42 protein-coding genes and 1 pseudogene are annotated in these 44438 nt (G+C 37.0%); 15 read left to right on the forward strand and 28 right to left on the reverse strand.

Annotated features, from left to right (window positions below; translation table 11 throughout):
* Nucleotides 1-27: 27 nt before the first annotated feature.
* Nucleotides 28-960: an IS5-like element ISAha3 family transposase gene (locus tag J671_RS19485; protein ID WP_004812228.1), complete on the reverse strand. Its 933-nt coding sequence runs from the start codon at nucleotides 958-960 to the stop codon at nucleotides 28-30.
* Between the two features lie 230 nt (nucleotides 961-1190).
* On the opposite strand from J671_RS19485, the gene J671_RS19490 reads away from it, so the two are divergent.
* The 3 genes from J671_RS19490 (at nucleotide 1191) to J671_RS19500 (ending at nucleotide 4693) form a co-directional block, all read left to right on the forward strand.
* Complete coding sequence (locus J671_RS19490; RefSeq protein ID WP_002052116.1) at nucleotides 1191-2864, forward strand: FMN-binding glutamate synthase family protein; 1674 nt, start codon at nucleotides 1191-1193, stop codon at nucleotides 2862-2864.
* A gap of 208 nt (nucleotides 2865-3072) precedes the next feature.
* Nucleotides 3073-4128 (forward strand): linear amide C-N hydrolase, encoded by a 1056-nt coding sequence (locus tag J671_RS19495; protein ID WP_031983126.1) that lies wholly within the window; start codon nucleotides 3073-3075, stop codon nucleotides 4126-4128.
* A gap of 61 nt (nucleotides 4129-4189) precedes the next feature.
* Nucleotides 4190-4693 carry a hypothetical protein gene (locus tag J671_RS19500; RefSeq protein ID WP_081404935.1) on the forward strand — a complete coding sequence of 168 codons (504 nt, stop codon included), beginning with the start codon at nucleotides 4190-4192 and terminating at the stop codon, nucleotides 4691-4693.
* A 60-nt stretch (nucleotides 4694-4753) separates the two neighbouring features.
* On the opposite strand, the gene J671_RS19505 is transcribed toward J671_RS19500, so the two are convergent.
* The 5 genes from J671_RS19505 to J671_RS19525 all read right to left on the reverse strand — a co-directional run bounded on the left by J671_RS19505 (nucleotide 4754) and on the right by J671_RS19525 (nucleotide 9002).
* Nucleotides 4754-5782 carry an alpha/beta hydrolase gene (locus tag J671_RS19505; RefSeq protein WP_002052112.1) on the reverse strand — a complete coding sequence of 343 codons (1029 nt, stop codon included), beginning with the start codon at nucleotides 5780-5782 and terminating at the stop codon, nucleotides 4754-4756.
* Entirely contained in the window at nucleotides 5782-6912 is a 1131-nt protein-coding gene (locus tag J671_RS19510; protein WP_031983129.1) for a YdcF family protein, read from the reverse strand. Before J671_RS19510 ends, J671_RS19505 begins: the two co-directional genes overlap by 1 nt.
* A 4-nt stretch (nucleotides 6913-6916) precedes the next feature.
* Nucleotides 6917-7951, reverse strand: a complete 1035-nt coding sequence (gene murB, locus J671_RS19515; RefSeq protein WP_031983131.1) for a UDP-N-acetylmuramate dehydrogenase — start codon at nucleotides 7949-7951, stop codon at nucleotides 6917-6919.
* 19 nt (nucleotides 7952-7970) lie between these two features.
* Nucleotides 7971-8474 (reverse strand): low molecular weight protein-tyrosine-phosphatase, encoded by a 504-nt coding sequence (locus tag J671_RS19520; protein ID WP_031983132.1) that lies wholly within the window; start codon nucleotides 8472-8474, stop codon nucleotides 7971-7973.
* Between the two features lie 300 nt (nucleotides 8475-8774).
* Nucleotides 8775-9002, reverse strand: a complete 228-nt coding sequence (locus J671_RS19525) for a tautomerase family protein (RefSeq protein ID WP_031983134.1) — start codon at nucleotides 9000-9002, stop codon at nucleotides 8775-8777.
* A 62-nt stretch (nucleotides 9003-9064) separates the two neighbouring features.
* Between J671_RS19525 and J671_RS19530 the strand changes: the two genes are divergently transcribed.
* Entirely contained in the window at nucleotides 9065-9538 is a 474-nt protein-coding gene (locus J671_RS19530; RefSeq protein WP_031983135.1) for a winged helix-turn-helix transcriptional regulator, read from the forward strand.
* A 201-nt stretch (nucleotides 9539-9739) separates the two neighbouring features.
* Here J671_RS19530 and J671_RS19535 read toward each other — a convergent pair whose 3' ends face one another.
* The gene (locus J671_RS19535) at nucleotides 9740-10282 is read right to left on the reverse strand and encodes a cysteine hydrolase family protein (protein WP_022575566.1); all 543 of its coding nucleotides are present in this window, start codon (nucleotides 10280-10282) and stop codon (nucleotides 9740-9742) included.
* A gap of 280 nt (nucleotides 10283-10562) precedes the next feature.
* Nucleotides 10563-10922: a YcgJ family protein gene (locus J671_RS19540; RefSeq protein ID WP_002049049.1), complete on the reverse strand. Its 360-nt coding sequence runs from the start codon at nucleotides 10920-10922 to the stop codon at nucleotides 10563-10565.
* A gap of 294 nt (nucleotides 10923-11216) precedes the next feature.
* On the opposite strand from J671_RS19540, the gene J671_RS19545 reads away from it, so the two are divergent.
* Together J671_RS19545 and J671_RS19550 are read left to right on the forward strand one after the other, a co-directional pair.
* Nucleotides 11217-12374, forward strand: a complete 1158-nt coding sequence (locus J671_RS19545) for an iron-containing alcohol dehydrogenase (RefSeq protein ID WP_031983136.1) — start codon at nucleotides 11217-11219, stop codon at nucleotides 12372-12374.
* The gene (locus J671_RS19550; protein ID WP_031983137.1) at nucleotides 12374-12808 is read left to right on the forward strand and encodes an acyl-CoA thioesterase; all 435 of its coding nucleotides are present in this window, start codon (nucleotides 12374-12376) and stop codon (nucleotides 12806-12808) included. The genes J671_RS19545 and J671_RS19550 overlap by 1 nt, the downstream gene beginning before the upstream one ends.
* Before the next feature lie 49 nt (nucleotides 12809-12857).
* On the opposite strand, the gene J671_RS19555 is transcribed toward J671_RS19550, so the two are convergent.
* From J671_RS19555 to amvA, 5 genes are all read right to left on the reverse strand, one after another.
* Nucleotides 12858-15086: a phosphocholine-specific phospholipase C gene (locus J671_RS19555; protein WP_031983138.1), complete on the reverse strand. Its 2229-nt coding sequence runs from the start codon at nucleotides 15084-15086 to the stop codon at nucleotides 12858-12860.
* Nucleotides 15087-15411: 325 nt separating this feature from the next.
* Nucleotides 15412-17541 (reverse strand): DNA polymerase III subunit gamma/tau, encoded by a 2130-nt coding sequence (locus J671_RS19560; protein ID WP_031983139.1) that lies wholly within the window; start codon nucleotides 17539-17541, stop codon nucleotides 15412-15414.
* A gap of 123 nt (nucleotides 17542-17664) precedes the next feature.
* Nucleotides 17665-18297, reverse strand: coding sequence for a metalloprotease secretion chaperone CpaB (gene cpaB, locus J671_RS19565; protein WP_031983141.1), 633 nt, complete (start codon nucleotides 18295-18297; stop codon nucleotides 17665-17667).
* Between the two features lie 22 nt (nucleotides 18298-18319).
* Complete coding sequence (cpaA, locus tag J671_RS19570) at nucleotides 18320-20101, reverse strand: metalloendopeptidase CpaA (RefSeq protein WP_031983142.1); 1782 nt, start codon at nucleotides 20099-20101, stop codon at nucleotides 18320-18322.
* 257 nt (nucleotides 20102-20358) lie between these two features.
* A complete protein-coding gene (gene amvA / locus J671_RS19575) occupies nucleotides 20359-21837 on the reverse strand; it encodes a multidrug efflux MFS transporter AmvA (RefSeq protein ID WP_031983144.1) in 1479 nt (492 codons plus the stop codon).
* Nucleotides 21838-21963: 126 nt separating this feature from the next.
* Between amvA and J671_RS19580 the strand changes: the two genes are divergently transcribed.
* A complete protein-coding gene (locus J671_RS19580; RefSeq protein WP_031983146.1) occupies nucleotides 21964-22542 on the forward strand; it encodes a TetR family transcriptional regulator in 579 nt (192 codons plus the stop codon).
* Between the two features lie 48 nt (nucleotides 22543-22590).
* On the opposite strand, the gene J671_RS19585 is transcribed toward J671_RS19580, so the two are convergent.
* The 3 genes from J671_RS19585 to J671_RS19595 form a co-directional block, all read right to left on the reverse strand.
* On the reverse strand, nucleotides 22591-23850 hold the full coding sequence (locus J671_RS19585) for a serine hydrolase domain-containing protein (protein WP_031983147.1): 1260 nt from the start codon (nucleotides 23848-23850) through the stop codon (nucleotides 22591-22593).
* Between the two features lie 71 nt (nucleotides 23851-23921).
* On the reverse strand, nucleotides 23922-24776 hold the full coding sequence (locus J671_RS19590; RefSeq protein ID WP_017393394.1) for a MaoC family dehydratase: 855 nt from the start codon (nucleotides 24774-24776) through the stop codon (nucleotides 23922-23924).
* A 74-nt stretch (nucleotides 24777-24850) separates the two neighbouring features.
* Nucleotides 24851-26242, reverse strand: coding sequence for a 3-oxoacyl-ACP reductase (locus tag J671_RS19595; protein ID WP_004886646.1), 1392 nt, complete (start codon nucleotides 26240-26242; stop codon nucleotides 24851-24853).
* Between the two features lie 235 nt (nucleotides 26243-26477).
* Here J671_RS19595 and J671_RS19600 point away from each other — a divergent pair, with 235 nt between their 5' ends.
* The gene (locus tag J671_RS19600) at nucleotides 26478-28046 is read left to right on the forward strand and encodes an acetyl-CoA C-acetyltransferase (protein ID WP_002053671.1); all 1569 of its coding nucleotides are present in this window, start codon (nucleotides 26478-26480) and stop codon (nucleotides 28044-28046) included.
* Between the two features lie 67 nt (nucleotides 28047-28113).
* Here the strand turns inward: J671_RS19600 and aceI are convergent, their stop codons facing one another.
* Nucleotides 28114-28548, reverse strand: a complete 435-nt coding sequence (gene aceI / locus J671_RS19605; RefSeq protein ID WP_004701059.1) for a chlorhexidine efflux PACE transporter AceI — start codon at nucleotides 28546-28548, stop codon at nucleotides 28114-28116.
* A gap of 90 nt (nucleotides 28549-28638) precedes the next feature.
* Here aceI and J671_RS19610 point away from each other — a divergent pair, with 90 nt between their 5' ends.
* From J671_RS19610 to leuE, 3 genes are all read left to right on the forward strand, one after another.
* On the forward strand, nucleotides 28639-29532 hold the full coding sequence (locus J671_RS19610) for a LysR family transcriptional regulator (RefSeq protein WP_031983151.1): 894 nt from the start codon (nucleotides 28639-28641) through the stop codon (nucleotides 29530-29532).
* A gap of 130 nt (nucleotides 29533-29662) precedes the next feature.
* Nucleotides 29663-30652, forward strand: a complete 990-nt coding sequence (tal, locus tag J671_RS19615; protein WP_004886642.1) for a transaldolase — start codon at nucleotides 29663-29665, stop codon at nucleotides 30650-30652.
* 73 nt (nucleotides 30653-30725) lie between these two features.
* A complete protein-coding gene (leuE, locus tag J671_RS19620) occupies nucleotides 30726-31376 on the forward strand; it encodes a leucine efflux protein LeuE (RefSeq protein ID WP_004708223.1) in 651 nt (216 codons plus the stop codon).
* A gap of 36 nt (nucleotides 31377-31412) precedes the next feature.
* Here the strand turns inward: leuE and J671_RS19625 are convergent, their stop codons facing one another.
* Entirely contained in the window at nucleotides 31413-31886 is a 474-nt protein-coding gene (locus J671_RS19625) for an Lrp/AsnC family transcriptional regulator (RefSeq protein WP_002053657.1), read from the reverse strand.
* 187 nt (nucleotides 31887-32073) lie between these two features.
* On the opposite strand from J671_RS19625, the gene J671_RS19630 reads away from it, so the two are divergent.
* On the forward strand, nucleotides 32074-33246 hold the full coding sequence (locus tag J671_RS19630; RefSeq protein WP_022575554.1) for a benzoate/H(+) symporter BenE family transporter: 1173 nt from the start codon (nucleotides 32074-32076) through the stop codon (nucleotides 33244-33246).
* A gap of 73 nt (nucleotides 33247-33319) precedes the next feature.
* On the opposite strand, the gene J671_RS19635 is transcribed toward J671_RS19630, so the two are convergent.
* The 5 genes from J671_RS19635 to J671_RS19650 all read right to left on the reverse strand — a co-directional run bounded on the left by J671_RS19635 (nucleotide 33320) and on the right by J671_RS19650 (nucleotide 38647).
* Complete coding sequence (locus J671_RS19635; protein ID WP_002053619.1) at nucleotides 33320-34039, reverse strand: MgtC/SapB family protein; 720 nt, start codon at nucleotides 34037-34039, stop codon at nucleotides 33320-33322.
* 15 nt (nucleotides 34040-34054) lie between these two features.
* Nucleotides 34055-36811, reverse strand: coding sequence for a magnesium-translocating P-type ATPase (mgtA, locus tag J671_RS19640; RefSeq protein ID WP_031983152.1), 2757 nt, complete (start codon nucleotides 36809-36811; stop codon nucleotides 34055-34057).
* A 560-nt stretch (nucleotides 36812-37371) separates the two neighbouring features.
* Nucleotides 37372-37815: an RDD family protein gene (locus tag J671_RS19645; RefSeq protein ID WP_002053613.1), complete on the reverse strand. Its 444-nt coding sequence runs from the start codon at nucleotides 37813-37815 to the stop codon at nucleotides 37372-37374.
* A gap of 253 nt (nucleotides 37816-38068) precedes the next feature.
* Nucleotides 38069-38242: a hypothetical protein gene (locus tag J671_RS26190; RefSeq protein ID WP_022575551.1), complete on the reverse strand. Its 174-nt coding sequence runs from the start codon at nucleotides 38240-38242 to the stop codon at nucleotides 38069-38071.
* A gap of 177 nt (nucleotides 38243-38419) precedes the next feature.
* On the reverse strand, nucleotides 38420-38647 hold the full coding sequence (locus J671_RS19650; protein WP_000774578.1) for a hypothetical protein: 228 nt from the start codon (nucleotides 38645-38647) through the stop codon (nucleotides 38420-38422).
* Between the two features lie 288 nt (nucleotides 38648-38935).
* Between J671_RS19650 and J671_RS0104895 the strand changes: the two are divergent.
* Together J671_RS0104895 and J671_RS19655 are read left to right on the forward strand one after the other, a co-directional pair.
* Nucleotides 38936-39380 (forward strand): annotated as a pseudogene (locus J671_RS0104895) (universal stress protein).
* Nucleotides 39381-39642: 262 nt separating this feature from the next.
* The gene (locus tag J671_RS19655; protein WP_031983153.1) at nucleotides 39643-41226 is read left to right on the forward strand and encodes an ATP-binding cassette domain-containing protein; all 1584 of its coding nucleotides are present in this window, start codon (nucleotides 39643-39645) and stop codon (nucleotides 41224-41226) included.
* A gap of 59 nt (nucleotides 41227-41285) precedes the next feature.
* On the opposite strand, the gene J671_RS19660 is transcribed toward J671_RS19655, so the two are convergent.
* On the reverse strand, nucleotides 41286-41720 hold the full coding sequence (locus tag J671_RS19660) for a hypothetical protein (protein ID WP_031983154.1): 435 nt from the start codon (nucleotides 41718-41720) through the stop codon (nucleotides 41286-41288).
* A 383-nt stretch (nucleotides 41721-42103) separates the two neighbouring features.
* Between J671_RS19660 and J671_RS19665 the strand changes: the two genes are divergently transcribed.
* A complete protein-coding gene (locus tag J671_RS19665; protein ID WP_031983155.1) occupies nucleotides 42104-42805 on the forward strand; it encodes a hypothetical protein in 702 nt (233 codons plus the stop codon).
* A gap of 44 nt (nucleotides 42806-42849) precedes the next feature.
* Here the strand turns inward: J671_RS19665 and J671_RS25375 are convergent, their stop codons facing one another.
* The 4 genes from J671_RS25375 to J671_RS25380 form a co-directional block, all read right to left on the reverse strand.
* Entirely contained in the window at nucleotides 42850-42981 is a 132-nt protein-coding gene (locus tag J671_RS25375) for a hypothetical protein (RefSeq protein WP_002048661.1), read from the reverse strand.
* 231 nt (nucleotides 42982-43212) lie between these two features.
* Nucleotides 43213-43596 (reverse strand): hypothetical protein, encoded by a 384-nt coding sequence (locus J671_RS19675; protein WP_031983157.1) that lies wholly within the window; start codon nucleotides 43594-43596, stop codon nucleotides 43213-43215.
* 169 nt (nucleotides 43597-43765) lie between these two features.
* Nucleotides 43766-44047 (reverse strand): hypothetical protein, encoded by a 282-nt coding sequence (locus J671_RS0104900; protein WP_004708208.1) that lies wholly within the window; start codon nucleotides 44045-44047, stop codon nucleotides 43766-43768.
* An 84-nt stretch (nucleotides 44048-44131) separates the two neighbouring features.
* A partial coding sequence (locus tag J671_RS25380; protein WP_010591098.1) for an IS30 family transposase occupies nucleotides 44132-44438 on the reverse strand: 307 nt, incomplete at its 5' end.

Genomic DNA, 44438 nt, shown 5'->3' on the forward strand with positions numbered 1-44438 from the left:
GCTGAGTTCTCCCCAATCCATTCAAATTTAAGACACAACTTGGGTGCGAGGTCTACCTAATTCCGTAAATCTATTCAGAACTGCCACACGCGCATGAATTTCATTGACCTGACTTTGAAAATGTCTTGCCGTCAGCCTATCACCTAATAATTTGATGCAATGCATCTTGGTTTCCACCAAACTACGACGGTGATAACCCGACCATTTTTTCCATAGGGTTCTGCCTAAATGTTTAACCGTTTGAAGTAACTCATTTCGTTCTATTGAACTTATTTTAGAATCTTTCCAGGGCTTGGCATTCTTTCTGGGTGGAATTACTGCATGTGCTTGACGATCTGAAATCACTTTTCTGCAGCACTTCGTGTCGTACGCGCCATCGGTATAGACAGAATCTATTCGCTCATCTAGTGGAATTTGATCCAGTAAATCACCTAGTACTTGTGAATCACTGACATTATTTGTAGTAAGCTGAACGGCACGTATTTGCAGTGTTTCAGCATCTATACCAATATGCAGTTTACGCCATTGCCGACGGTATTCAGGCTGATGTTTTTTACGCTTCCATTCGCCTTCACCTAAAAACTTTAAACCCGTAGAGTCGACAAGTAGGTGTAACCCATCATGACTTTTCTGATAGCTTATCGCAATATCAATATGCTTTTGTCGTCTACAAAGGGTGGAGTAATCTGGTGCTGTCCAATTCAAGCCACAGAGTTTAATCAGGCTTTGAACAAAGCCAGTAACCATACGTAAAGAAAGACGGAATAGAGATTTGATCATTAAACAGCATTGAATCGCTGTATCGGAATAAGTTTGATTTCGTCCTTGCTTGCCTTGTGGTTGTGCATACCATTGCGTCTTAGGATCAAACCAGATTGAAATATTTCCTCGCTTGATTAAAGCTTGGTTATACGAGGACCAATTGGTTGTACGATAGATTTTAGGTGTAGGCTTCTTCATCTGGAAATTATATTACTGAAGAAGCCTTCAAGAATAGCTTTGTGCAACAAAGCCTCTTAAAATTATTACGCCACAACTTTTAGAAAATTAAATATCCTCTATTCAATTTAATCTTAAATATAATCATTTACTATTGATATATGCTCTTACAGCTAACAATTCCCTACTTGTAGTTTAAGCTGCTTCTTGGCAAGGTATGTGCCAGTAAAACATTAGGAATTTGTTCACATATGGCGAGTCCAGCACAAATCATTCGACATAAATTTCTCAATACATTCTTTTCACGCCATTCACTCTGGTTCTTGTGTATTTTTACGGCACTTAGTATCACGTGGTTTAGAACCGTATATACGCCTCATAGTATCTATTATTTTATTTCAGATACTCTACTCAATGGTTTATGGGTCGTTACTGGTGCATTAAGCTTATTGGGTTTATATGACGTCTTACAAAATAGACACTCTATCTTGAGAAATTACCCAATTATGGGTCATTTTCGTTTTTTATTTGAAGATATACGTCCAGAAATTCGCCAATACTTTATTGAAGCCGATCAAGATGCTCTACCTTTCTCGCGTATGCAAAGAAGCTTAGTTTATCAACGTGCAAAAAATGAAAATGCCGATAAACCTTTCGGGTCAATCATAGATGTCTATCAACAAGATTATCGCTTTATTGTTCACTCAATTAGTCCATGCCCACCAGCAGATCCTAAGAGTTTTCGTATTCAAATTGGTAATGCACAATGCCTTCAACCCTATAGTGCATCTATTATGAATATCTCTGCCATGAGCTTTGGTAGTTTAAGTGCAAATGCAATTCGTGCATTAAATAAAGGTGCACAGTTGGGGGGGTTTTATCATGACACTGGTGAAGGAAGTCTCAGCCCTTATCATTTAGAAAATGGTGGTGATATTGTTTGGCAAATTGCCAGTGGCTATTTTGGTTGTCGAACTTTAGATGGAAAATTTGACGAACAAAAGTTTGCTAAACAGTCTCAATTGCCACAAATCAAAATGATTGAGTTAAAGCTTTCACAAGGTGCTAAACCCGGGCATGGCGGTATTTTACCTAAGCATAAAATTACTGCTGAAATTGCCGAAATTCGTGGTGTTTCACGTGATCATGACTGTATTTCACCAGCAAAACATTCTAGCTTCTCTACACCAATTGAAATGATGCACTTTTTGCAAAAGTTACGCACTTTATCTGGCGGCAAACCTGTTGGTTTTAAACTATGTATTGGGCAACCTTGGCAGTTTATGAGTATTGTAAAAGCAATGCTTGAAACAAAAATTGTGCCTGATTTTATTGTGGTAGACGGTTCTGAAGGTGGTACTGGTGCAGCACCAATTGAGTTTAGTGACTATATTGGTACTCCCTTACGTGAAGGCTTACGTTTTGTACACAACACGCTTGTAGGTGCTGGACTAAGAGACCAAGTTAAAATTGGTGCAAGCGGTAAAATTATTAGCGCATTTGATATTGCTAGTACTTTTGCATTAGGTGCAGATTGGGTTAACTCAGCACGCGGTTTTATGTTTGCAGTTGGGTGTATTCAAGCGCAAAGTTGTCATACCAACCAATGTCCTGTAGGTGTAGCAACTCAAGATAAAGACCGTCAAAAAGCACTACATGTACCCACTAAAGCAGAGCGCGTGTTTAATTTCCATAAAAATACATTACATGCCTTATCAGAAATGATTGCTGCTGCTGGTTTACGCCATCCTTCAGATATTAAAGCTCATCATTTGGCTCAGCGTGTAAATGACCGTGAAATCAAGAACTATGCTCAATTGCATTTCTTCTTGAAAGAAGGAGAACTTTTACAATCTGAACTAAAAAATGATGATGATAATTTCTATTACCGTATGTGGAATATGGCCGATGCCAATCATTTTTAATTTAAATTAGATTGATTATTTGGGCATCATCTTTATTGTGATGCCCTTCTATTTTCTAACTTATTATGTGATTTTTATTTAAATAAAATTCTGTTATTAATTTGTCTTTGCTATATTTTTCACCTACTATAAAAGTATAAATAATATACACACTTTAATTTTATTAAATAAATATCCTCAAATTGTTATAACAAGAAGGTGTTCACTCATGTTAAAAAAAACATTCATTCCCACTTTTATTGCTCTTGCTGTTGGTTTAAGTAGCTATGCAGCCGCTTGTACACGTGCGGTATATTTAGGCAATGACCAACATGTTATTACAGCCCGCTCAATGGACTGGAAGGTTGATACAGGCACAAATTTATGGATTTTGCCGAGTGGTGTTGCCCGTGATGGGAGTGCAGGACCAAATTCAATAAAATGGACGTCTAAATATGGCAGCGTTATTGCTACAGGTTATGAAGTTGCTACAACCGATGGAATGAATGAGGTTGGTTTAGTCGCTAATGTCTTATGGTTAGTCGAATCTCAATATCCAGATGTAAAAAAATCTAATAAACCATTATTAAGTATTGCAGCTTGGGCGCAGTATCTACTCGACAATTTTGCAACCGTTGATGAAGCCGTTAAAGCTCTTGAAAAAGAACCCTATACAATCGTGACAGATAGCGTTCCGGGCGAATCAAGACTCACAACACTCCATTTGTCTATTTCCGATAAAACAGGTGATAGTGCAATCATTGAATATATCGGCGGAAAACAAGTGATTCATCACAGCCGAAGTTATCAAATTATGACTAATTCCCCTACATTTGATAAACAGCTTGCACTTGCGGAATATTGGAAACAAATCGGCGGCACCGTTATGCTACCAGGTACTAACCGTGCTTCTGACCGTTTTGCACGAGCATCATTTTATATTAATGCAATTCCAAAAACTGATGATATGAAACAAGCTCAGGCTTCTGTATTTAGTGTCATTCGGAATGCCTCTGTTCCATATGGATTGAATACACAAGAAGAGCCTAATATTTCATCGACTCGCTGGAGAACTGTTGCAGACCATAAACAGATGCTTTATTTTTTTGAATCAGCCTTATCACCAAATGTATTTTGGGTCGACTTGAAGAAAATAAATTTTAAAGATGGTAAAACGCGTAGACTGGATCTCGGTCCCGAGCAAAGCCATATCTATGCTGGAGATGCGACTTCTGACTTTAAAATTGCAAAACCATTTGCTTTTTTAAGCCCCAAAACTCTTTAATGAAGGGTAAAATTTATCATCTCTAAGATAAATAATATTAAACGTGCTTTCTTGGAATTACATTATGAAAAAAGCCCTATTTTTATTAGGTACTTGTTTACTTACAGCAGCTTGTAGTACGACTTCGTATAAGTCTAATACCACGACAACAACATCTGAGGTAAAGACAGCGGGTCAGCTTAATTGCTTACCTACAGAACTTTGTCCAAGCTTACTCGTTAAATGGAATGAACAACAGAAAAACCAAGTCCGCGTAGATGTACATTTAAGTAGTAGTTATAACTTCTATGATATTAATTCATTAGTATTTGATATTGACGGGAAACAATTTAGTTATAAACCAGCTCAAGCTACTGAGAAAACAAATGTCAGTCGCCTTGTTCCTAAGCACTCGACGACATACTTTATTATTCCAAGTCAATTCTTACAGGAATTTAAAAACGCGAAAAACATTAATGTTTTAGTTAAAACTGATAAAGGTATTATTGAGCGAAATATGTATTCACCGCAAAAGCAATCTTCAGTGTATAAAAATTTCGTTGAGCTTTATCAAAGCTTAAAATAATCATCTGATTTGATTAACTGATGCACTCAATCTATTGACTAGAGTGAGTGCATTAATTTTTTAATAATAAAAATGCTTTGGCTTAGCATGTAAAAAGGCTGGAATTAAACCAGTTAAAGCTGCACGTATATCTGCACGTTCATTAATTAATTGATGAGACCCCTCTTCAAGCATTAACAAGGTTTGAAGTCTAAACTTCCGTCGAATGAACTCAATGTTATAGCGCCAGTCTACCGTTTGGTCTAATGCCCCTTGTGCTAACCAAACAGGAATACGACAAGCTGGACGCTCTTCCATTTCTTGCATCCATTTTGACATTGCTAAAATCCAGTCCATCCCCATCATGCGTGGTTGTAATGGATCTTTTAAACGAACAAAACGTAAAAATTCAGGATTATGATTGTTACGTCTAAAGTGTCTTGGTACTTGGCGTTTAATACGACGAATAATGCCCAGTCCCACTGGATTATGCCACCATGCTGTTTTAGCTGGTCGAATTAAAGGTGAAAGTAGCAAAACTCTATCAACAATTGGATCTTGTCTTTTTTCAGCATACTCGAGCAAGTGATGCATCCAGATTGCTCCACCCGTGCTTTGGCCGATACCCACCCACGGTTTTGGTAACTGATCTGCATGTTTGACATACTGATAAACCGCCATTAGAACTTGCTGGTAATGATCAAAATTTTGAATACTTGCAGGTGAACCATTACTTAAACCATGACCAGGTAAATCATAAGTAATTACACTGAAGCCTTGTTCAAGAATTTCACGGATAATAGGTTGATAAATCCCACTATGTTCAAGATAGCCATGCAACAAACATACAGTCCCCTGTACTTTGTCTAATTTAGGCTTAAAAACTTGGACATGCAGACGAAATAAAGGCATTTGAACATAGCCTTGCCAATGGTCACAGTCGAGTAAATGCAAACCGTATAATTTGCGGTATGCTAAAAGTTCACGAGAAGGCTCTTCTAATGTATTTAAATTGAGTGGACTTAAAACTTGTGGAGTGAGATCACGGTTAGGTACCGGTAAATCTAATTGTTTTAATACGGCAGGATTGAGAAATGGAATCTCAGACATTAAGGCACCTCTCGACAATCACTTGAACCAAATAACATGTCACGAATTGTCGCAAGTAATTCATAATTTGCACGACGACTATGATCGTAGTTTTGTATACTCGGTTGCCAACGTGTAAGCGGTGTTGGCATAGGGGCAATAACTGGAATCGTTTCGATACCATTCAGAGCAAATAAACGGCGCGTACGCGGCATATGATATTCATCTGTAACTAACATTACTGTAGGTGCACCGCCTTTCTTTTGAAGCAGTAATGAACTAAAACGAGTATTTTCACAAGTATTCATACTTTTTTGTTCTAATAATTTTGCATCGACACCACGTTTTTTTAACCATGCTTGCATATATGGTGCTTCAACACCACTTAATACAATTGGTAGATGGTTTTGCTTTTCAACTTCTAACGTTTTCTCTAGTCTTAAGCGGGTATAACTATTAACTACAATATCTTTGCCATTTTTATCTAAAGTTAAACCGCCACCTAGTACTACAATAGCATACGGTTCTGTTAACTTTTTAGGTTGAGTTGGCAAAGGATTTTTACGGACATATTCAACTTTTTGCTCAGGCTCACTTACCGCTTTTTGATGTTCAGGTACTACGGGTTTTCTTGCTAAAAACTCGGTATATTGTTCAGTAAGAGCTTTGTTTTCAGAACTGTTAATAAAAAGCGCTTCATCTATAGGGCTACTTGTTTCATCAGCTGCATCAATTTCTGAGTTTTTCGCGACTAATGGAACACTTATAGCTGAAGTTTCTTCCTCTTCTTCCATCTCTTGTTCTTTTTCTTCTAAAAGAATAATTTGCTGCAAAGCTTTATAGTTTTCTTGCATGTAGCCCAAGTCTGCTGTCTTTTTTTCACGTATAGCATCTTCGGTAAGCTTTAAATAAGCCTGACGAGCAATCCATAAGTTTGAACCAGGCTCTAAGTTATCATGTTCACTTAATGCAGCTTTTCGCTGGCTTTCCGCTGCCACTTCATTCACATCTACTGGAACAAAATAGTTAAGTCCAGCTACAATAAGTTTTGAATAAAATGGCGAATATAGAAAAACCACGAAACAGCCCAATAGTACAAATAGTACAGTAACTACTTGTACAAAACGTACCATCAAGTGTACTTTTGGCATAGAACTATTCCGTATGATTTTCAATTAAACCTAAACTGTTATAAAGCACAGGTTCTGGTTCTAACATAACATGGAAACGCTGATCAACATCGTGTTGTACAGCTTGATAAGTTTTCTTTACATCAGCAAGAGATGCATTGGCATAATTCACCAAAACCAAGGCTTGTTTATGAAACATCCCCACCACACCAAGTTGTTTTCCTTTCCAACCTGCTTGATCAATTAACCAACCCGCTGCAATTTTAACGTTACCGTTGGCTTGAGGATAATGTGGAATTGTTGAAAATTGTGTGATTAAGCGTTCAAATTCTTGAGCACTTACAATCGGGTTTTTAAAGAAGCTTCCTACATTTGGATATTCTTTTGGATCAGGTAATTTACTTTGACGAATACGGATGACCTGATTTTGTAAATTTTCAGCAGTGAGATTGTCTCCAACTGCTTCCTTTAAATCACCATAATTCAACTTTAAATGAGGTTGCTTGAGTAATTTAAAGGTGACATGCGTGATGATATAGCGCGTCGGATCATCTTTAAAAATGCTATGTCTATAAGAAAAATGACAGTCGGCCGCTAAAATTGATTGTGTCTCTCCAAGTTTACGGTCATAGACCTGTACTGACTCAATAAACTCACCAACTTCAACGCCATAGGCACCAATGTTTTGTACTGGTGAAGCACCCACTAAGCCAGGAATAAGGGCTAAATTTTGTAAACCAAACCAGTTCTGCTGTGTACTATATAAAACAAAATCGTGCCAAACCTGTCCTGCACCTACTTTGACTCGAACAAAATTCTGATCTTCAGATAAAACCTCTATACCTTGAATATCAAGGTGAATGACTAATGCATTAATTTGCTGTGGCAGCAACATATTACTACCGCCAGATAAAACAAGTACATTTAGCTCATGCTGTTTAGCAAAATCCAAAGCTTCTTTAATATCTTCAACAGACGTAATCTTAGTATAATGAGAAGCTGTTACATCTAAACTTAAAGTATTGAATGGCTTAAGCTGTACTTGATTTTGAATTTGCATTGTATTGATAAACCTATTCTTAAACTTTCAATTGTTTTTTCAAAACATTAATCCATGCGAGAGTACTCGATTCACATTGGTCAAGTACACGCTCGAAGCCGTCATCACCACCATAGTAAGGATCAGGCAAAGCTTGCTTTGGATATTGGGGATCATGTTCACTCATTAATGCGACTTTTGCTCGAATTCGATGGCTACCAAACTGAAAGATAGCGTTTTGCAATAAATCATGAATATCTTCAAAGTTTTGATGGTCCATTGCCAAAATCAAATCAAACTCTAAAAAATCTTGAGTTGAAAGTTGTCTAGCACGTAAAGATGACAAGTCATAGCCTCTTTTCTTAGCATGCTTTTGGCTACGCTGATCAGGAGCTTTATTTGGGTGATAATTACTCGTTCCAGCCGAATCAACGATTACATTGAGTTGATGCTTATCACAATAATGTCTGAAAACCACTTCAGCGGTGGGAGAACGGCAAATATTTCCTAAACAGACACATAAAACCTTATATTGTGTTTCCATTAGAAATTAGTTCCAAACACTTGAATTACATAGAAATAAACAGGTTACTTGCAAAGTTACTGCAAAATGCTAACAAACTATAAATCTGGCCAAGTCTGTATTGATCCTGATGACCTGTTGCATTTTGTCAAAACTCACTTGTGTTGAAAAGGAAAATAATGTTTATCAATAGATTAAAAGTTGATAAATCAGTCGATAAAGTAGCTAATTTTGTCTTTTTATTTTAAATAGGGGTATCAAAAATATTTTGAGCAAAGCCCGCTCAATTATAAAAGCCCTACTTAAAGGGCTTTGAACAAATCATTTTGCTGAAGTCATTAACTCAATCATTTGTTTTGTTGGACTTAAGCTACCTAATTGCCACTGTTCAGGTGGATATTCATCAATTCTTATCCAAACATGCTCTCGAAAAGTAGGATTACCCTTACCCTCTATTTCTACAAATAAGTCTGTTATCCGTTTAAAAAGTTCGGCCTTACTGTCTTTATCGAGTAAACCTTCTATAGTTTGTATATTTATAAATGGCATAATGCTACCTGAATTAATACTAGGTCTAAATTACAGACTCATCCTAATTGGAGCTTCCTCTAATGTCAAATCAAATTATTCCAGACCATAAATTTCCCGAAGATGTATGTGGAATCTTTAAAATTACTGAAATATTGAGTGACAGATGGACAATCCTCTTATTAAGAGAAGCTTTCTATGGGGTAACAAAATTTAATGATTTTTTAGTAAATACAGGAATATCAAAACAAATTTTATCTAATCGTCTCAAACATCTTATTGAATTAGAAATATTTGAGTTATCTATTTATAAAGAAATAGGTGTACGAGAACGTAAAGAATATTTACTTACCAAAAAAGGTAAAAGCCTAAATATTGTTTTGCTTGCTATGCTTGAATCTGGCGGTAATTTTATTGAAGCAGATCGGGATGTTGTTAAAGTTTTTAAGAAAAATTCAGATGATGAACTCAAATTAAAACTTGTTGATTCATTTGACCAAGTTATAGATTTTAATCATTTGGAACTGAAACTAACTCATCGTAGCCATAAGAAATAAATTTTTGTATGTTCCTCTCTTTTATGTTTAAGCCTAAATGAAAGATATTTATAGATAATATAAAAAAAGCCTACTCTTTCAAGTAGGCTTCCCCTTATGACTTTGCGCTGATCATTAAGGTTTATTGTTGTTTAAGGCAACATCTCAATTTTACAGAAATACTTAACAATTAAAACCCTACCAATAGCTAATAATCATTATTTAATGGAAAAACTCTTCAGTAGTTTTTACCTTAGCAAAAGCATTGTTTAAAACTTGGTTATGATGATCAATTATGTGCTGCGCATCTAAAACCGTAGAATCAGATGTTGTATGGGCATCAGAGATTAAAGTTACTTTGTATCCAAACTCTGAAGCAGCTCTAATAGTCGTATCTATACAATATTCCGTTTTCATCCCACTCACTATAATTTCATCAATATCAAGTTTCTCTAATAGTTCTTTTAAGACAGTATGCTTGAAACTGCTCGGATATGTTTTCTCAATGACAATATCTTTATCTGGATTGCAAGATAACTCTGTTATCAACTGAGTATTTAGGCTATCGGGATCTAAAGGCGTATCTTTTTCGCCGACATGACGGACAAAAATAATTGGCTTGTTATTGGAACGGTGATAATTAATCAGCTTAAGAATATTTGAAAGTACAAATTGATGGTTATATGGCGTCGACTTTGCTTTGAATAGTCCATTTTGCATATCAATGATGAGTAAAACTGATTTTGAGTTATAACTTTGGTCCATAATCTTTCTCTGAAAAAGCCAATAATGAGCAGAGAAAAATAAACCCAGCCATTATTGGCTGGGTTGAGGTATTTTATTAAGTCGCTCTAACAAAAAATCACACGCAGCCTTTTTTAAAGGTCGTGGTGGTGGTATTGATTTTTTTTGGTAAACAGTTCATGAATTAAACTTGCTCATCATTAAAGCGTATTTAAACATAGCATAATTTTTTTTTAAAACACAAAATTTTGTCTTTTAAGTTATTGATCGTTTTAGTCAAACCTTATTTAATACGGGAAAATTATTTATTTTTGAATAATTTATCAGTCATATTTTTATCAATTTTGCTACGATGCCCATTTTGAAAGTATCGATCGACATGACATAGCTTTGTTTTGGTATCACAAAACACACCATTTGAGAATGTAAATGCTGAAGTATCAAAATCGCCTTGAGAGAAAGCTTTATTCGCTTTATAAGGACCTAAATATTTAGCTGTAAGTTTTTTAGAGACGCCTTTTTTGTCCGCACAAATGTATTTATCACAAATGACACCCTTTTGAGGTGAATATACACCAGAGTTAGTTTTCGCCATCGCTGCAGAGCTAAGCATGAAGCAAGTACATCCAATAACACTAAGTAAAGTTTTAGAAATTTTCATTTTTAGAACCGAATAAAATTATAAATTGTTAAGACATTATATAAAATTACTAACCTGCTCGAAAATCTACACAAGGCCACAAATAACAAAAAGCCCACGGTTCAATGGCCTTTTAAATAACTTGTACACCTGTTAAATATTCCTCTTCGAGCACATACAAACAGTGCTCACCTCATACAACCCTCAACATAATTGCCTCAGAACTACTTTATTTTAAAGCGTCTTATGCTAAGTTACTTAAAGATTGAATAGAACCGTTCAACAATAATTTTCAAGAATAAGGAAATAATGTATATGAGCCATTTTCAATTTCAAACTGTTCCAAATATCATCTCTGGCTTAGGCTCTATACAAGAATTACAGAATGTTTTGTCTTCAAAATCTTACCGTAAGTTATTGCTAGTCACAGATGCTGGTATGGTTAAAAACCAATTACACCGTCCCATCCTGCAAATTTTAGATACCCTCAATATTGAATATGTCATTTATGCAGATGTGCAGGCTGATCCGCCAGAACAAGTCGTTTTAGATGCGGCCAATTATGCAAAACAGCAAAATGTAGATGTCATTATTGGTTTTGGAGGTGGTAGCTCTTTGGATGTGGCAAAAGTAATCGCTTTGCTCTCGCATCCTGATCAAACTCAAAGTTTGCAAGAGATGTATGGCGTAAACCAAGTAACCACCACTCGCCTACCACTTATATTGATTCCTACTACTGCGGGCACAGGTTCAGAAGTAACGCCTATCTCAATTGTAACTACTGGCGAGACAACAAAAATGGGGATTGTTTCCCCAGTACTATATGCTGATACAGCAATTCTTGACGCAACTTTTACTCAAAACCTTCCAGCACATATTACCGCTGCAACTGGTATCGATGCTATGGTCCATGCCATTGAGGCATATACTTCTAAACACAAAAAAAATGTTTATACCGATATTTTAGCCAAACATGCACTGAAATTATTGAACCATAATTTACCGAAAGTTCTTAAAGATGGTAATGATTTAGAAGCACGTCAAAACATGCTTTTTGGTTCAATGCTCGCGGGGCAAGCATTTGCAAACTCGCCCGTTGCTGCGGTACATGCTTTAGCTTATCCACTGGGTGGACATTTTCATTTATCGCATGGACATACCAATGCCTTAGTGCTGGTTGAAGTATTAAAATTTAATGCGCCGAATGCAAAAAAATACTATGCGGAACTTATGCAATGGTTAGACCCATATAGCAATGGCAGCACTGATGGCTTGTGTGATCTGTTCATTGACCATATGCAGAACCACTTAGACCATAGTGGCTTGACCTTAAAACTTAGAGATTTGGGGATTGATGAGTCGAGCTTACCTCGGCTTGCTCAAGATGCCATGTTGCAAACTCGCTTACTACAAAATACCCCACGAGACATGACAGAAGCCGCCGCTTTGGCAATTTATCAGGCGATTCATTAATGACTAAACCAGTTTTAAAAAATCGAGATCAATTTAAGTTCTTTTTAGACATTCAAACGCGTTGGGCAGATAACGATATTTACGGTCATGTGAATAATGTAACTTACTATAGTTACTTTGATACAGCAGCCAATGCTTTACTCATTCAAAAAACAGGTTTTGATATTCATGAAGCAAAATCAATTGGGTTAGTGGTTGATTCAGCTTGTAGCTTTTTACAAGAGTTATCATTTCCAGAAATTATTCAAGTAGGTGTTGCGATTGGTAAAATTGGTACGACTTCTCTACGTTATGAATTAGCGATCTTTAAACAAGGTCAAGATCAAGCCTCAGCTCAAGGACATTTTGTGCATGTGTTTGTAGATCGTGAAACGCGTAAGACTGTACCTATTTCTGAGTCAGTTCGTGAAGCTTTAAAAAGTTATTTATTATAAAAAATGGGGCAAAAAGAAAATGATCTGTTCTTTTTTGCCCTCTTCAAACTTACATCATTGCGGGATCACTAAAAGAGTCTTCACCCGTTTCGACTCGACCAGCAAAACGTCGATAATAATATGGATCACTTTGACTAGTTACTTCAAAATCATACCAATGCCCTACATCAGCCAAAGCCCAATGTTGTTTAATAACCTGTCCCACTTTTACGGTAAGTTGTAACGGCGCATCTTGTCGATATGCACAAGGTTTTAGCGTCAATATTGAATCCTTGGTTCCTTCATTCATAAGCTCGACATAAACATCACCATTGGCAATGTCATAACAGACGCGAATTTCAGGTTTAACGCCACTATCAACAATACGTTGAATATCCCCTTTGAAATGACGATGGTAGCCATTTGGACCGAGTACCCATAAGTCGTAACGGCCCAAGTTATCTTTTAAAGCATCCCATTCATCATCTAAAGTTTTATTCGGCTCGACAATGTAACGCTTTGGAATGCGATCCAAGTTGAGCTTGTCATAAACATGAAAAACCACAGCTTGCGTACCTGTATTAGAGAATATTAATTGTACCTTACCGTCCGCTTTACAGCGCGCACTGGTATGCAATTCGTAAGGTAGCGCACGCGACAAACGTATGCCACTTTGCTGAATCGGTAACTTAATATCCGTAGGTACAGGAACAGCGGGCAAGGCTTCTTGATTTTCTCTTAATGTATCTGCCTGCACACGTGTTTGTTTACCATCAAGCTGTGGTAAAGCATCAGCATTTGGTGTTTTAAAGTTAAATGCACTGGTCAAATCACCACACACTGCACGGCGGTATGGACTGATATTCGGTTCTTTTACACCAAAACGTTTTTCTAAGAACATGAGCACAGAAGTATGGTCAAACACTTGCGAGTTTACCCAACCACCACGGCTCCATGGAGAAATCACATATAAAGGAACACGCGGGCCCGGACCATAAACACGTCCATCAGGTGTAGGCTGTGAATGGCTTCCTTCAGGTGCAGCATGATCAAAATATTCATCCTGCATATCAGCATTGCTTAGTGTCGACTTACCTGCGTACTGGCCGTTTTTGAGTCGAGATGGTGCTGATGGGGACGGCATATGGTCAAAATAACCATCATTTTCATCGAAGTTAATAAGTAGTGCTGTTTTACTCCACACCTCTGGTACAGCAGTTAAAGCATCAATAATTTCTTGAATAAACCATGCCCCTTGAACCGGGCTTGAAGGGTCCGGATGTTCACAGTAAATTGATGGCGCATTAATCCAAGAAACTTGAGGTAACTTTCCTTCACGAATGTCTCTTTTAAAAGCGTCAAGATACTCTTCTGGTTTATTGCCCGGTAGCGTATTGGCAATGCCTTTATATAGTGGATTTTTGGCATTATCAGTAGCCGCATCATAGGCTTTATACGGTAGTTTTTGACCCGTATCGGCATACGGTTTATTCGGCTCTCCACCGCTTGAAACGGGATAACCGGATGCAATGTTGGCCTTTCTAAAAGAACGGAACGCACCCAACATATTATCGCCCCATTCATCCGGCATATTTTGATAGCAAATCCAGCTAACACCTGCTTCTTCTAAGCGTTCAGCATAGGTTTTCCATGTATAACCACGATCTGCCGTAGCGGGATTACCATCAATCCAGTCCCATTCATTATTTACAAATGAACGCTTAGTCGCTGTTGCCCCATTGGTACCAGTTAAATGAAAAGATCGGTTCGCATCTGTTCCAGTGTGCATGGAACAATGGTAGGCATCACAAATCGTAAAGGCATTGGCAAGTGCAAACTGATATGGAATTTCTTTTTCTTTAAAATAGCCCATGGATATATCAGTTTTATGGGTTGGCCAGTTCGCCATACGGCCATTGTCCCAAGCCAACTGACTATCATTCCACGTATGCGGCGTACCATCTGCGCGCTGTGCATTATTGGCTGTACCGTCTAAATGAAAAGGCGTTAAAACTTGCCCATTGCGTCTAAGCTGCTCCCAAACCTTACGACCATTTGGCAAAGGAATTGTAAAGCGGTCAGCAAAACCTCGAACGCCTTTTAACGTACCAAAGTAATGATCAAAAGATCGGTTTTCCTGCATCAAAATAATAACGTGCTCAATATCTTGAATGGTGCCCGTTTTATTATTTGCAGGAATTGCTAGAGCCTTTTGAATACTTGATGGGAAAGCCGCCAACGCTGCAGCACCAAAGCCCATATTTAAAGAGTAATTTAAAAATTTACGACGTGTAATCATGATCAAATTCTTTTTATTATTTAAGGTTATGGAGCACAGCGCATTACAGGCTTTTTACCTGTGTCTGGTGTATTCGAATTATCATTTGCAGAGTCGTTACAACCACTCAGTAAGAGTGCACCGATTAGTAAGAAATATGAATATTTAAAGGAAGTTATTCCTGTACATTGCCTTTTCATGACGATATATAGTCCATTTTAAAATCTAAAATGGCTAACATAGAAAAGTACAATGACAGTGGCGTGACCTGAATATTTCAATCCAGTGAAAAATATGAAAATTCTATTATTTCCATATTTTTCACCAAATCAAAACTCAATTGGAATTAAGGCTTTAATTGAATATTTTGTAATTCACCATCAAAAGTCTCTATAAGGCTTTTAATGACAGGTTGTTGCTGTAATAGCTCTGTCGCTCTATGGAAAGCTTTTTCTTTACGAATGCTTTGCATAACATAAGGTGTAGATGTATGAACTGCACCATATTCAACTGTAAACTGTGTATCTGCCCATTGTTGCTTTAAAGCATCAATTAGGCCTTGCTGTAATTGGGTTAACATATTTTCATATTCTTGAGGAATATGGAAAATCGTGTTGCCTCCAATTTCACCAGTCATCACACCATGTTGAGCAAGTTCTTGAACGGCTGGGGAAAGCTGACTATTTCTAAACCAATATTCCCACTTTTCAAGTGTCCACTCGCCTTCTAAAACTTGAGCAGAAAGCTTCAAAATATCCTGAGGCATCAACTGCCCGTTATCAGTTGCACTAGACTCTTTGATAACTGTAGCAGTTTCAACAACCACTTCGGCTTGCACCAATGTTTGCTGCTCAATAACAGGTTCAGAAACCAAATCATGAGTTACAGGTGCATCTTGACCCAGAGAAAATTCAGTATCAGATGTTTCAAACAAACCTTGCGGCTCAGCAGTAAATGTTGGCTCAGGTTCAGTTTGTTTGGCTTGGGTTTCAGCCTGAACATGTACTGCCTTTTGTTCTGGTACTGGAATGAAATCTTCCTCTAGAACACTAATCGTTTCTTGAACAGGTACTGACTCAAGCCCAATCAGCTCATGATGGTTTGGGTCAAATACCATTAAATCCTGATTAGACTGCGGTTCAGGTTCAGGTTCAGGTTCAGGTTCAGGTTCAGGTTCAGGTTCAGGTTCAGGTTCAGGTTCAGGTTCAGGTTCAGGTTCAGGTTCAGGTTCAGGTTCAGGTTCAACCATAGCGGGTTGGCTAATAACTTCAACAGGCTGAACAGTACTTACAGGTGTAATCTCCTGAGCAGTTTGCTGAACTTGTTGATTTAGCCCTACCACTGCTTGCTCATTTTGTTGAACAGGCTCTGAAACTAAAATTTCATTTGGTGCTAAAGGACGGAAAGCCAATAAGCGTAAAATACACATTTCAAAACCTTGCTCTTGCGTTACGGCAAGTTGCAAGTCTGAACGGCCTTTACATGCGATTTGATAGTAAAGCTGCAAATCTTGAGCAGAAATTAACTTAGAAAGTTGAAGAATTTTGGCATTAATTTCTTCACTATACTTTAAGCCAAGCTCTGGTAAATACTGTAATAAAGCTAACTCATGTAATGTTGAAATAAGCTGATCAAGCACTAACGATACATCTAAGGCTTGATATCTAAATTGGAGTAATAACTGACTCACTTTTTCACGTTGGTTTTGATGAACCGCTAAAATCAAATCATAAATGATCGTACGGTCAATCAAGCCAAGCATTTCTTTCACATCTTGGTGATGTATAGAACCCTGGCCATAAGCTATGGCTTGGTCAGTTAATGATAGCGCATCACGCAGTGAACCCTGAGCAGATTCAGCAATTTGCCAAATTGCATCTTGATCAGCAGTAATCTGTTCTTTTTCAAGAATAGCGCCAAGGTGTTTGGTAATTTCATCTACCGCTAAAGGTCGTAAAGTAAATTGTAAACAACGTGAAATAACCGTAATTGGTAGCTTTTGCGGATCAGTCGTTGCAAACAGAAACTTAACGTGTTCTGGTGGTTCTTCTAGTGTTTTTAATAACGCATTAAAAGAATGCGTAGAAAGCATATGTACTTCGTCAATCAGGTAAACTTTAAAACGACCTTGCGTTGGCGCATAAGGAACATTATCTAAAAGTTCACGCGTATCTTCTACTTTTGTTCTTGAAGCAGCATCAATTTCGATTAAGTCAATAAAACGGCCTTCATTTACCGCCTTGCAGGTTGCACAGACTTCACATGGTGTAGCAGTCACACCTGTTTCACAGTTCAAACACTTGGCTAAAATACGGGCGATTGTAGTTTTACCTACACCACGCGTTCCTGTAAATAAATAAGCATGGTGAAGACGACCGTGTTCCAATGCACTACTTAATGCACGAGAAACATGGTTTTGTCCCACTAACTCATTGAAATTACGTGGACGGTATTTTCTAGCAAGTACTTGATACATGTATGCTCCTTGTTACAGGCATAAGCATACTTTGTTTTTAAAAGAGTGTGAACGCATAAAGCTCATATCCGTACAGATAAACTGCGAACTGACTTCTTTTCCCTACCAAAATCATTTATTCCTCTATGGATGATCATGATGTAACTCCTGATCTGTAACACCCTCATCCATAGTTTGTACCAACCCGACACCATCTTTAATTTCAGCTGAATAATTTCCTTTCTCGGTAAAAATTTGCATGATTGTATAGTGGTCTTTTTGACTTTGAGTAATAGTAAAAAAATTCTGGTTCGGATCGCCTTGGTCAAATCTACCAGTCCATCGAACAATATCCTGATCAACAGGTTCGATCTCTACAATTTTCCCTGTACGATTAATGCCATATTCCAACATCTGAAATTTAACAGTGTCCCCGACTTTTTTAAGTTCGATCACATTTGGATCATATTTAATGACCATACCTTTAGCATTTTTAAGCAGGGGAAAATTAGTTTTAGAAGGAAGCTGATCTCTTTCTACTTCATTAAAAACAATTTGTTGCTGAGACAACCTTTCTTTTTCTGACGGACTCAAATTCAGCATATTTTGACGAGCAAATTCATTCTGACGATCTGCAACTTTTGTCTCAGACTCTTGCCGACTTTCTAAAGGCGATGTTAAAGCAGAAGAGCTTTGCTGTGAACAAGCAAACCAAACTAAAACTGCTAACGCCACACAAGCGATAGCAGTTCCTATTAACAACTTATTTTTCTTCATTATTTATAGCTAAAAATAGAGATTAGTTATATAGAGAAATTTTTTGTGCGTTCAGGTTAATCACACTAACCGCATCAATTTTTCCTTCTTCACCCAAACGAACACCATATTTAGGATTGTAAAGGTATGGACTAGAATAAAAATTAATATTATTACCGCCCATTGCGGTACTACCTAAGGGATGAGCAAAACCTGAACCGATATTGGTTGAGCCATTATGATATAGACCAAGATTATGCCCAACTTCATGACGCATGGCTGCAAAAGAACAACCTGCAATATCATTTGCGCCAATCATGTTATATGCAGAAGCATTGATCCAAGCCCAACCACAGCCACCATCGCCCGGCTCATTACCTTGATAATAAACACCGTCTGCCAATACACGTTTCCGCTCATTTTGTACCGTCGTGTCATCTCGTCCAGTCGAGATTGCTTCTTTTAAAGTGGTAGCAGGGATTTTATAAGTTATATAACCCACATCTCTTAAGTAAAAACGTGCATTCGAATTTTCAGCAGTTAAATTTGTTAAATTTACGCCTTCAACCATTCTAAGTTTTGCAGCGCTCTCACCTAAAATTGCATTTACTTCTGGGCTAGAAACTAACAACATATCAATTGTATAACTATCTACTGTCCAGCCTTGAGCAGTGTATATAAAACGGCGGTTTTCACCATTTTTAATTGCAGTAGACAATCCATTAGCCGCATTAATCAAAGTGTCTGCCGATGCATTCGACACAATAACCACCTTATCCCCGACTTGAGCTTGAGCTGGTAGCTGCAAGGTCGGCTGCCAATTTGATGTAGACAGTTTTACTTTTAAAGTGGGCTGAGTCATATTCGGTAAAGTTGCAGGGATTGTTGCCGTTGAATCAATTACCTTTGTTGGTGAAGAGATCAGCTGCCAATATCCTTTGTCGCTTACATACATAAACTCATATTGATCGCCTGTTTTAAGTGTTAAGGTCGCTTGGCTATTAATATTGGTGTTATTAATTTTTGCAGACCAAGTCGCTGTAGACTTGATAATAATTCTATCTCGATCACTTGCAGTGGTAGGCAAAGTGAAATTGGAAACCCAATTTCCATTTCCAAATGCAATTTCGGTAAGGGGACTACTTACCGCGGCTAAAGATATTCCGATTTGCTGAACATTTAGCTTCTGAGGTTTTATATATTCTGGCACCCATTTTCCTAAAGCAGAATAATATTTAAACCAATATTCAGATCCATTTTTTAATGTAAAACTGCTCGGGAATAGTAAATTTGTTTTATCAATCTCTGAGCTTGCACTTGCTGTAGAAACAACTTGTACGGTTGTTCCATCACGTACATCACTTGGCAATGCAATGGTTTGTGCCCATTTGCCATCTTGAATAAGTACTTTTTGCATTGATGCAGTTGTTAATGGAACGACTTCATAAGTCGCACCATTGGTAGGACTCACTGTCGCTAACTGAGCGATCCATTTATTTTGACTGCTATTAAAGATAAATTGATAAACATCCCCACTATTTATCTTCAACACTTCTAACGGAATATTCGTATTAGAAGTGTCTAAATAACTACTATAAGCAGCACTAGAACGAATTGTAATTTTGTCTGAATTATTAGCATTTGTTGGTAAAGAGAGATTTTTTACCCAATTTCCATTAGCTAAAGAAAACTCTAAATCTGAATAACCCGTCGGAATTGATCCACTATTATTATTCTGATTTGGTGAGAGTACGGTTGCAGCATATACAAGTGAAGATGCAACAATTGCACCAATAATAAGTGATGTTTTTAATTTAAAATTCACAGTAGCCTCTTTTATTTGTTTTTAGATTTTCGAATAGTAGGTTAACAAACCATTTTTTTGCAGTCAATTTTCAAATCATTAATTTTTTTATTAAATTTCAATAAGATGATGTTTGAATCATTTTGAAATAAAAACATGAAATTTATTAAATAATAGTTTGTTTATGAGAATTAAATAACTAAATTGAATATAAAGAAAATATTAAAAAGACATTTGAGGGTAAAAAGAAAGATAAATCTCTCTTTTTACCCTTTATTTTAGTTTACTTTCTTAGGAAAACTAAACCAGACAAATACAGTTAACAGGAAGAAACAAATGGCTGAGATAGTAAGCACCCAACTATGTGCATAGCTAAAAGCTTGCTGCGCAACCGCAACTAATTGCTCTCCTAAAGGTTTTTCAAGGCTAGATGCTAATTGCATAGTTTCACCAATTGAAATACTCGCTTTTTCAATTAAATCTGACGGAAGCTCGGCTGGCAAAATAATTGAGCGGCTATAAAACCAAGACAACATTAAACCAAAAATAGCGACACCTAAACCAGCACCAAGCTCATAGGCCATACCTTCAATCGCACCTGCTGCACTCGCCTTTTGTGGTGGAACAGATGACATAATGGCAGCAGTTGAAGCCAGTAAGGCAATCTCAATACTAAAGCCTAAAAAGACCATACACGTCCACGCTAAGAAGTGATCGGTCGAAAAGTTAAGTTGGGCAAGTCCCCATAAACTGAGTGCACTTATTAAAATACCAACAGTAGATACAAGTCTAAGTCCCCATTTATTTAAACAAATTCCTGCTAGTGGACCACCTAAACTAATTGCAATCATAAATGGGATAATAAACATCGCTGCTTGTAAGGGAGAAAACCCATAGACAAACTGCAACTCTTGAGACAAGAGCAATTCAAAGCCAACCAGCGCAATCATGGAAACAACTGCCATGACAATGCTGGTAGAAATCACTGGATGTTTAAATAACTCCAGATCAATCATTGGCGTCGTACTTCTTTTTTGGCCACGAATGAAGTGAATTAATGTGCTTATACCCACCACAAACATCACGACTGTAAGTACCGAGAAGTTATACATAGCCGATTTGATTGAATAGATGAGGCTTAAAATGGCTACCACTAAAACTAAAGCTTGCCCTAAATTAATTGGCTGATCAGTTTTTTCTTGCTGTTTAGGAATGATCATTACAATCATAACCAGAACGACTAAAATAATCGGAATGTTTATGAGGAATACAGCTCCCCAATGGAAATGTTCCAGTACAAACCCACCAACTAGCGGGCCAAAAGCTGCTCCACCGCCACCTACTGTAGACCAGAGACCGAGTGCAAAATTTCTCTGCTTTTCTTCGGTAAAAGCATTACGGATGCCTGATAAAGTGGCCGGAATAAGCATCGCTGCCCCTAGGCCTAAAACAGCACGTGAAGCAATTAAGGCATAGGCCGTTGGAGAAAAAGCAGCCGCTAGAGAACCAATACCAAAAACGGCAGTTCCTATAAATAATAATTTTTTAAAGCCAATACGATCACCAAGTGCACCCATCGGCAAAATTAAACCCGCCATAATCAGTGAATAGATATCAATGATCCATAAAAGCTGATTGGCAGTTAAATTTAATGCTTCACTTAAAGTCGGTGTTGCAACATGCATCACCGTTGCATCAATCGTAACTGGTAAATAAATAAGGACAATAATTGTCAGGATTAACCATTTCTTTTGCATAACATTCTTCTAATATCCAAAAATTGGACATGTGTTCAAATCATGGTTATTATATACACAATTGGACACTTGTCCAATTTTTAAATTTAATGTAGTTTGTGTCGAATTCAGTCAGGTGAAAGCAACATGGCCTATCTTAATCGCGATCAACGTAGAGAAATGATTTTGCAAGCTGCCATGCAAGTTGCTTTGGCTGAAGGTTTTACAGCCATGACGGTACGTAGAATCGCAACAGAAGCACAAACCTCTACCGGACAAGTTCATCATCATTTTTCTTCCGCATCTCATTTAAAAGCTGAAGCTTTTTTAAAGCTGATGGAACAGCTTGATGAAATAGAACAAACTCTCCAAACAACTAGCCAATTTCAAAGACTCTTCATCTTATTAGGGGCAGAAAATATCGACAGACTTCAGCCCTACTTACGTTTATGGAATGAAGCTGAACTCTTGATTGAACAAGATGCAGAAATACAAAAAGCGTATAACCTCGCCATGCAAAGTTGGCATCAAGCTATTGTGCAATCGATTGAATGCGGCCAAAAAGAAGGTGAATTTAAAAATAGGTCTAATTCCACAGATATTGCGTGGCGACTTATTGCCTTTGTGTGTGGATTAGAAGGGATTTATCAACTAGGATTACAAGGTTTAGCTGAAGAAGACTTCAAACGCCATACCGAAGCGATTATTCGCCTAGAATTATTATAAATGTTGAGCTGGCATTGCTAAAAAATACCAGCTTTAAAAATACTAAAATTAGAACCAACCTTTACGCCCTTTTAAAATTTGGTCAGTGCAGCGTAAGGTTTCTTGAGTCAATCCCCATAAACGATAGTCACCCGTGATTGAACCAATCTGAAAGTTATGGGTATAGGCAAAGCTAAGATCACGCTCAGGGTCACACCATGCCCCTGAACCATTGTAGCCAATATGCCCAAAGCCATTTTTAGCGCGTTTACCCATCGTAATAATACGGTGATATCCTAAACGCCAATTCATTGGTATTGGCATGACACGATCACGTGCATAACTTTGAATGGTACTCAGCTCTTTAAATACTTCTGGGCGAATGAGTTGCTGTCCATCCCATTCGCCTTTATTTGCCAGCATCGCATAAATTTTAGCAAGACTATTCGCAGTAAATGTGCCATTTGCTGCTGGAATAACAGCTTGCAATCCTTCATCACTAAAGAAACTAAAATTCTTCATTCCTTTTGGAATCATAGCATCCTGAAAATCTTGAGGGTCCTGCCCAGTCCACGTAATCATTTTTTCAGAAAGTGAACTTTTGCGTGGCTGAGGTTTGTTAGGTTTTTCGGCTTGAGCAGATGCTGGTTTTTCTGGTTTCGGCTGAATAATTAAACGAGCTACCCGTTCCAACTGGCTTGCAGGTGTACCAAAATAAGCACCATCTAACTGCAACGGTTCAATGAGATATTTTTGCATGAGTTGATCTAAAGATTGACCAGTTGCTTTTTCAAGCACACCACCAACAAGCCAACCAAATGTTAAAGCTTGATAAGCGTTGCCCTGTCCTGCAATGAATCTTGGTTTGGACATGGCCATTACATCTAACATATGTTGCCAGTCGAGCATTTCCCTCGCACTTTCGATGATATTTCGAATATCGAACATACCACTTTGATGACTCAACACATGACGCAAAGTCATTTGCTCTTTACCATTCTGAGCAAACTCAGGCCAGTAAGTCGCAATCGGTTTGTCATATTCTAAAAAACCTTCACTGACTAAAATATGTGCTAAGGTTGCAAGTACACCTTTCCCTGTAGAGTAGCAAACTGCCAAAGTATCGGGTTGCCAAGCTTCAGTTTGTGATTTTAGACCGGTGTAGATATCTACAACTTTCTGGCCTCTAAAATAAACCGCTAAAGCAGCTCCACCTTGTCCTGTTCTAGCATCTTGAAGACGGCTGAACTGGTGAGCTAAATCAATAAAACGTTCATCTAAAATACCGTGATAGTTATGGGTATCGGCCAGTAAAATTTCTTTAATCACATGAAGTTCCTTGCATTTTTTGTTATTTTGCTCAAAAGCAGCCCAAACCTGTGTTCAGGCTACTGATATTTTTATAATGCTTTTACTGTTCCGGCAACATGCGGTTTTTGAGATTTCGCATTACGGATCAAGAAATCAGTCTTTTTGTCTGTATTGGCAGTTAAAAACTCAACTTTTGACGGTAAGAACATTGGTAGCTTAAACCAGACATCTGCTTCATAAGCATTAGGTAATTCAAGATTCGCTAGTGCTTTAGCTTTGCTCCACATACCATGTGCAATTGCTTGTTTAAAGCCAAATGCTTTTGCAGTAATGGCATGAATATGAATTAAGTTAAAATCACCAGACACTTTCGCGTAACGGCGGCCTGTGTTTTCTAAAATATCCCACTGGGCCTTTGGAACATAAACTGGTGCTTGTTCTTCTTTGGCTTTCTCACCCACTCTTTTCTCGACTTTTTGGCGAGATAAATAAGTCGTTAAGCCTTCCATCACTACTTCATTGCCAACTTTTGCCGTGGTAATAAAGTCAAACTGAACGCCTTTATCATGCGGTTTTAATTCCCCAAATTTGCATGACAAAGTTAGTTTTTCAGTTACACCAATAGGTCTAGTCTGTTTAATCTGGTTACGGATATGCACTAAACCTAAAATTGGAAATGGAAAGGCTTCTGCTGTCATCATGTGCATTTGCAAGCTTTGAGAAAGTACCGCTAAATAAATTGCCGGTACAAAGCCATTATTTTGAAAGCCACATACTTCGTTATAAGCTTTGAGATGGCTCTGATCAATTTCAAGACGGTCTACCACATATTCAACTTGTGGTAAGATTTTTGGCCCCTGCGGCTTTTTAAAAATTAAGCCTTGTACTACTTTTGGATAAGCCAATGCCGCTTTTGGTAGTTGGCTAAAATGACGAGTATTCATACCTAACCTTTTATAATTTATAGATTCTTGAATAAAAAAGGGATGCACAAGCACCCCTATTTAGCTAAGAGTGCTTAAGCGCCCAACAAGCTTTGACCACACACACGTACAACGTTGCCATTTACACCTGTAGAAGCAGCTGATGCAAACCATGCAATTGTTTCTGCCACATCCACAGGTAAACCGCCTTGTTGCATTGAGTTCATACGACGACCTGCTTCACGAATTGCAAACGGAATTGCCGCAGTCATTTGAGTTTCGATAAAGCCAGGTGCTACTGCGTTAATGGTAATACCATTTTTTAAGATAGGTGCAGTAAATTTCACTAAACCGATTACACCAGCTTTTGAAGCAGCATAGTTGGTTTGACCAAGGTTACCCGCAATACCACTAATTGATGATACACAAACAATACGGCCATTTGCATTTAGACCATCGTTTTCTAATAAGTAGTCATTTACGCGTTCAGCAGCAGACAAGTTAATATTAATGACTAAGTCCCAAAGCTCTGGCTTCATGTTTGCCAAAGTTTTGTCACGTGTAATACCTGCGTTATGAACAATAATATCTAAACCGCCTTGTTTTGCCGCAGCAGCTTTAATTTTTTCGCCCGCATCAGCAGCTGTAATGTCAATTGCCAATGTAGAACCACCAATGTCAGCAGCTACACGGTCAAGGTCAGCTTGTTGTTGTGGTACATCTAGACAAATAACATGAGCACCGTCACGTGCCAACACGTGTGCAATTGCCTCACCAATACCACGGCTTGCACCAGTTACTAACGCAGTTTTTCCAGCAAGTGGTTTTGCCCAATCAACATCCACCACATCTGCTTTAGATACACGAATTACTTGGCCAGATACATACGCTGAACGTGGAGAAAGCAAGAAACGTAATGTTGATTCAAGATTTGCAGCAGCACCTTCATCAACATAAACAACTTGAGCAGTAATACCCTTTTTAAATTCTTTACCTACAGATTTGATAAAGCCTTCAAGTGCGCGCTGAGCAATTGCCTGTTTTACAGTTTTTGCAGTTTCAGGTGTTGTACCAATCACAATCACTCGACCAGAAGTCGCAACTTGACGTGCAATCGGATTAAAGAATTTATAAAGTTCGTTTAACTGTTCTGAGTTTTGAATACCAGATGCATCAAATACAACTGCTTTGAATTTTGATTCTTTATCGCCCGCATTGAATGGACGTAAATTTAAACCAACTTTTGCAGCTTCTTGTTGTAATGCAACATTATTGCCTACATAGCTGTCAGCATGAATATTGCTAAGTACTTGTGCAATCGCACCAGACAAAACACTTGACGGCGCTGCGCCAACCAATACTGCACCATTCACTACTGGCTGAGCACTTTCAAAACGCTCTAATACAACTGGCGATGGTAAACCCAGATTTTTAACAACGAATTTACCAATAGGAGATTGCGTAAATGCTTGGTATTGATCAGTCATGATTATTATCTCTCAAAGAAATGAATTTTCTACGACAGGCTTCATTATGTTATGAGATGGAAAGAAACAATATGAAAGCAGTCGTTCATTAGAGTTACTCCAAATCATACTTGAGTTCATCTTTTGATGTCTTGACCTGAATGCTATCTACAATGTCATTCTAGTCAATACAGGTCTATTTGAATTGTGTTAAGGTAGCTTACAAGAATATCGTTATTATGCTTGGAAAAGCCTTATGAGCAAAACAACTCAAGAAAATCCAGCAGTCGAGAATTCTGCTCAGGAAAAAGTGTCAAATACATCAAAGTCGGCTTCTAACACGGCTAAGCGTAACAGCACTACTCCTAAAGCAGCAACTAATACACCAAAAACGACACGTACTCGTTCAACGACTGCACCTGCACGTAGCCCTCGTAGTAAGAGCGCTGCTTCAGCAACCCCGTCTACATCTTCAAATGTAGCTGCAGCACCAAAAGCAACAAAAACCAAAACTTCTGTTCAACAGGATAAAACCATGAGTCAAAACACTGTTCGCCGCGTTGCAATCCTTGGTGGCAACCGTATTCCATTTGCACGTTCAAATACCGCTTACTTTAAAGCGTCTAATTCTGACATGCTGACAGCAGCATTGAATGGTTTGGTTGAGCGCTTTAATTTACAAGGTAAGCGTATTGGTGAGGTTGTTGCGGGCGCTGTTTTAAAACACAGCCGTGATTTCAACATGACTCGTGAAGTTGTATTGAGTACAGATCTTGCTCCTGAAACTCCTGCTTACGACATTCAAATTGCATGTGGTACAGGTTTACAAGCAGCATTTGTTGTTGCTAACAAAATTGCCCTTGGTCAAATCGACGTAGGTATTGCAGGTGGTGTAGATACCACTTCTGACGCGCCGATTGCTGTAGGTGATGGTTTACGTAAAGTTTTACTTGAACTCAATGTTGCTAAAACTGGTAAAGACCGTCTTAAAGCTTTAACAAAAATTGATTTTAAAAAGCTTCTTGATGCACCAAGCAATGGTGAACCACGTACTGGCCTTTCAATGGGTGAGCACCAAGCAATCACTGCATTAGAATGGGGTATTACTCGCGAAGCGCAAGACGAGTTAGCTGCAAGCAGCCATCAAAAACTTGCTGCTGCTTATGACCGCGGTTTCTTTGATGACTTAATGACTCCATTCTTAGGTCTTAACCGTGACAACAACTTACGTCCTGACAGTACAGTTGAAAAACTTGCTAAATTAAAACCAGTTTTCGGTAAAGGCGAAACTGCAACAATGACAGCGGGTAACTCAACTCCGTTGACTGATGGTGCTTCTGTGGTATTGCTTGCTTCTGAAGAATGGGCAAAAGAAAACGGACATGAAGTTTTAGCTTATCTTTCTTTCTCTGAAACAGCAGCTGTTGACTTCATTGGCAAGAACGGTCCTAAAGAAGGCTTATTGATGGCTCCTGCTTATGCAGTACCTCGTATGCTTAAGCGTGCTAACCTTAAGCTTCAAGACTTCGATTTCTACGAAATCCATGAAGCATTTGCATCTCAAGTACTCTCTACCTTAAAAGCTTGGGAAGATGAAAAATTCTGTAAAGAACGTCTTGGCTTAGATGCACCATTGGGTTCAATTGACCGCTCTAAACTGAACGTAAATGGTTCATCTTTAGGTGCAGGTCACCCATTTGCTGCAACTGGTGGTCGTATCTTGGCTACTGCAGCTAAATTAATTAATGAAAAAGGTTCAGGCCGCGCATTAATCTCGATCTGTACAGCAGGCGGTGAAGGTGTGGTGGCGATTGTAGAAAAATAATTTCTATTTATCGACCTAACAAAATAAGCACCCATCTGGGTGCTTATTTCATTTCAATCTATGTGAATTAATGAAGTGATGCTGCTTTAGCATTTGGGAAAAACTTATCTTCAATATGGTCATAGCACCACTGGAAAATAAAGGTATAAACCAAAATACATAAGGTTAAGCCAATATCTAAAATAAATGCATCAATCACTGTCATCTGCATCATATATGCAATCATTGGAACAGTCGCAATCAGCAAACCACCCTCAAAACCAATCGCATGTAAAATCCGCACAGGGATCGTTCTTTCCCAATTATATTTATGCTCTACTTTTTCGAAATAGTGGTTAAAAATCATATTCCAGAAAACAGAAACCACTGCCATAAACACACCGAGTGTTCCAGTCACTTCCATCGGCATGTCAAAAATAAAACTTAATGCAATCGCAATGATGACCAACAAAATTCCTTCATAACTGATTGCATGAATGAGTCTTCTCTTGGAAATCAACATTTTTAAATACTCAATAATAACTTGGATAATGTGCATTTTATTTTTATAATTTTGATTAATCCAATCAGGTTCTTTCAATTTTTCTGACAGATGAATATTAATCAAGAACAACTTCTCATGTTCCAAGCCGTTATGGAAACAGGTTCATTTTCAGCAGCAGCACGGAAACTCGGTAAAGTCCCCTCTGCTGTGAGCATGTCGATTGCTAATTTAGAAATCGATCTGAACCTGACTTTATTTGAACGTAAAGGCCGCGAACCTACTCCTACAGCCGAAGCACGAGTGCTATATGAAAAGACGGCACAACTATTGATTGAAATGAATCAATGGAAACAGCACGCGCATGCATTAAGTACTGGGCTGGAACCTAATCTTACTATTGTTGTAGTGTCTGAACTGCTACATACCAATTGGACCGACTATGTTTGCCTGCTAGAAAGTCGCTTTCCCGATCTACAAATTAATATTGTGTCTGCCCCTCAAGAAGATGCGCTTCAAATGTTATTAGATGGCTCTGCTCAACTGGCCCTTATGTTTGAACGTGAGCATTTAGACAATAGAGAACAGTTTGTTGAACTCAAACGTGAAGCCTTAATTCCTGTTATTTCAAAAACCCATCCGCTCGCAAGCCAAGAGCATGTTTCTTATGAGCAGATTTTGGGTACGAGACAAATTGTGGTAGCAAGTCGAGATGAAACCTTAAAACCCGAATTATTATTTTCAAAACATTACTGGCGTACAGACAACCACCACTCTGCGTGCTTAATGATTTTACGTAATTTGGGTTGGGGAGTACTGCCGCAAGAGATGTTTAAAGAAAACCCTGAGTTAAATAACAAGCTTAAAGCATTAGACGTATTTGATTTTACACCGCGCTTTGAATATTACGTTGATTTGGTCTGGAGTCGTGAAAGTGAACTCGGCGCTGCTGCACGTTTCCTGATTGACTATATTCGTAATAAGCGAATGCAGCAGGTTCCTTAAAATAATTTCAATTTAGATGCAGAACATAAACGTTTTTCTTTGAAACATAACAATTGATATATCGACAGTATGGATAGAGTTTGTGCTATAAAGAAAACATAAGATTTATTACTGAAGATGTTGAATATCAATGACTCATACAGCACTTGACCAATTAAAAACATTAACGACCGTTGTTGCTGACAGTAGCGACCTTGATGCTATTCGTAAATTTCGTCCCTTAGATGCTACAACGAATCCTTCATTGATTACTGCGGCAGCAGAACAACCAGAAAGTAAAGAGCTCATTGAAGATGCTTATTATCAAGCCAAAGAAGAAGGCTATAAAAATGATGAGCTGATTGAAAGAACCATTGATATTTTAACCGTAAAATTTGGTGTAGAAATTTTAAAACTCATTGAAGGCCGAGTTTCAACAGAGGTTGATGCTGCCCTTTCATACGACACTGAAGCAACCATTCAAAAAGCACATGAATTATGTGAGCTTTACAAAGGTTATGGTATTGATCAGTCACGTATTCTTATTAAAATTGCGTCGACTTGGGAAGGTATTCAGGCTGCTAAAGTACTCGAAGCTGAAGGTATTGCCTGTAACCTCACTCTTCTTTTCGGTTTACACCAAGCTCAGGCATGTGCAGATGCGAAAGTGACTTTAATTTCACCATTTGTCGGCCGTATCTTAGACTGGTACAAAAAAGCTGAAGGTGTTGACTCTTACCCAATCGAGAAAGATCCAGGCGTAGTTTCAGTTAAGAAAATTTATACCTATTACAAACAGCAAAATATTCCAACTCAAGTGATGGGTGCGAGCTTCCGTAGTATCGATCAAGTGCTTGGCCTTGCAGGATGTGACTTGCTAACAATTTCGCCGGGACTACTTACTCAACTTGAGCAAGATACACGTGCTGTTAAAGCTGCACTTGATGCAACTCAAGCAAAACAAGCAGAAGCTATTATTAGACCTGCTCAGAACGAACAAAGTTTTAAAGACGAACTCAATCATGACTTAATGGCTTTCCAACTTTTACAAGGTGGTGTTGATGGCTTCATTAAAGCGCGAGATCAATTAAGCCTTTTATTACGTCAATCCTTTGGAATTGATGCAGAAATTAAATCTTAAAAAACTGCACTTTTCATACAAAATTACCGATTTTTGTTATCATGACAAAAATCGGTTTTTTATTGAGTTTCTCGTGTTCGGCATAACAGATCTAACAACATATATTATTGGTACACTCCTAATTGTGTTATTACCCGGACCCAATTCCCTTTATGTGATGTCAATTGCTTCACGCTATGGTATTAAAACTGGATATATGGGTGCACTTGGTATTTTTACTGGTGATCTTATTTTAATGCTATGTACCGTATTAGGTGCAGCTTCTTTATTAAAAGCATTCCCTTGGGTTTTTATTATTCTTAAACTCGTTGGTGCACTTTATCTGTCCTATTTAGGGTTTAAACTTTTACAAGGCAGTATTCAACGCTGGAAATTACGTAATCAACCACAAGCCGAAATGGCTGATTTACCTGCTTTAGATAAAATTCATCCTTATAAAACAGCCTTAAGTATTAGTTTACTTAACCCTAAAGCAATTTTATTTTTCTTATCTTTCTTTGTTCAGTTTATTAATCCAGATTATGCTTATCCAGCTTTAAGTTTTTTAATCTTAGCGGTAATTTTACAAATTATTAGTTTTAGCTATTTAACAGCGCTTATTTTCTCTGGCATTAAACTCTCAGCATTTTTTAAGCAAAATCATAAAATTGCTGCAAGCGGAATTTTCTTAGTGGGTATTTTATTTTTTGGGTTCGGTTTAAAGCTGGCCACTTCAACCATGTAAGTTACTGAGGCAATAAAGTTAAAACTTATTAGATTATTAAAATGCCAGCATGCCATCTGTTTTGACTTCATTAAGTACAAAGAATGTTCTCACCTGCCTTACTCCCGGTAAGGCAATAATTTTTTCACTATGAAATCGGTTAAAAGCAGCTAAGTCTTTAACACGAATTTTTAGAAAATAATCGACTTCTCCGGCAACCAGATAACACTCTAGAACATTCTCCAAATCACCTGCGGCTTGTTCAAAAGCTTGAAAGCTATCTGGTGTTGAACGGTCCAGCACTACCCCAACCAAAACGATGGTCTCACGCTGCACCATACTTGGATTGATTCGAGCACGAACATCTAAGATAGCTCCAATTTTAAAAAGACGTTGCGTATGATTCCAACATGACGAGGTACTAATACCAACAAGTTTTGCTAGTTCGGCATTACTTAAGCGTCCATTTTCTTGTAAACAACGCATAATTTTCAGCTCAAGCGGTGTCAAATTTTCAGCTTGCTCATTCATAAAAATAATATCCAAATTTAATTACTTATTATGAAATAAATAATAGCATTTATAACTATATAAAAAATATTATTTCATTTTGACACCCAAAATAGGAAGCACCTTCTTTAAAAAAATTGTTAGATTTATCTGGCTGAAAATATAGGCAGAAACATATTAATTTTTCAGGGACTTAGAACATTTAGCCATGCAAAAGATTCTTCAAGATTTTTCTATTCCAGCCGTATTCGCGGGTTTCATTACCTTTCTAATTGGTATTAGTGTTTCGGCTATTTTAGTGATTCAGGCAGCCCAAGCTTTAAATGCTTCACCTGAACAAATCACCTCATGGTTTTGGGCTTTAGGTTTGGGTCTTGGTTTATCAGGACTCATCCTTTCTTGGAAATTTAAATACCCTGTAGCAACAGCTTGGTCTACTGCCGGTCTCGCTTTAATTATTGCAACTGGCGGTGGATATAGCATAAATGAAGCAATTGGTGCTTTTTTAGTTGTTGGTGTACTGACTGCGGTTTTAGGTTTTTCAGGAATATTTCAAAAGGCGCTTTCATATATTCCTCAAAGCTTGACCAGTGCCATGCTTGCAGGCGTTTTACTCAAATTTGGTATTTCACTTTTCGCAAGTTTGCAAAATGATTGGGCATTCGTTTTATCTTTACTCGTCATTTATATCATTACCAAAAGATTATGGCCGCGTTATAGCATCGTGTTCACAGCACTTGCTGGTGTTGTGCTCTGCCCTGTGTTTTTAGACTTTCATATGCCTACACTTCACTGGTCTTTGGCTAAACCTGTTTGGATTAGTCCTGTTTTTAGCTGGTCAGCAGTTTTAGGCTTAGCGCTACCACTGTTTGTGATTAGTATGGCTTCACAGTATTTACCCGGTATTGCCATGATTAAAAGTTATGGCTATAAACCACATGTCAATCAACTCATTGGCTGGACCGGTTTAACCCAAGTTTTGCTTGCGCCTTTTGGTTGTTATAGCGTCAATATTGCTGCGATTAGTGCGGCTGTATGCCTTGATGATCAAGTTCATCCTGACCCAAGTAAACGCTATATTGCTGGCATAAGCTCTGGTTTTTTCTATGCATTGATGGGACTATTTGCAGCAACACTGACAAGCTTACTCATGTCCTTTCCTCATATTTTTATTGTAGCTTTAGCAGGTATTGCATTACTTGGCACCATTAGCCATAACATTGCGCTTGCCTTTGGCCCAATTGAAGACCGTGAAGCAGCACTATTTACCTTTTTATGTAGTGCTTCGGGTATCCAATTTTTCGGTATTGGTTCGGCATTTTGGGGACTAATTATCGGTATTATTGTATTTGTAGTCCTTAAATTTAAGGTTAAAAAATAACACCTAAAATAGAAACTTTGCGCTTAACCATTTAGAGCATTTCATAAACAGTTAAGTGCAAAGTCTCATTAAATTAATTAATTGCGTTTTTATCCCAAAAAGCCTGTCTTATTTGTGGCATCGCATTTAAGTGGTTAATAATATGCTGCGCTTCTTCCGCTTCAATTGAAGTCGCAATTAACGTCACTTCTATTTCAACCTCTTTCTCTCCAAAAGGCGTTACATCAATGTCTTTGGGAGGGTAATTGTGGTGCTTCAACGTTAGATTTAATTCATCCATAACTACTTTGCTCTGACTTCGGTCACAGATAATATAAATTACATGTAAAACCTCTGTATCATCGTCTAATGGACGACGGTCAATGATATGAACAATCGGTCTTAACAACGTATTGGCAGATAAAATAAAAGCTGTTGCCAGTATGGCTTCAATAATTAAATCAGAACCCGCAGCGGCCCCTACCGCAGCAGAACACCATAAAGTTGCTGCGGTATTTAAGCCATGGATGTTACCTTCTTGACGCATAATTACACCTGCGCCCAAGAAACCAATACCCGAAACCACATAAGCAATGACCCGAACAGCGCCATCTGCTCCAGTAAGATTTGTTGCAACATCCACAAAAATTGCAGCACCTACAGCCACCAGTACATTGGTTCGAAGACCAGCAGTCCGTTGCCTATATTGCCGTTCAAATCCAATTAACGCCCCTAAAATAAAAGCAACTGAGAGACTAATTAATGTATCAACAATATTAGATAAATCTGCATGTTGTAGAAATTGCAACTTCATCTTGCACCTATAATTTTATTGCCAGCCGTAACGGCGGATATAGATTTTTTTCACCCATTGAGTAATACACATATAAGCAATTAAAATTAAAGGCAAATATAAGAAATAACTTAATGGTAAAGCTTGCAGTTTTAAATAACTTGCTAAAGGGCCCATTGGTAAGAAAATACCAATACACATAATCACTACTGTCATGACTAACAATGGGGTTGCAGCACGACTCTGAATAAATGGAATCTTAGCCGTACGGATCATGTGCACAATTAACGTTTGAGTGAGTAACCCCACTACGAACCAGCCAGACTGGAATAAAGTCTGATGTTCAGGTGTATTCGCCGAAAACACAAACCACATTAAACAAAAAGTGATAATGTCAAAAATAGAGCTAATCGGTCCAAACACCACCATGAAACGGCCAACTTCTTCAGGTTGCCAACGCTGCGGTTTTGCAATTAACTCTTCATCAACGTTGTCAAATGGAATCACGATTTGTGACACATCATAAAGTAAGTTTTGAATGAGTAAGTGAATAGGCAGCATTGGTAAAAATGGAATAAAAGCACTCGCAATTAATACCGAAAAAACATTACCGAAATTTGAACTTGCCGTCATTTTGATATATTTCAACATATTGGCAAAAGTTCTACGGCCTTCAATTACACCTTTTTCAAGCACCATCAAGCTTTTTTCAAGCAAGATTAAATCTGCTGATTCTTTAGCAATATCTACTGCCGTATCTACTGAAATACCAATATCGGCAGCGCGTATAGCCGCGGCATCATTAATACCGTCTCCCAAGAAACCAACCACATGACCGTTGGCTTTTAACTGCTCAACAATACGTTCTTTATGTACAGGGCTAAGCTTTGCAAAAATATGGTATTGCTCTACTGCTCTTTTGAGCTGCTCATCGGTTAAGGTTTCAATTACACCGCCCAATAGAACTTGGTCATAGTTCAGACCAATTTCTCGGCACACTTTTTGAGTGACAAACTCATTATCACCAGTAAGTACTTTTACGGTTACACCATGAGCATGCAAACTTTGTACTGCTTCTCGAGCAGATTCTTTAGGTGGATCAAGAAATGCGACGTAACCGATTAAAATTAAATCACTTTCATCAACAACCGAATAATTTTCCTGATTATTATCAAACTCACGATACCCTACAGCAACAACACGTAAGCCATCTCGGTTATAACGTTGAGTTAATGCTTCAATTGCGACTTCACGTTGTTTTGTTAAAGGCTCTACTTTGCCGTTTACCTCGACATAACGGCAAACCTTTAACATTTCCTCAACTGCGCCCTTGGTAATCATACGCACTTTTTCTTGAGGTGTTTTTACCACAACCGACATACGGCGACGCTCAAAATCAAAAGGAACTTCATCTAACTTCTTATAACGTAACTTTTGAGTTTTGATCTGATCATCAACAGCTTCTAACACAGCCACATCAAGCAGATTTTTCAAACCTGTTTGATAGTAACTGTTTAAAAATGCCTGCATTAGTACAAAGTCTGATTTTTCCCCATGAACATCAATATGTTGAGATAAAAAGATTTTGTCTTGAGTTAGCGTTCCAGTTTTATCGGTACACAGAACATCCATTGCACCAAAGTTTTGGATCGCATCTAGACGTTTAACAATCACTTTCTTTTTAGATAAGAAAACCGCACCCTTGGCTAAAGTTGAAGTCACAATCATCGGTAGCATTTCTGGAGTAAGACCAACAGCAACCGATAATGCGAATAAAAATGCCTCTGTCCAATCACCTTTAGTGAAACCATTAATAAAAAGTACAACAGGTGCCATCACCAACATGAAACGAATAAGTAACCAACTGACTTTATTGACACCCATTTGAAATGCCGTGTTACTTCGATCAGTAGCTGTAACACGGTGAGCGAGTGCACCAAAATATGTTTGAATACCCGTACTTAAAACAACTGCCTGAGCCGAACCAGAAACAATATTGGTCCCCATAAATACAATGTTATCTAGCTCTAAAGCACTCGTTTCTTCGAGATTTTTCTGCAATGGAAATTTCTCGACAGGCATTGATTCACCAGTCATTGCAGCTTGAGAGACAAACAAATCTTTGGCATTTAAAATTCTGCAATCAGCAGGAATCATGTCACCTGCAGATAATAAAATCACATCACCTGGCACCAAATATTGAATTGGCATTTCAAATTGGTGATTGGTTTGGTTTTTAATATCAATGCCATAACGCTCATGCATAAGCTCTAAATCTTCTGCACTAACTTGATGACGCAGTACTGTAGCGGTATTACTTACCATTGCCTTTAAAGCATCCGCAGCTTGATTTGATTTTGCTTCTTGCCAATAACGAAGTAATGTCGAGAGGATAACCATCACACTAATAATGGTTGAACCCGTTAAATCATCGGTAAAAAAAGCAATTAATGCCAAAAGGCTAAGCAAAATATTGAACGGATTGCGGTAGCAATACCAAAGATGTTGCCACCAAGTTAATGGCTTCTCATGAGTGATCTCATTAAGCCCCACTGCCATTTGTTGGGTATGTGCTTGTTCTTCTGTAAGCCCTGTGTAATGAGTATCGAATTGTTTTAATAAATCACTTGATTGGACTCTTGATGCATCGAGCAAACGCATAGATAAATTTTTGCTAATTTCTTGAGCATAGCTAGATTGATGTAGCTCTTTAAAAGATCGATTACGACCAAAAAAACGCATCAAATGAAATCTTTGTAAAAATGCTGTGAAGAGTCGTTGCCAGAATTTCATCGCGAAATCCTCCATTTTTTAGGCGTACAAAGCTCTCGACCTTATTGATAAATAAAGTCTATAAAAATTTAAAATTTAGAAAGGAATCGGAGATCGTAGAGTTACGATGAAGAAGAGAAAATTAGCCCAAAGCCGAACCAACGCTGACGGAAAGTCGCGGGCTTGAACATAGCTCGAATACTTTGAATCGTATGAGACGAATTATTTACCAAAATTGAATTTTGGTAGTTATAGCAGTGTGTGGAAGCATATAAGAACATTGGCTTCTCCCCATTTCTAGCGAGAAACTAAATAGATAAGTGCTTGAAGTACTTAATTACAAAAAATAATTTGTATAGGTTTAATCTAATTTTTTACAAAGCTATCTCATTGCAAGATAGCCCTTCCTAATGGTTATCTTGCTCAGTATTGGCTTTGGTTTAATTGATAATTAAACTCGAACCTCGAACAACTACCCATTTAGGATCTCCATTAAATAAACTCGCGGCAAGTATATGTTTTACTCTATAACACACAAGAATTTTTTTGTAATTTTTTATTAACAAAATTCCAGCTTAAAATCACAGCTCTTTGACTACCACAGTTTTCGCCATTTTGTCATGCCAGCCTTGTTTTTTAGGATCAAATGCCACCCAAATAAGACCAATACAAAATACTAAGATGGATGGAATATATCCAATATAACGAATGATGGATTGCATCAAAGTTAACTTATTACCCGTTTTTTCATCGAGAACTTTTAAACGCATAAGGCGTTTACCTGGTGTACCTGCAAAGTAGAGCCAACATAAAACGGTATATAAAAATGGAAAAGCATAATTTACAATCAGATCAAACCAATAGTTTTGCGGTTTACTACTCATTCCTGTCGCAAATATCAGATCATAATCTCCACGATAAAAAACCCATGCAGCTGGAATAATTGCTAAAAAGAGAATAAGTGTATCAATAATCATTGCACCAAATCGTAACCAGAACCCTGCATATTCGTATTTATAGCTCATGCGTACACCTCTGTTTTGTTATCGTTTGCCTTATACTAAAGAGACAACTTCATTTTACTTTAATCCTAAAGGAAATCTTTTTATTTTTAAATACTTGAAATAATTTTTAATTTTCTATTTTACTTAGAATTGTAATAAATACTGTTGAGACCAATAAATTATAACATAATATATAATATTTAAGTATTTTATATACACCTCACTCTAGATGAGGTGGTTTAATTATTTTTATTGAATAATATATAACGGCTGATTATTTCCAAAACAAAACATCAATTTTAAATTCTTTCTTCAATAGTAATGCAGCACAGATTAGTCCTAAACCAATAATTATCAAAAAGAAGCTTAAAGTTAATACACCTCCTAGTATAGATAAAACACCTAGAATAGTAAGTAGATAAAATAAAATTATAATTAACTTAAACATTTAGTTTATTCAACCATTTACGATAAAATCAACTCATTCTAGCGCTTTTAGCAATAAATACTGTTCTCAAATGTTGAATACACACCTTCTTTGTATTAACTCAAAAACAATATGTTAATAATTCTTGCTAAATGTTAATAATAAAAAATAAACTGTGACAAATATCACAGTTATAATTTATTTAACTTCAAAATAGTGCTTTTCAGTAATAAGTTTTATTTTCAGATTTTTATATAAACGATCTTTTGAATTTTCCAGTGAAGGCACTACTTTTTCAGCAAACTTATCGTCAGCCATAAGTCTTGCATAAGTTTTATATCCAATTACTAATTTTTCCGGTTCTTTACCTGTTTGGCGAAATTCTTCAATAAGTTTACTTACTTTCTTTGCTGTTAAATCTGCCATTCTTATACTCCCCCACTCAATATACTATTTGGTTATACGAGTTCTGTATGACAAAAATATGAAAAGTAATTTATTGTAAAGTTCATCTAAAAAATAAAATTTTCACTCTACCCTATATCGATCAAGCAATGTCATTTTAAAAGCAATAAAAATCAATTATATATTTCATTTTTATTTAATTTAATGACAACTTAATTGAATTGATTTCTACCTTTAAACAAATGTGTTAATCTTTAAGTAAGAAAAGCTTCATACATATAACAACTTGTAAATAAGAGGAATAACATTATGAATTATCAACATATTATTGTACCTGTGGATGGTTCCGAGATTTCTTTGGCAGCAGCCCGACAAGCTGCCCATATTGCTAAAGCTTTTGGTAGTAAACTTACAGCAATTAGTCTTGTTGCAGTAGATCCATTTAGTGGTGTTGATTTTTATTACATCTCTCCTGTTGTAAAAGATTATTTTGTTGAAGCGCGTGCGAATGCTGAAAAAAACGCTTGCCAAGGTAAAAGCCTTATGTGCTGAAGAAGGCGTTGATATTGATACACAAATTATTCAAGGTGAAATCTCATCTGATGGCATTTTAAAAGCTGTAGAAGACTTAAAATCAGACCTGATCGTTATTGGTTCTCATGGTCGCAAAGGTTTCCAAAAACTTATTTTAGGTAGTTTTGCACAAGATGTTCTAAACAGCACTAAAATCCAAGTTTTGGTAGTAAAAGAATAATTGCTTAGTCAAATAAAAGCCTAATCAGTTGATTAGGCTTTTCTACGTAAAAAAAGCATAAGTTTTACACAGCTTAAAAACCGTTATAAACTATTAGTCTCTTTCCCCCTCTATTTTGTGAGTCACGCCAATGAAGTAAGTCTTTTTTCTCATCAATTTTCTCTTTTTTGATGTGCAAAATAGACTATTTTTAGTGACTTAACGTCTTTATTTAAAGCTTAACTTTCCTATTTTGTACATCCTGTATTTATGAGGTTTTTTTATGACTCAGCAGGCATGTGTAGTATCGCAGCTCACTTTAGAATTTCCTTCAAAAGTGATGTTTAAAGAATTAAATTTTTCACTTGAGCATCATCAAGTATCAGCTTTAATTGGCCGCAATGGTCAAGGTAAGTCTTTACTTATGCAATTGCTCCAAGAGATTTCGCCCACCAAAGAAATGCACATTAGTGGTCAAATTACTTGGCTGTCTAAGCATGCATATTTAGCTCAATTAACGCGCCTTTCTTCATCCACCATTGCAGAAGCTTTAGAGATTGACCAACTTTATAAAGCTTTGCAAAGAGTAGAACAAGGCGAAGCTGAATTCGATGATTATGATTTATTAGAAGGCAATTGGGATCTCCCTTCTGTTTGGGAAGGCTTATTGCGATCGGCTCACTTACCAACCGATTTAAACTTTCCGGTGAAACAGTTAAGTGAAGGACAAAAAACCAAGTTAGCGTTAGCAGCATTATTTTTAAAAACCGATCACTATCTATTGCTTGATGAACCAAGTAACCATCTCGACCAAGATGCTAGACAGTGGTTAATTCATCACCTCAAGAAACATCCGGCGGGTGCTCTTATCATTAGCCATGATCTAACTTTGTTAAATGAAGTGGACCATATTTATCACTTAAATGAACATGGCTTACAGCAAACTACAGGAAACTATGAAATTTTTTATGAGCAATATCAAACACGAGTTGAGGCTTTAGAACAGTCTGTACATCAACATCAACGTGAAGTTAAGCACATGAAGCAGAAGCAACATGATGTTTTAATGAAAGCACAAAAACGTGAGCGTGCTGGCAACAAACTTCGTGATTCAAACTCACAAGCTAAAATTTTACTCGACTTTAAAAAAGAACAGGCTGGACAAAGTTTAGGAGCAATCCAGTCTCAACATCACCGTCAAATTGAGCAAAGCCAGCAGGATTTGAAAAATAAAAAATCACTTCTGGAAACTGTTAAACCTCAACAATTTATATTCCCCTCTTTTCAAAAACGTTCAGGAGAAATTCTTAGAGTTCATGACTTAAAACTCCACTATGGAACACAGCAACCCATCAATTTTGCCCTCAAAGCTTCTCAAAAAACTCACTTAGTTGGTCGTAATGGTGTCGGTAAATCAACCTTGCTTAAACAGATTGTTCAATCTGCTGTAGCGCCTACAGATGAAATTAGCCTGTTTGTAAATTGCTTCTATCTAGATCAGAACTTCAGCTTTTTGTTAGACCATCTCTCTGCTGTTGAGAATTTAAGAAATATTAATCCTGATATTTCTGAGTTAGAGTGGAGAAATCTATTAGGTCAGCTTAGGCTTCGAGGTGAAAAAGGGACTTATCCTTTAGCTCAACTGAGTGGTGGTGAGAAGTTAAAAGTCGCATTGTTAGGTTTAAGTCATGCAGAGACTATGCCTGAACTTTTATTACTCGATGAACCAGAAAATCATCTAGATATTGAATCAAGAGAGCTATTTGCAAATGCTATTTCTAGCTATGAAGGTGCTGTGTTATTAGTCTCTCATGATTTAGCTTTTGTTGAAAAGTGCGGAATTCATGAGTCAATTTATTTAAATTAATATTTTTTAATCTTATATAAAAGCTCTAATTATTAGAGCTTTTATATAGATGGTCTTAATTAGTATTTTATATTTTTATTATTTACTATTTGAAGATCTAAATTAAATGATACGGTTCTATTTTTTCGTGCACTATTTCTCATTTGATAAACTTGAATAATATAGTCACCATCAACGGGTAGTATTACTTCTCCTGAAGAGCCTGTAGTCGAGCCTACTAATAATGCCTTATCTTTGCCTGGCTTTTGACCTGGAGCAAAAACATTAATATAAGCTAAGTTGCTATAACTATTAATGTTAAATTTTAAAACCTGTCCACTTTTTGCAAAAACTCGATACCTTACATCATCATAGCCCTGAAATTTCCCTGTTAAAGTTGTTTGATCAGAACCTTTTAAAAAGCTTACTTTGGTTTCAACATTTCTAGCAACAACAGTTAATGGTAAAGTTGCAATTAATCCTGTTAATAATAAAATTTTAATATTTTTTTTCATTTTTAACCCTCAAAATTCTTTTAAATAATTATAAAAAAGATACTTTTTATTAAATTTTACTTTATGTATAAATTTGATGAGTAACGTTTGAGTTTGTAAGTCTTTTAATAGTTGTTCAAAAAATATATGTCATGAAACTTTAACTTGCCAGCTTATAAAAACCGCCTTAGAATCCGCGCAACGAATTTTTAGGAGCTTCATTGTGAGTACTTGCTCGATTGATAAGAATAAATCATCGACTCAGATTTAAGTATCCACTAAAGCCCACTGGCTCTCTTGTGGATTTAAGAGAGTCCTTCCCTTTTGCTTTATTTCTTATTTATCAGTTGTTTTAAAAAACAAGTAAATACTTACATATGCTCCTTGTTGTTTTGGAGTCATCCATGCTATTTCTTAATTTTAAAAAATCTATCGTTTTTTTTAGCACTTGCTTGGCATTTATTTGTAGCTATGCTGGACGACCAATGGTCGTTGATGATGCTTCTTTAGTCCCAGCCCATTCTTGTCAACTTGACTCATGGATGCAGAATAACCCTAAAGATAAGGAATATTGGGTTATTCCTTCTTGCAATATTGGTGGCAATTTTGAGTTTGGTGTAGGTTTGGGGCGTCATTTTTCTGATGAGGCAGGTAATATCACTTATACAACTGTTCAAGGGAAAACGCTTATAAAACCACTTGAGACCAATAACTGGGGAATTGGTGTTTCATTTTCTAGCCAAATTAATAACAACCACACTAGTGAAAAAGATTGGACTGTGAATGTGCCCTTAAGTATTTCTATGTTGGATGACCATTTCTTATTGCATACTAATGTGGGCTGGCTTAGAGAACACACCACTCACCGCGAGCAAACTACTTGGGGTGTGGGTACAGAAACATTCATTACGAAACCCTTAACGGTTACTGCTGAAGTGTATGGAAATGATCGAAGTGATTCATTTTATCAAACCGGTATTAAATATATGTTGTACAAAGAAAATATACAGTTCAACGCAAGTTACGGTAACCGTTTAAATCAGACTAAAGATGACTCATTTTTTTCAGTCGGTTTAGTGTTTGTGAGTAATCCATTTTTTAAATGAAAATAAAACTAAAAAAGCCCATCTATTGATGGGCTTTTTTAGTTTTATGAGTCTTTATCTAATGAGTGCGGCGTTGTGGTTTTATCTTGCTGTTTGGTATCGTTCTCGCCTTGGCATGCCGCAACAGAGACTGAAATAATTGCTGCTAAACCTAGGGTAGCTATAATTTTAGTCATATCTTACCTCATACAGTTTCCATTGATTAGGTTATAAATACTGACTATCCATATTACGATCAGCATAGGTTTATAGACTTTTTTGTACTTCTCGCATAGAAATGTAAATTAGAATGGAGCACACATAATTAAAGCATTGATAATTAAATAGCAGCAGTTTTAGAGATGAGAGGGATACTTAACTAGTTTTCGCTCATTACTTTAATTATCACTCTTAGAGGTAAGCTTTTGTTAATTGTAGGAAACACAAAAATCTAACCGATCATGCTGTTGCTTAAAGCATGTCCATGAATCTTTTTCAGGTGCTTCAATAATCTTTTTAGTTTTAAAATCACGATAATAAATAGTCGCATCTTTTAAATTCGATAAATTACTTCCCACAGAAATACATGAATCCTCATGAGAACAAATATTTGATTCTTTTATAAATACTTTGCTATTTGGAAAAGTTAATCTTTCAAAGTTAGAACTTAAGTTATTCGTAGAAGAGAGTAAGCAAGTCTCAGTACTATTTTTACCATTCACAATAAAACAGCTTTTATTGACTTCGAAAGGCTCTTGAGCGAATGTACCCGTAGCATAAGGCAATAAAAATAATGTAATAAGGCGCTTCATGTTCTTTCTCACTATGCAACATTTAGTCTAAAACTGCCTATAAATATTCAGACTACATCTAATTTAGCTGTCTATAATACCTCTATTAAGTTTAGTTAAATATTTACTATTTGATAAATTTTACAAAATATTTAAAATTAACTTATAGACTATGTTTTCATTTTAAAAACTATTCATCTAAAACCTTCCAATTTGTTCCAATCTGTGCCAAAGCTGGTAACTCATCACTATTAAAAACATTACAATTATCATCAACAGCAAATCGATAGATGGGTATTGAATCTGCTTGTGTTTTCTTAAAAAAACTGAAATCTTCGGTAATATGTATTAGGTCTGCCGACCGATTATTCCCGGCTATTTTGTTTACTCCTGCACCGGATGGTATATGTATGTAACTTTCACAAGTTATTTCAACACTGTTTCCATCCAAATCTTGATATGAACATTTCATGTTTCAGTCCTTCTATAATTTATATGTGTAGAAAAACTTAACATGCTATACAGATAAGTTATGGATTTTTTTATGATGGCGAATTCAAACATGAGGTGCGACAGTTTCAAAAGCCATATGATAATCAACAAGCTGAGCAAATTTCTCTAATGGTGTAAGCCAATCTAACGCCTTTCTAGGACGAGTATTCAGTGACATGGCAACTTGATTTAAATAATGCTGATCTGCCTGATTTAAATCAATCCCTTTAGGTAAATATTGCCTAATTAAACCATTCATATTTTCGCATGTGCCTTTTTGCCAAGGTGAATGTGGGTCACAGAAATATACATCTATGCCTAAATCTTCTTCGAGTATTTTATGTTCTGACATCTCGCGTCCACGGTCATAG

This window comes from Acinetobacter sp. 1130196 (genome assembly GCF_000588095.1).
Lineage (GTDB): Bacteria > Pseudomonadota > Gammaproteobacteria > Pseudomonadales > Moraxellaceae > Acinetobacter > Acinetobacter nosocomialis.

What these genes read in the sequence shown, in the direction of transcription:
- J671_RS19560 (WP_031983139.1), bottom strand. Translation starts at nt 17,541, where the DNA reads ATGTATCAAGTACTTGCTAGAAAATACCGTCCACGTAATTTCAATGAG.
- J671_RS19580 (WP_031983146.1), top strand. Translation starts at nt 21,964, where the DNA reads ATGGCCTATCTTAATCGCGATCAACGTAGAGAAATGATTTTGCAAGCT.
- J671_RS19665 (WP_031983155.1), top strand. Translation starts at nt 42,104, where the DNA reads ATGCTATTTCTTAATTTTAAAAAATCTATCGTTTTTTTTAGCACTTGC.
- aceI (WP_004701059.1), bottom strand. Translation starts at nt 28,548, where the DNA reads ATGTTGATTTCCAAGAGAAGACTCATTCATGCAATCAGTTATGAAGGA.
- J671_RS19490 (WP_002052116.1), top strand. Translation starts at nt 1,191, where the DNA reads ATGGCGAGTCCAGCACAAATCATTCGACATAAATTTCTCAATACATTC.
- J671_RS19630 (WP_022575554.1), top strand. Translation starts at nt 32,074, where the DNA reads ATGCAAAAGATTCTTCAAGATTTTTCTATTCCAGCCGTATTCGCGGGT.
- J671_RS19510 (WP_031983129.1), bottom strand. Translation starts at nt 6,912, where the DNA reads ATGCCAAAAGTACACTTGATGGTACGTTTTGTACAAGTAGTTACTGTA.
- J671_RS19530 (WP_031983135.1), top strand. Translation starts at nt 9,065, where the DNA reads ATGTCAAATCAAATTATTCCAGACCATAAATTTCCCGAAGATGTATGT.
- J671_RS0104900 (WP_004708208.1), bottom strand. Translation starts at nt 44,047, where the DNA reads ATGAAATGTTCATATCAAGATTTGGATGGAAACAGTGTTGAAATAACT.
- J671_RS19600 (WP_002053671.1), top strand. Translation starts at nt 26,478, where the DNA reads ATGAGCAAAACAACTCAAGAAAATCCAGCAGTCGAGAATTCTGCTCAG.
- J671_RS19595 (WP_004886646.1), bottom strand. Translation starts at nt 26,242, where the DNA reads ATGACTGATCAATACCAAGCATTTACGCAATCTCCTATTGGTAAATTC.
- J671_RS25375 (WP_002048661.1), bottom strand. Translation starts at nt 42,981, where the DNA reads ATGACTAAAATTATAGCTACCCTAGGTTTAGCAGCAATTATTTCAGTC.
- J671_RS19525 (WP_031983134.1), bottom strand. Translation starts at nt 9,002, where the DNA reads ATGCCATTTATAAATATACAAACTATAGAAGGTTTACTCGATAAAGAC.
- tal (WP_004886642.1), top strand. Translation starts at nt 29,663, where the DNA reads ATGACTCATACAGCACTTGACCAATTAAAAACATTAACGACCGTTGTT.
- J671_RS19495 (WP_031983126.1), top strand. Translation starts at nt 3,073, where the DNA reads ATGTTAAAAAAAACATTCATTCCCACTTTTATTGCTCTTGCTGTTGGT.
- J671_RS19485 (WP_004812228.1), bottom strand. Translation starts at nt 960, where the DNA reads ATGAAGAAGCCTACACCTAAAATCTATCGTACAACCAATTGGTCCTCG.
- J671_RS19645 (WP_002053613.1), bottom strand. Translation starts at nt 37,815, where the DNA reads ATGAGCTATAAATACGAATATGCAGGGTTCTGGTTACGATTTGGTGCA.
- J671_RS19545 (WP_031983136.1), top strand. Translation starts at nt 11,217, where the DNA reads ATGAGCCATTTTCAATTTCAAACTGTTCCAAATATCATCTCTGGCTTA.
- mgtA (WP_031983152.1), bottom strand. Translation starts at nt 36,811, where the DNA reads ATGAAATTCTGGCAACGACTCTTCACAGCATTTTTACAAAGATTTCAT.
- cpaB (WP_031983141.1), bottom strand. Translation starts at nt 18,297, where the DNA reads ATGAAGAAAAATAAGTTGTTAATAGGAACTGCTATCGCTTGTGTGGCG.
- J671_RS19520 (WP_031983132.1), bottom strand. Translation starts at nt 8,474, where the DNA reads ATGGAAACACAATATAAGGTTTTATGTGTCTGTTTAGGAAATATTTGC.
- J671_RS19555 (WP_031983138.1), bottom strand. Translation starts at nt 15,086, where the DNA reads ATGATTACACGTCGTAAATTTTTAAATTACTCTTTAAATATGGGCTTT.
- murB (WP_031983131.1), bottom strand. Translation starts at nt 7,951, where the DNA reads ATGCAAATTCAAAATCAAGTACAGCTTAAGCCATTCAATACTTTAAGT.
- J671_RS19535 (WP_022575566.1), bottom strand. Translation starts at nt 10,282, where the DNA reads ATGGACCAAAGTTATAACTCAAAATCAGTTTTACTCATCATTGATATG.
- J671_RS19550 (WP_031983137.1), top strand. Translation starts at nt 12,374, where the DNA reads ATGACTAAACCAGTTTTAAAAAATCGAGATCAATTTAAGTTCTTTTTA.
- J671_RS19505 (WP_002052112.1), bottom strand. Translation starts at nt 5,782, where the DNA reads ATGTCTGAGATTCCATTTCTCAATCCTGCCGTATTAAAACAATTAGAT.
- J671_RS19625 (WP_002053657.1), bottom strand. Translation starts at nt 31,886, where the DNA reads ATGAATGAGCAAGCTGAAAATTTGACACCGCTTGAGCTGAAAATTATG.
- J671_RS19650 (WP_000774578.1), bottom strand. Translation starts at nt 38,647, where the DNA reads ATGGCAGATTTAACAGCAAAGAAAGTAAGTAAACTTATTGAAGAATTT.
- J671_RS19635 (WP_002053619.1), bottom strand. Translation starts at nt 34,039, where the DNA reads ATGAAGTTGCAATTTCTACAACATGCAGATTTATCTAATATTGTTGAT.
- J671_RS26190 (WP_022575551.1), bottom strand. Translation starts at nt 38,242, where the DNA reads ATGTTTAAGTTAATTATAATTTTATTTTATCTACTTACTATTCTAGGT.
- J671_RS19655 (WP_031983153.1), top strand. Translation starts at nt 39,643, where the DNA reads ATGACTCAGCAGGCATGTGTAGTATCGCAGCTCACTTTAGAATTTCCT.
- J671_RS19660 (WP_031983154.1), bottom strand. Translation starts at nt 41,720, where the DNA reads ATGAAAAAAAATATTAAAATTTTATTATTAACAGGATTAATTGCAACT.
- J671_RS19675 (WP_031983157.1), bottom strand. Translation starts at nt 43,596, where the DNA reads ATGAAGCGCCTTATTACATTATTTTTATTGCCTTATGCTACGGGTACA.
- J671_RS19590 (WP_017393394.1), bottom strand. Translation starts at nt 24,776, where the DNA reads ATGAATACTCGTCATTTTAGCCAACTACCAAAAGCGGCATTGGCTTAT.
- J671_RS19540 (WP_002049049.1), bottom strand. Translation starts at nt 10,922, where the DNA reads ATGAAAATTTCTAAAACTTTACTTAGTGTTATTGGATGTACTTGCTTC.
- J671_RS19610 (WP_031983151.1), top strand. Translation starts at nt 28,639, where the DNA reads ATGAATATTAATCAAGAACAACTTCTCATGTTCCAAGCCGTTATGGAA.
- amvA (WP_031983144.1), bottom strand. Translation starts at nt 21,837, where the DNA reads ATGCAAAAGAAATGGTTAATCCTGACAATTATTGTCCTTATTTATTTA.